Source organism: Caballeronia pedi, from assembly GCF_001544915.2.
Classification (GTDB): Bacteria; Pseudomonadota; Gammaproteobacteria; order Burkholderiales; family Burkholderiaceae; genus Caballeronia; species Caballeronia pedi.
In genome coordinates this window covers 1-55570 of sequence record NZ_FCOE02000033.1, presented here as the reverse complement: position 1 = coordinate 55570, position 55570 = coordinate 1, and the positions used below count along the sequence as shown (strand labels likewise).

Here is a 55570-nt window from a genome sequence, read left to right as displayed (position 1 = left end):
CCAGCCGGATATTGGCGAAATCCTCATCGACACGACCGAAATCCATGATCAGGCGCGCGCCTTCATGGATATCGTGATGCCCGACAACCTGCAAAAGGTGAAGCGCTATCACGACGACGTGCCGCTCTTCTCGCGCTTCCAGATCGAACACCAGATCGAAACCGCGTACTCGCGCACGGTGCCGCTGCCGTCGGGCGGCGCGATCGTGATCGATCACACCGAGGCGCTCGTCGCCATCGACGTGAACTCGGCGCGCGCGACCAAGGGCGCGGACATCGAGGAAACCGCCACGCGCACCAACCTCGAAGCCGCCGACGAAGTCGCGCGTCAGCTTCGTTTGCGCGATCTGGGCGGTCTGATCGTGATCGACTTCATCGACATGGAGTCGGCCAAGAGCCAGCGCGAAGTCGAGCAGCGCCTGAAAGACGCGCTCAAGCACGACCGCGCGCGCGTGCAAATGGGCAAGATTTCGCGTTTCGGTCTGATGGAGCTGTCGCGTCAGCGTCTGCGTCCGGCGCTGTCGGAAGGCAGCCACGTGACGTGCCCGCGCTGCAACGGCACCGGCCATATCCGCGATACCGAATCGTCCGCGCTGCAAGTGCTGCGGATCATTCAGGAAGAAGCGATGAAGGAAAACACCGCGGCGATCCATTGCCAGGTGCCGGTCGAGGTGACCGCCTTCCTGCTGAACGAGAAGCGCTCGGAAATCAACAAGATCGAGTCGCGCTTCAAGGTCAACGTCGTTCTGATCCCGAACAAGCATCTCGAAACGCCGCACTACAAGCTCGAACGCCTGCGTCACGACGATGCGCGTCTGGACGAGCCGCGCGCGTCGTGGAAGATGGCAGTCGAAGCGGCGAGCGAGCTCGAGTCCGAAACCGGCTACAGCAAACGCACCGAGGAAGTGAAGCCGAAGCAGGAAGCGGCGGTCAAGGGCATCACGCCCGAGAAGCCGGCGCCGAGCGCGCCGGTCAAGCCCGCGCCCGTCGAGGCTGCGCCCGCTCCGGCACCCGTGCCGGCGAGCGGCGGTTTCATCGCGTGGATCAAGAATCTGTTCGGCATTCAACCGCCGCAACCCGCTCCGGCCCCGGTCGAAGCGCAACCGGCGACGCGTGCACCGCGTGAACGCGGCGAGCGCACCGGCGGCGGCGATCGCAACCGTAACCGTCGCAGCGGTGGCGCCGGGCGTGAAGGCGCCGCTGCAGGCGCCACAACTGCTGGCAACGGCGCGAGCCGTCAGGGCGCGCGCCGCGAGGATCGCGAAGCGCGCGGCGGTCGTGAAGGACGCGAACTGCGCGAAGTGCGTGAGCCGCGCGAGGGTCGTGAAGCACGCGAACCTCGTGAAGCGCGCGAGCCGCGTGAACCACGTGACGCACGTGAGCCGCGCGAATCCCGTGACCGCAATGCGGAGCGCGCAGCGCGTCCGGAAGCGGCCGAGCGCCAGGAGCGCCGTGAGCGTCCCGAGCGCGGCGAGCGCGCGGAACGTGGTGAGCGCACCGAGCGCGGTGAACGCGCGGAACGTGGCGAGCGCCGCAAACCTCAGCCGGAGGCCGCCGTCGAGGCGCTGACGCAAGGCGAAACGGTGGCATCGGACATCGTCGAAACGGCGCAAGCCAACGCCGATGCGCAACTGGCCGGCTTCGATTCCGCCGCCGATCAGGCAGCAGCAGATGCGCGCGAAGGCGAAGAGCGTCGCCGCCGTCGCCGTGGCCGTCGTGGCGGCCGCCGCGAGCGCGACGAAGACGGCATGACGGTGAATCACGCAGCCGACGTCGCGGAAGCGGAAGGCGCGGCAGAAAGCGTCTCCGCGCAAGCCGGCGTGTTCGATGTCGAGGCCGCGCAGGAAGCGTCCGCACGTCGCGAAACCCGTCCTGTCCCGCCGCAGCCGGTCGAGCAGCCTGTTGTCGAGCCGGTCGGTCAGCAGATCGCGCAGCCGGCCGAAGCCGCGCCGCAGGAGCAGACGCCCGTCGCCGCCGAAGCAGCGCCGGTTGCCAAAACCGCCGAAGCCGAGCCGTTCGAACTGAAGGCGCAAACGCCCGAGCCGACGACGTTCGATCTCTTCGCCAAGCCCGCTGCGGCGCCAGCGGTCGAGAATCCGTTTGGTTCCGAACCGAAGGTTGCCGAAACGGCATCGGCTGACCCGTTCGCGCCTGTCGCAACGGAAGCGCCGAAGCCCGCCGTCGTCGAAGCGCCGGTTCAGCCCGCAGAACCGGCTCCGGTCGTCGCGATCGAACCCGTCGAGATCGCCGAACCGGTGAAGGCCGCCGCAGTCGCGCCTACGCCCGAGGCAACCATCGTCGAACCGGTGAAGCCGATCGAGCGCACCGAAGCTCAAGCGCCTGTCGTCGTGCAGGAGCCGGTCGCCGTCGTCGCGGAGCCGGTGAAGACCGCCGCGCCGGCCGCGCCCGCGACGTCGACGCCGATCGCCGTCGAAACCCTTCAGCCGATGCTGGAGCGCGCGGGCCTCGTCTGGGTCAACACCGACGAAGGCAAGCTGCGCGAGGCCAACGCCGCCGCGGCACGCGAACCGGCGACGGTGCGTGCGCCGCGCGAGCGCAAAGCGCTCCCGCCGGCCGACGCTACGCCGATGCAGCAAGTGGAAACGAGCAAGCACGCCCACTAAGCACACCCGGTAGAAGTGACGAACGCCATCGACTCCGGTCGGTGGCGTTTTTTTTTCGCCCGTATCGAACGAATACCTCGGGAAAACCGCGACTCCGTGTCAGTGCGTCTCCCAGCCCCGGTTCCGCTAAAATAGGACGTTAAATCCATCATTCGAACAAGGCCACCGAGGCCAAACCGCCCCCCGAGTCATCATGTCCCGACGCATCATTCCCCTCGCCGACGTCAGCGCGATTCCGGATTTCTCCGGCGCCGCGGCATCGCCGTCCGGACAGCTCACGGACACGCTCGCGCGACCGCTGCGCGACCTGCGCATCTCGGTGACGGACCGCTGCAACTTCCGCTGCGTCTACTGCATGCCGCGCGAAGTGTTCGACAAGCACTACCAGTTTCTCCCGCACGCCGCCCTGCTCTCGTTCGAGGAAATCGAACGGCTCGCGCGCGTGTTCGTCGCGCATGGCGTCGAGAAAATCCGCCTGACGGGCGGTGAGCCGCTCTTGCGCAAGAACATCGAATTCCTGATCGAGCGGCTTGCGACACTGCAGACGCCCGAAGGCCGCCCGCTCGATCTGACGCTCACGACGAACGGTTCGCTCCTCGCACGCAAGGCGCAGTCGTTGCGCGACGCGGGTCTGTCGCGCGTGACGGTCAGCCTGGACGCGCTAGACGATTCCCTCTTTCGCCGCATGAACGACGCCGATTTCGCGGTCGCCGACGTGCTGGACGGCATCGAAACCGCGCAAGCCGTCGGGCTCGATCCCATCAAGGTGAACATGGTCGTGAAGCGCGGCACGAACGATCAGGAGATCGTGCCGATGGCGCGTCACTTCAAAGGCAGCGGCGCGGTGCTGCGCTTCATCGAGTACATGGACGTCGGTGCGTCGAACGGCTGGAACATGAGCGAAGTGCTGCCGTCGGCGCAGGTGGTCGAGCGCATCGACGCTCATTTTCCGCTCGCGCCGCTGGAAGCGCACACGGCCGCCGAAACGGCGCAGCGCTGGGGCTATCGCGACGGCGGCGGTGAAATCGGCGTGATCTCCAGCGTCACGCGCGCGTTCTGCGGCTCCTGCACGCGCGCGCGGCTCTCGACGGAAGGCAAGCTCTATCTGTGCCTCTTCGCGGCATCCGGCCATGACCTGCGCGGCCTGATCCGCAACGGCGCGAGCGACGAGGACGTCGCCACCGCCATCGCCCGCATCTGGGAAGCGCGCGGCGACCGCTATTCGCAACTGCGCGGCAGCGCGTCGGCGCCGTCGCGCGAGAATGCGCCGCGCGTCGAGATGTCGTACATCGGCGGCTGAGCGCGGTGAGCCGCCCGTGCTGAACACTCATTCATCGTCGGATGTCACCGCGCTCGTGCTCGCGGGCGGGCGCGGCTCGCGCATGGGCGGCATCGACAAGGGCATGCAGCCGTTTCGCGGCGAACCGCTCGCGCAGCATGTGATGCGCCGCCTCGCGCCTCAGGCGGGCACGCTGCTGATCAGCGCGAATCGTTCCATCGAAGACTACGAACGCATCGGCGCGCCGTTCGGGGCGCGCGTCGTCGCGGACACGCGCGCGGATTATCCCGGGCCGCTCGCGGGCATCGCCGCCGCGCTGCGCGCCGCGGACACGGAGTGGGTCCTGACCGCGCCCTGCGACGCCCCTTTCGTCGATGAACATCTCGGCGCCGCATTGATGCACGCGCTCGACACGAACCGCGCCGACATTGCCTACGCCGCAACGGTCGATGCGTCGGGCGAAGTCATGGCGCATCCGGTTTTCGCGCTCCTGCGCCCGTCGCTCGCCGACGATCTCGACGCCTGGCTGGACGCCGGCGAACGCAAGGTCCGCGCGTGGTACGCGCGCCACAAGGCGGTGGAAGTCCAATTTCACGACGAACGCGCGTTTTACAATATCAATGATCTACAGCAGCTGGCCGAGCTGGAACGGCGCTGACTGTTCGCTCACGTCCGCCGTTGCGGCAATCGACGTTCGGGCGCTCAACCAACGCGCGGCCTCGTGGCTGCTTCTTCGCCGGACTCCGGCCACGATCCACGTCGATTCATGACCACGCCCAAGGAATTCTTCGCTTGCGTCGCCCACTACGATCCGAACGCGCTGCCCGTTGAAGCGGCGCAGGAAATCGTGCGTCAATGGGCGATGCCGCGCGGCCGTGACGATCAGGCCGAGCGCGTGGGCCTGCATGATGCGCTCGGCCGCGTGCTCGCCGAAGACGTGATCTCCCCCATCGACGTGCCCGCCTTCGACAACTCCGCGATGGACGGCTACGCGTTCGCAGGCGTTGCGCTCGCGGGCGGCGGCGCCACGCTCGATCTGTCTGTCGCGGGCACGGCGCTCGCCGGGCGTCCTTTTGCTTCGGCGCCGGGCGCGGACCAGTGCGTGCGCATCATGACGGGCGCGCTCATACCGCCGGGCTGCGACACGGTCGTGCCGCAGGAGCTGGTGACGCGCGAAGGCGACGCAATCCGTTTTTCCACCGCGAATCTCCGCGCGGGTCAGAATCGCCGTCTGTCTGGCGAAGATCTCGCGAAAGGCAAACCCGCGCTGCTTGCTGGCCGCATCGTGCGCGCATCCGATCTCGGCTTGCTCGCGTCGCTCGGCATCGGCGAAGTTGCGGTGCGAAAGCGCCTCACCGTCGCGTTCTTTTCAACGGGCGACGAATTGCGCTCGCTCGGCGAACCGCTCAGCCCCGGCAGCCTGTACGACAGCAACCGCTACACGCTCTTCGCGATGCTCGCGCGCCTTAACGTCGAAACGATCGACCTCGGCATCGTGCGCGACGACCGCGCGTCGCTCGAAAATGCGTTGCGCGATGCGACCGGGCGCGCGGATGTCGTCATCAGCTCGGGCGGCGTATCGGTCGGCGATGCGGATTTCACGCGCGAGCTGATGAATTCGCTCGGCGACGTCGCCTTCTGGAAGATCGCGATGCGCCCCGGCCGGCCGCTCGCGTTCGGACGCCTGTGGTCGGGCGAACGCGCGGGCGCGGGCAAGTCGGCGCTGTTCTTCGGCTTGCCGGGCAACCCGGTCGCCGTGATGGCGACGTTCTACTTCATCGTGCGCGAGGCGCTGCTGGCGATGTCCGGCGCGACGCGTCAGCCGCTCACCGCCATTCGCGCGAGCGCCGCCGAGCCGATCAAGAAACGCGCGGGCCGCACCGAGTTCCAGCGCGGCATCGCCACGCGTGACGGCGATGGCCGTTTTCGCGTCGTCACCACCGGCCCGCAAGGCTCCGGCGTGCTCAGCTCGATGAGTGAAGCCAATTGCTTCATCGTGCTCGAACACGAGCGCGGCGACATCGACGCCGGCGACGAAGTCGAAATCGTGCCGTTCGACGGCCTGATCTGACTGGCGCCGTAACGCGCGTCGCCACGACCAACATTCCTACATCGATAGACGGGGCTTTCCTTCCATGAAAAAGCAGATCTCATTCATTGCACCAGGACAGACCGCGAAGGCGCTGATCCTCGTGTACCTGACCTTCAGCGTGCCGATCGTGCTGCTCGGCGTCGTGGTCGCGTTCGTGCGCTACGGCTCCGTGGAAGTGAGCACCGTGACGAGCGCGCTGCTGCTGAACGCGATTCTCGGCTTCATTCTGCTGTGGATCGCGTGTCACGCGTACAACTGGGTGGCGTCGCGCTTCGGCGGTATCGAGATCGTGTTGTCCGATGCCCCGGAGGAAGCGTGAGCGCCGCCACGATTCGCGCGGCCACGCCCGCCGATGTCGCCGCGATCTTCGGCCTGATGTATGAGCTGGCCGAATTCGAGAAGCTCACGCATCTTTTCATCGCGACCGAAGAAGGTGTGCACGAGGCACTCTTCGGCACGCGTCCTGCCGCGGAAGCCCTCGTCGCGGAGCAGGATGGCGAAGTCGTGAGTTACGCGCTTTTCTTCCAGAACTTTTCGACCTTCCTCGGCAAGCGCGGCCTGTATCTCGAAGACCTGTACGTGCGTCCCTCGATGCGCGGCAGCGGCCTCGGCACGCTGATGCTGAAGCAGCTCGCCGCGCTCGCGATCGAGCGCCAGTGCGGGCGCTTCGAATGGTCGGTGCTCGACTGGAATCAGAACGCCATCGACTTCTACGAGAAGATGGGCGCGACGGTGCTGCCCGACTGGCGCATCGTGCGCGTAACCGGCGAACCGCTCGAACGCCTCGCCGGCTGAATCAGATGTCGTCGTCGCCTGCGGGCGATGACGCGTCCCCCAGCAGTCCTGCCGCCTGTTCTCCCGGCAGCGCCTCGACATCGCGCAGGCGCCGGTCCATCTGCCGCGTGCGCGTCTGCGCCGCTTCGATCGAGCGCGTGACGGTTTCGAGCTGCGATTTGGTCCGCGCCAGCACTTCGCCGAACTTGCCGAATTCGGTCTTCACCGCGCCCAGCACCTGCCACACCTCGCTCGAACGCTTCTCGATGGCCAGCGTGCGGAAGCCCATCTGCAGACTGTTGAGCAGCGCGGTCAACGTGGTCGGTCCGGCAATGGTCACGCGATATTCGCGCTGCAGCGCGTCGCTCAGGCCCGGGCGGCGCAGCACTTCCGCGTAGAGTCCTTCGGTCGGCAGGAACAGCAGCGCGAAATCGGTCGTGTGCGGCGGCGCGACGTACTTCTGCGCGATCGACTTCGCCTCCGCGCGCAAGCGGCCTTCGAGCGCGCGAGACGCGTTCTCGACCGCGACCAGATCCGCGCGCTCCTGCGCATCGATCAGGCGCTCGTAGTCCTCGCGCGGAAACTTCGCGTCGATGGGCAGCCACACGGGCGTGGCCGGATCGCCCGGCGCGCCCGGCGCATCGTGACGGCCGGGCAGGCGGATTGCGAACTCCACACGCTCGTTGCTTTTCGGTATCGTCGCGACGTTCTTCGCGTACTGGTCCGGCGTAAGCAACTGTTCCAGCAGCGATTCCAGTTGCACCTCGCCCCAGATGCCGCGCGTCTTGACGTTGGTCAGCACCTTTTTCAGATCGCCGACACCGGCAGCGAGCGTCTGCATTTCGCCGAGCCCGCGATGCACCTGCTCCAGCCGGTCCGACACGAGCTTGAACGATTCGCCCAGGCGCTGTTCGAGCGTCGCGTGCAACTTCTCGTCGACGGTCCGGCGCATCTCGTCGAGCTTCGTCGCGTTGTTCGCCTCGATGTCCTTCAGGCGCGCTTCAAGCGTCGCGCGCACTTCGCCGAGCCGCCGCTCGTTCGCCTCCGACATTTGCGACAGATGCAGCGACATCGAATCCGCGAAGCGCTTCAACGCGTTGCCCTGATCCTCGCGCGCCTGCTGGCTCTGTTGCGCGAGTTGCTGCGCGAGCGCGTCGAACTGCGCGTTCTGCACGCTCGACGTGCTCGCCAGTTGCGTCGCGAGCGTCTGATGGAATTGCGTGAATCCGCTCTGCGATTCCATGCGCGACACGCGCGCGCTCTCCGCGATATCGCCGCGCAAGCCCCGTTCGAGCCGCTCCTGCGCGCGCGTGTGCGCTTCGCCCATATCGTTGACGCGATCGGTGAGCGCTTCGAATTCGTCGATGATGAGCGCGTTCGAATGCCGCCGCATCATCATGACGAGCGCGACGAGCACGACCACCAGCGCAATCGCCAACAGCGCGACCGCGCCAACCAGCATTTCCGTCATGTCTTGAGTACGTCCGGATTGATCGGGTTCGGCGGATTGCCGGCGCGCGGGCCTTCGCCCAGCGCGGCGATGAGATTGTCCGCCGCGAGATTCGCCATTGCGCGGCGCGTGGCCTCGGTCGCGCTCGCGATGTGCGGCGTCAGTACGACATTGTCGAGCAGCATGAAATCCGGATTGAAGTTCGGCTCGCCCTCGAAGACGTCGATGCCCGCCGCCGCGATGCGCTTCTCGCGCAACGCGACGATCAGCGCCGCGTCATCGACGATACCGCCGCGCGCGATGTTGGTGAGCGTCGCCGTCGGTTTCATCAGCGCGAGTTCGGCCGCGCCGATCGTGTGATGGTTCTCCTTCGTGTACGGCAGCACGAGCACGACATGATCCGCGCGCCTGAGCAGATCGTCCTTCGATGCATATTCGGCGTTCAGTTCGGCTTCGATCTCCGGCGCGACCCGCGAGCGGTTGTGATAAATCACGCGCATATTGAAGCCACCCGCCCGCCGCGCGAGCGCCTGACCGATGCGCCCCATGCCGATCACGCCGAGCGTCGAGCCGTAGACATCGGCGCCGAGGAACGAATCGAAGGACCATTTCTGCCACTTGCCGGCGCGCAGATAGTGCTCCGATTCGGTGACGCGGCGCGCCGCCGCCATCATCAGCGCCCAGCCGAAGTCGGCGGTGGTTTCGTTCAGCACGTTCGGCGTATTGGTGCCGAGCACCTTGTGCGCGTCGAACGCCTTCATGTCGAAGTTGTTGTAACCCACCGCCATGTTCGCGACCACTTTCAGGTTCGGCGCGCCCGTCAGTTCCTGCTCGCCCACCCATTCGCCGGCGGTGAACGCGCCGTCCTTGTCGGCGAGACGCAGCGCGAATTCTTCCTGCGGGAGCACGTCGCCGAGGTTCGCGTCGACATCGAAATACTGTTTCAGGCGCTCGATCACATCGGGAAAGGTGGGACGCGCGACAAGTACCTTCTTCATCGATTGCTCCTAGAAAAATAGCCAGCCCAGAACGGCGAACAGCGGCACCAGCACCGCGCCCGACCACGCCATATAGCCGAAGAAACTCGGCATGCGCACGCCGCGTGATTCGGCGATCGCCTTCACCATGAAATTCGGCGCATTGCCGATATACGTATTCGCGCCCATGAAGACCGCGCCCGCGGAGATGGCGGCGAGCGTGGTGGCATCGGTGGTCATGAGCGTACGGGCGTCGCCGCCCGCGAGATTGAAGAAAACGAGATAGGTCGGCGCGTTGTCGAGAAACGAGGACAGCAGGCCGGTCGCCCAGAAATAGGCCATGTCGACAGGCTTGCCGTTCGCATCCGATACCGCGCGCGCGATGCCCGCGAACGCGCCCGCCTCGCCCGCGCGCAGGATCGTGATGACCGGCGCGATGGTGATGAAGATCGCGGCGAAAAGCTTCGCCACTTCCACGATGGGCGCCCAGTCGAACGCGTTGCCCGCACGCGCGCTTTTCGGCGTGAGCGCGAGCGAGGCCAGCAGCACGGCGGCGAGCAGCACGTCGCGCACGAGATTCTGCAACTGGACGTGCGTGCCGAACACATCGAACGCGATACCCGGCTTCCAGATGCCGCTCATCAGTACGAGCGCGACGATCGCCGCGAGCAGCGCGAAGTTGATCTTGCCGTCGATGCCGAGCGGCGGCGTGTCGGGCGTCGGATCGAGAAACGCGGATCGCGCGTCGTGCCTGCGCCAGTAGTGGCTGTCGAGTACGTAGAACACGGCGAGCAGCGCGGCGCAGACGAACAGCATCGGCAGCGCGAGATGCAGCGTCGTCCAGAAAAAGCCGACGCCGTTCAGAAAGCCGAGGAAGAGCGGCGGATCGCCGAGCGGCGTGAGTGAGCCGCCCGCATTCGCGACGAGAAAGATGAAGAATACGACGACATGCACGACATGCTTGCGGTTGTCGTTCGCGCGCAGAAGCGGACGAATCAGCAGCATGGCCGCGCCCGTCGTGCCCATGATGCTCGCGAGCGCGGTGCCGAGCGCGAGCAGTCCGGTATTGAGACGCGGCGAGCCGTGCAGATTGCCGCGCACGCAGATACCGCCCGCCACGGTATATAGCGCGGCTAGCAGGATGATGAAGGGCACGTACTCTTCGAGCATCGCGTGGACCAGCACGCTGCCCGCCGTGCCGGGGCCGAATACGAGCGCGAACGGCGCGAGAAACGCGAGCGTCCAGACTGCCGCGATCTTGCCGAAATGGTGATGCCAGAGCTTCGGCGCGACGAGCGGGAACACGGCGATGGAAAGCAGGACGCCGATGAACGGAATGCCCCACGTTGCCGGTAGCGTCGCGCCATCGGGCGTCGCCGCGACGGCGGGCGCGGCGATCAGCGCGAGCACGGCAGAAACGAAACGCCGCATCGGACTCAGGCTCCGCGCACGACGATCACATGCACGCGATACGGCCCATGCGCCCCGAGCACGATGGTCTGTTCGATATCGCCGGTACGCGACGGCCCTGACACGAAGTTCACGGCGCGCGGCAACTCGCCACGTTCGGCGCGCATCAACGCGAACGCGTCCTCATGCGCGGCGACGATGCGCGATGCCGGCACGATCGCGATATGCGTCTGCGGCAGCAGCGCGCCGGACGCGGGTGTCTCGACGCCGGACAGCAGCACGAGCGAACCGGTTTCAGCCGTCGCGCAAAAGCAGCCGGTGATGCCGACGAGATCGGCGTCGGCAGGTTTGCGCAGCGCCGCCTGAAGGCCCGCTTGGCGCCAGGGCAGATCACCAAGCGCGGGCCACGCGACGACATCGGTGGAAAGGTTCAGCGACTGTAGATAGCGCGCGGCTTCGGCGGGCGCGTCCGCAAGGGATTCGACTTCGGCGACGGTCGTGGAGAGACGCTCCGCTTCGAGCGTGAAGCGCGCGATGAGTTCGTCGCGCGTCTGAGGCAACGGCGGACGCGGACCCGCCGGATGCCGTTCGACATACTCCTGCGCCGCCGCGCGCTCGGCTTCCGTGGGCGTGCCGCGGCGGCCCTGCGCGCTGCGAATGCGCGCGAGAATATTGCGGCGCGCGGCCGATGTGTCCATGGTGCCGTCCTCGTGATTGCGTGCTTGAGATTCGTGCGCGCCGGATTGATCCACGACGCGTCCGAATTATAGCCAGCGCCCTTCGCGCATGAACCTCAGCCGAGTGGCATAGGCCGAATGCACGAACGCGCGCGCAGACAATGGATCAGTCGTCGCCTACCGGCTGCTCGATGCCGAACACCTGACGCAGATACGCGAGGTACGCCTTGTCGTCGCACATGTTCTTGCCGGGCGAATCCGACAGCTTCGCGACCGGCTGTCCGTTGCAGCGGACCATCTTGACGACGATCTGCAGCGGCTGATAGCCGAGGTCGTTGGTGAGATTCGTGCCGACGCCGAACGCCAGCTGACAGCGCCCGCGGAAGCGCTCGTACAACTGCAGCACCCGGGGGATGTCGAGCGCATCGGAAAAGACCAGCACCTTCGTGCGCGGATCGCAGCGATTATCCTCGTAATGCCGGATGAGGCGTTCGCCCCAGTCGAAGGGATCGCCGGAATCGTGGCGCGCGCCGTCGAACAGCTTGCAGAAGTACATATCGAAGTCGCGCAGGAACGCCTTCATGCCGTAGACATCCGACAGCGCGATCCCGAGGTCGCCGCGATATTCTTTCGCCCACATCTCGAAGCCGAAGATCTGCGAGTCGCGCAGGCGCGGACCTAACGCCTGACACGCCTGCAAGTATTCGTGCGCCATCGTGCCGAGCGGCCGCAGGCCGTGCTTCATCGCGTAGAAGACGTTGCTGGTGCCGGCGAACTGCGCGCCGAGCCTCTCCTTCAACGTCAGCACGACTTCCTCGTGCCACTGCCCCGAAAAGCGGCGGCGCGTGCCGTAATCGGCGATCTTGCAGTCCGAGTATTCGGGCGGCGTGGCGAGCAGCTTGATCTTCTCGCGCAGGCGCTCGCGGCCGGTTTCGTACTCCGGTTTGCGCTGCGTGTTGCGAAAATAGACCTCGTTGACGATCGCGAGCACCGGGATCTCGAAGAGAATCGTGTGCAGCCACGGCCCTTCGATCTCGATATCGATTTCGCCGTTTTTCTTCGGCGACGGCGCGATGCGGATGGACTTCTCGTTCAGATGAAAGAGCGCGAGGAAATCGATGAAGTCGCTCTTCATGAACCGCATGCGCCGCAGATAATCCAGTTCCTCTTCCCTGAAGCGCAAATTGCAGAGCTGACGAATCTCGTCGCGAATCTCGTCGATGTACGGCACGAGATCGACGTTCGGCGTGCGGCAACGGAAGCGATATTCGACGTGCGCCGCGGGAAAGTGATGCAGGACGACCTGCATCATGGTGAACTTGTAGAGGTCGGTGTCGAGCAGCGAATTGATGATCATGGTTCTGACTGGAACATCCACGCGAATTGACCGCGCGCTTTGCCTCGTGCCTTTGGCTCGCGCGCGCCTTCATGCCTTTGGGGCCATGTTACCCGAATGCGCGCGACGGCATGACCCATGCCTCACCCTTTTACGAAGCCGCGCATACATACATCACGAATCGATATAAAGGGGGCGTCGCGCGGCTCGCGCCCGCTTTTATCGTTACGCTACAATATGCGTTTCGGCACGCGCACCTCCCGGCCCATGTAGCCGCCCAGGGCGCCGCCCCCACGAATTCCGCATGCAGGAGCCTGAATGACTCACGTTGTGACCGAAAGCTGCATCAAGTGCAAGTACACCGATTGCGTGGACGTGTGCCCGGTGGATTGCTTCCGCGAAGGTCCCAACTTTCTCGCGATCGATCCGGACGAGTGCATCGACTGCGCCGTCTGCGTGGCCGAGTGCCCGGTCAATGCAATTTACGCCGAAGAAGACGTGCCCGGCGACCAGCAGCATTTCACCGAGCTGAACGCCGACCTCGCGCGTAACTGGCCGAGCATCACGAAGACGAAGGGCTCGCTGCCCGAAGCGGACGAATTCAAGGACGTGAAGGACAAGCTGAATCTGCTCGAGCGTTGATTCGGGCTGTCGCATTGCGCGTTGTTACGGTTTGCAAAAAATGCTTATCCAATGAAGATTGAGCGTTGACACGGTAATCGTGGCCCCCTATAATTTCGCTTCTCTGCTGTAGATGTTCCCCGATAGCTCAGTCGGTAGAGCGCCGGACTGTTAATCCGTAGGTCCCTGGTTCGAGCCCAGGTCGGGGAGCCAAAAACTCCAGCAAGTCGGTTTCAAAAGAACCCAGTTAATCGGCTGGGTTTTTTATTTCAGTTGCAGATGTGTAGTTGTTCCCCGATAGCTCAGTCGGTAGAGCGCCGGACTGTTAATCCGTAGGTCCCTGGTTCGAGCCCAGGTCGGGGAGCCAAAAACTCCAGCAAGTCGGTTTCAAAAGAACCCAGTTAATCGGCTGGGTTTTTTATTTCAGTTGCAGATGTGTAGTTGTTCCCCGATAGCTCAGTCGGTAGAGCGCCGGACTGTTAATCCGTAGGTCCCTGGTTCGAGCCCAGGTCGGGGAGCCAAAAGCTCCTGTCAAAAAGCCCAGTCATGCGACTGGGCTTTTTTGTTTCTGTTTCTGCTTCAACGCATCATTCCGAAGTTTCACGCCAGCCACACGACGGTCAGCGAGCGCACGCCCTGCGCGCCGCGAATCAACACGCCTTCGATATCCGCCGTCGCGGACGGTCCCGTCACGAGCACCGCATAGCGCGCCGATGTGAAATCGGCCCGTCGATACACCTGCTGCAAGCCCTCGACGAGCAGCGCCGGATCGAGCAGCACGACGAGATGCTGCGACAGATAGCCGACCGAGTTCACGATGTACTCTTGCTCGCTGAACCACACCGAGCCGGTTTCAGCGACGCCGAAGCGCCCTCGCACGACGCCCACATCGACATCCTGAAGCGACGCCGGCACGGTGTCGGGCGCGAGCGGCCGCGTGCCGTCGATGCCCGGCACGGCCGAGGCGATCACCTTCGCATCGGGGAAGCGCGCAGCCAGCAACGCGTTCACGTCGTTCAGGCCGGCGGCGTCGACGCACGTGCCGCCCATCGCGATGAGCGCGGCCGTGAAGCGCGCCTTCAGATCGCCTTCGGGCGTCGGAAAGAGCGGCACCTCGGGGCGCGGGCGCGGTGCGGGCTGCGCCGCGCGGATCTTCGACAGAAAAGCTTCGCGAGTCGTCATTTCTCAGCCTTGCGGTTCTTCTTGTACCACTCGTGAAAAGTCTCGGCGGGCGCTTCGGGCAAGTCGCGCTGACGCCCCCAGATATTGAGCGGGTTGTACAGCACGAAGTTGGGCAGACGCTTCAACGCGCCGCCGAGCGATGCGACCGTCGCGCGATACAGCGTCGGACTCGCGAGCAGCCGCCCCGCCATCTTCAGGACTTCCTGCTTCACGAACGGCACTTCGTGCTTGTCCGCGATCACCTCGCGCCACTTGTAGATCTGTTCGTGGATGTTCACCTTCACGGGACACACGTTCGTGCAACTGCCGTTCATCGTCGATGCGAACGGCAGCGCGCTGTAGCGCTTCAGATCATGGGTCGGATTGATGATCGCGCCGATCGGCCCGGAATACGTGCCGCCATAGGACAGCCCGCCGCTGCGCCGATACACCGGACAAGTATTCATGCACGCGCCGCAGCGGATGCATTTGAGCGAATACCAGAAGTCGTCCATCGCGAGCCGCTCGGAGCGGCCGTTGTCGACGAGGATGTAGTGCATCTCCGTGCCCGGACGCGGCGCGCGAAAGTGCGACGTGTATTGCGTGATCGGCGAGCCGAGCGCGCTGCGCGACAGCATGCGTACGAACACGCCGAGATCGGCGATCGTCGGAATGATCTTTTCGATGCCGATCGACGCGATATGCAGCGGCGGCACGTTCGCGGAGAGATCCGCATTGCCTTCGTTCGTGCACACGACGACCGTGCCCGTCTCCGCAACCGCGAAGTTGCAGCCGGTCATGCCCGCCGTCTTCTCGCGCACGAAGTACGGCCGCGTGTTCATGCGCTGGCTTTCGGCGAGATAGTGGATGTCGCTGTTGTTCGGATCGGTGCCGATGGTCTTGCCGAAGAGCTCCGCCACATCCGCGCGCAGCTTGTGCACCGCCGGCACGACCATATGGCTCGGGTCTTGATGATCGAGCTGCTGGATGCGTTCGCCGAGATCGGTTTCCATCACCGTGATGCCGCGCGGTTCGAGATACTCGCGCATGTAGCACTCGTCGGTGAGCATCGACTTGCTTTTCACGAGCGATGTCATGCCGCGCTCGCTCATCAGCGTGTAGACGAGTTCGTTGTGCTCCTGCGCATTCGCCGCAAAATGCACGACGACACCGTTCTTCTCTGCCTGATCGATGAACCGCGCGATGTAATCGGCAAGATTGGACAGCGTATGTTCCTTGATGCCCGATGCCAGCTCGCGCATCGCCTCCCATTCGGGAATGCCGTGCGCCTGCGCATCGCGCTTGCTGCGCAGGTCCCACAGACGCTTGTCGTGGAACGCGACGTGATCCGTCTTCTGCAGAAACGCCCCGGCCGCCTTCGCGTGATCGATCCGAACGGTTTTAGTCACGAGTTTGCTCATCCCTGCGCTCCGTTGAGAACCTGCGCGATGTGGATGAACTTCGCATCGGCTTTCATGCGCTCGGCGCAGCCCTGCTGATGCATGAGACACGACATGTCGCCCGACACGATGTACTCCGCGCCCGCGCCGACATGATCGCGCACCTTGTCCTGCCCCATTCGCACGGAGACGGCCGCCTCGGTGACCGAGAACGTCCCGCCGAAGCCGCAGCACTCGTCGGGACGCGCGGGCGTGACGAACTCTATGCCCTTCACGCCTTCGAGCAACGCGCGCGGCTTCGAAAACGGCGTACCCGCGACTTCCGAGTTCGATGTCTCGCGCAGATGCCGCACCGCGCTGCAACTGTTGTGCAGCCCGATCCTGTGCGGAAACTCGGCCCACGGAAACTCGCGCACCTTCAACACGTCATGGAGAAATTCGACGAGTTCATAGGTATTGCGACGCACCTTCTGCACCGCGCTCGTCTGCTCGATCGCGGTGAAATGCTCGCGCACGTGATGCGTGCAACTCGCTGACGGACCGACCACGTAGTCGTAATCGGCGAAATTGCGTGCGAATACGCGCTCGGTGCCGGCGGCGTCCTTGTGCGCGCCGCTATTGGCCATCGGCTGGCCGCAGCAGGTCTGATCCTGCGGATAGTCGACGTCCACGCCGAGCCGTTCCAGCAACTCCAGCGTGGCGATGCCGACCTGCGGATAGAACGCGTCGATGAAACAGGGAACGAACAGGGCAACTTTCATGACGATCCGAGGGGAGGAATTTGGTAAGCTTGGTCTGACCAAGACTTTAATGAGATGCTCGATTCGTGTCAAACTCGGACAATCCCAGGCCTCCATCCTTGTATTCACATCGAACGATGACTTTTCAGCCCGTCCAGGCGCATTCCTATGCCCGCGTGCGCCTCTCCGATGTGGTGTCGGGGCAGATTCGCGAACTCATCTCGAACGGCACGCTGCTGCCCGGTCAGCGCCTGCCCGCCGAGCGCGATCTGGCCGAGCAACTGAACGTGTCGCGCCCGTCGCTGCGCGAGGCGCTGATCCGGCTCGAATCCGACGGCTTCATCCGCGCGGCCGGACGCGGCGGGTTTGTCGTGTCGGATGTGACGGCGCCGCTGGTGTCGCGTCCGCTCGCGGCCCTGCTCGAACAGCAACCCGACGCGAGCGCCGACGTGCTGGAACTGCGCCACGGCCTGGAAACGCTCTCGACCGCCTACGCCGCCGAGCGCGCCACCGAAGCCGACCTTGCGCGAATCGCTGCCGCGTTCGATGCGTTGCAGAGCGCCGTCGCTGAAAAGAGCACGCGTATCGCCGAAAAGGATGCGGCGTTCCATCTGGCGATCGCCGACGCGACGCACAACGTCGCGCTCACGCACGTGATGCACGGGCTCAACGAACTCGTTCGCGAGTCGATGCTCACCTCTCACCGCCTCGTCGACTACGACGACGAAGTCGAAGCAAACCTGCTCGCGCAACATCGCGCGATCTTCGATGCGATCGTCGCGCGCGATCCGGCGCGGGCGCGCGAGTGCGCGGGTGCGCATCTCGACTACGTTCGCACGCTGTATCGCGACCGCCCGGCGAAGAAAATCCGTCTGATGGCATGACGAATCCGTAAACTCTTTGTAAATTTCGATAGGACAACACCTACACAGAATTCGGACGTGCACGGCTAACGTGCAGCGGACTTCCTCGCGATACTGAAATCGTCGAAAACAACACGCGAAGGAGGACAACATGCCTTATCTGCTCGGATGGCTGCTCGGCGTACCGGTCGTGGTTCTCGTGATTCTGTATCTGATCTTTCATTGACCGGCAGCGCGGCGATGCATCAAAAGAACTAGGGCGTCGATACAATACGACGCCCTTTCTCTTTTCCGAAGGATGACGATGAAACCCTCCGTCCTCGCGCTCGCCGCATCGATTGCCACTCTCTTCGGCGCGGCGCTCGCGCACGCGGAGGAGATCGCCAGCGTCAACACGAATTTCCGTTTCACCGGTTCTGACCGCGTGAGCGTCGACGCGTACGACGATCCGCTCGTGCAGGGCGTCACCTGCTATGTGTCGCGGGCGCGCACGGGCGGCGTGAAAGGCACGCTGGGCATCGCGGAAGATCCGAGCGAGGCGTCGATCGCCTGCCGCCAGGTCGGGCCGATCAAGATCGCGCAGCCGCTCAAGCAGAAGAGCGACGTGTTCGCCGCCAGCATGTCGTTCATCTTCAAGACGCTGCATGTGGTGCGTATCGTCGATGCGAAGCGCAACACGCTCGTTTATATGACCTACAGCGACCGGATCGCGACCGGCAGCCCGAAAAACAGCGTGACGGCCGTGCCGGTGCCCGAAGGCACGACCATACCGGTGAAGTAACGTCCAACTGTCCGGCCCGGTGCGAAACAAAGTTGTAAACTGAGCGATTCCGCCTGTCTCAGAAATCGCAACCGATGAACGCCGCCCGTTTCCGCAATGCCGCACACTACTGGCGCTCGTCGCTCGTGCCGGACGCGGACATGGTGACGGCCGAATACTACGATCACGAGTTCTCGCCGCACTGGCACGACGCCTACACGGTGCCCGTGATCGAAGCGGGCGCGGAGTGTTACGACTATCGCGGCGCGCATCACGTCGCCGAGGCCGGCTCGGTGCCGGTCATCAACCCCGGCGAAGTGCATACGGGCGCGCGCGCCGTCGATGCGGGCTGGCGCTATCGCGTGTTCTATCTGCCGGTGCCGTTCGTCGAAAATCTCGCGCGCGATATGTCGGGCCGTCCGGAGTCGTCGCCGTGGTTTCCGGTCGATATCGTTCGCGATGCCGATCTGGCGCGGCGTCTGGTCGTCGCGCATCGGCTGCTGGAAAGCGGCGCCGATCCGCTCGCCGCGGAACTGGCCCTCGTCGATGCCGTGACGACGCTGCTTGGCCGCCACGCGCTGGCGCGCCCCGGCATCGCGCCCCTCGCCACCGACGCAAATCGTGTCGCGACGATGAAATCCCGCCTCGCCGACGATCTGCTCGAACCGGTCACGCTCGCCGAACTCGCGCAGACGGTCGGCCTTTCGACCTTCCACGCGGCGCGCCTGTTCACGCGCGAAACCGGTCTCGCGCCGCACGCGTGGCGCAACCAGATGCGCATCGTGCGCGCGTTGCCGGCGTTGCGCGCGGGCGCCTCCGTGACGGATGTCGCGGCGGCGAGCGGCTTCACCGATCAGAGCCATTTCACGCGTCATTTCAAACGCACCTTCGGCGTGCCGCCCGGCCGCTGGCGCCGAACGCGCGCGAAGCAAAGGGAAAGCGCAAGAACGTACAAGCATCCGGACCGGCGTCTTGCGTATCCTCGCTTCCATAGGAGGACATCTTGAAAGCAACACCCGCACAACCGTCCGCGCAACGGTCCAACTCGGCCTTGCGCGAATTCGCCGCCGGCGCCCGCGACACCATCCCGATGATGATCGGCGCTGCGCCCTTCGGCGTGATCTTCGGCACGCTCGTCACGGCCAGTCCGCTCACGCTCTGGCACGGCCAGTTGATGTCGCTCGCCGTGTTCGCCGGCTCCGCGCAGTTCATCGCGGTCGGGCTGATCGCATCGCATGCGAGCTTCGCCGTCATCCTGGCGACGACATTCGTCGTCAATCTGCGTCACGTGCTCTATTCGGCGACGCTCGCGCCCTATGTCGCGCATCTGCCGCGCCGCTGGCGCTGGGCGCTCGCTGGCGTTCTCACCGACGAAGTCTTCGCGGTCGCCTATGCGCACTATCAGAAGCGCCCGCCCGGCGAGATCGGCCCGCACTACTTCTTCGGCTCGGGCGTCGCGATGTATCTGAACTGGCAGATGTGGACGCTCGTCGGCCTGCTGTTCGGTGCGGCGTTCCCCGGTCTGAAAGCGCTCGGACTCGATTTCGCGATGGTGGCGACCTTCATCGCGATCATCGTGCCGCAACTGGTGGCCGTGCGCTTCATCGCGGCGGCGCTCGCTTCGGGCGTGCTGTCGTTCGCGTGGCAAGGCTGGCCGTACAAACTCGGCCTGCTCGCGGCAGTGTTCGTGGGCGTGGCGGTCGGCATGGTGCTCACGCTGATGGAAAACCGGCCGCAAGCGAAGCAGCGCCTGAAGAACGCCAAGGAGCGCACGCAATGAACTATGTCGCATTGATCCTCGGCATGGCGGTGATCACATTCGCCATCCGCGCCGCCGTGTTCGTGCTGGGCGAGCGCCTGGCCTTTGCGCCCATCGTGCGTACCGCGCTCTCGTTCGTGCCGGTGACGGTGCTCACCGCGATCATCGTGCCGATGACGGTCTCGCCGCACGGCAACGGCGCCGAGATCACCTGGCGCAATCCGCAGCTCGTCGCGGCGATCGTCGCGGTGATCGTTTGCGTGCTCACGAAACGCCCGCTTTTGACGATTGCGGTGGCGCTCGCGGTGTTTTTCGCGTGGCAGTTCGCCGTGCTGCGCTGAACCTTCTTCGACGCTCACGTATCGATCGGCTTTCAAAAAGCTGCAAAGAAACCTCAAGTTCCCGGAAAGCGCGCCGTTATCAGAAACGAATGGACTCCGCCCTGAGAAGCGGCGCCGCCAGCATTTCCCGCCATCGGGCGACCGACCAGCGGAACCGGGAACCAACATGCGTCAAATCACCCTTTCGCTTCGCGACGAGACCATCGCTTCGCTGCAGCGCGACTTCGAAGCGTTTCTGCGCCTGTCGCTGAAGCTCGATCCACAATTCGTCACGCCGTCGTTCGAGGACTTCCTGCGCGCGAAGCTGCTCGACAACCACACGCCGCTCACCGAGCAGGCGGTGCAGCGCATGCTCACGCACGGCCAGTACGCGTGGGCAAAGCGCGCGCTCGACAAGGAGTTTCCGGATGTCGTCGAAATCCTGATCCGTCAGGCGGCCGAACACGGTTTCGCGTTCGCGATCCGCGCCGACTGGACCGCCGAGGACCTCGTCAAGGCCTCGCGCGAGTGGGCGACGGCAATCGTCACCGAAGCGAACGGCGATGTGTCGCAAGTGGACATGCTGGCGTCGCAGATCAAGTCGGCGGCGGCGGATATCCGCGAAGTCGAGGAAAAGATGCAGACGCCCGCGTGGCGTCTCGCCGATTCGCTGCGCCAGCGCGCGTACGAAACCAAGATTTTGGTGGAAACGAGCGTCGGTTCGACCGCGCGGGAAAAGCTCGGCGAACTGCGCGGCCTGCTGCGGCTCGGCATCGTCTATGGCTCGATTCCGAAGCAGGAAGCGCAACAGGTGCTGGAGTATCTGCGCTCGCTGCGGCCCGAGCTGTTCATCGAAGAGCCTTATGACGGCTTCACGCGTTTCGCCGCGTGGCTGCGCAGCATTTTCTCGCCGACGCCGCGCGCGCCGCGAGCCACGCGCGCGCAGCGCTGACGCGCGCTTCTTCTGCTACCACATTCCCTTCAAACGCGCCGCCGTCGGCTCGGCGGGCGCGCCACCGGCGGCCACGATGAGCACCGCATGCGCCGTCGCCATCAGGAGTCGAGTTGCGTCTGCATCCAATTCCGTCGTAGCTCAGGGTATTGCTCTTATCGTGAGGCAGCACAACAAAGAACTTGTTTTCCGATATTTAGGAAGTTACTTGTTCAGTTATGCAGAATTACAAGCCACACTGAACGCGCTGCACCTGTCGTAGAAAGTACGCCTTTTTCCGCCTCCAGCCGAGCTCATTTTCGGAGAACGTCAGATGGCAATGCGAGTGGTCTCTACTGAAGTGAAGCGCTTGAAGGGAGCATTCAGAAAAACCGGCAGCAAGCGTCCCATCGTTTATCAGGACTATCGTGCTGGACCCGTGACGCCACGCTCTGGTTCCAGCAAACAATTCAACGGTCGCCGCATAGCGATACCTCCATTGATCGCCAGTGTTGTTCAACGGACGAATGGCGCGACCGTGCCCACACAGCGTGTGCGCGACTCCCTCTATTTCTTCGAGAACGATCCAAATGGCGCGCCAGTAAGAGCCTTCGATGAAGCCGGAAACGTGGTTTGGGAGGTTCGATATGGTCCGACCGGGAAAGCGGAAATAATCAAGTCGAACGTAGCCGTACACTTGCGCATGCAAGGGCAATATTTCGATAAGGAATCCACGCTCCACTACAACCGGTTCAGGTACTTCGATCCCCAGACAGCGCAGTTCATTAGTCCAGATCCCATCGGTGTCCAGGGTGGATTGAACGCTTACGAGTACGCGCCGAATGTATTTGGATGGCTCGACCCAATGGGCCTCAACCGCATCAGTGCTTTTTTGAAGCGCGCTGACGGCAGCACCATTGAGCTTCCTGAATTCAAAGCCACGCCGGGGGCAAAGAAAGTCATCGGACGAACGGAAGACGCTGAACAGAAACTGCTACGTCACTTGAAAGATGTAGCGAAACGATCTGATCTCGAAGGTTCGACGCTGAATATCAGGTCCGAGAATTCATTCATCCGTCGCAACGGCGTCACCATCCCGGTTGAAGGAATCAACCCATGGGAAGATTGCGCCCGCGTAATGGCCGAGTTCGCACAAGAACATAAGATGAAGATCAAGTATCACTGCAAGAACTCAATTTTCTCTTACTGAAGTTCCACGATGCATGAATCGATAGACACGCCGTTGGGCCCGATGAGGCGTAATGAGAGCGACGACGGAACGCGCTTCCTCACATGTCATGTGCAGATAGATGGCGAACCGATATTCATGAACATCAAAGTCGAATCCTTTGATGCCCTCGAATGGGATACCTTCGCGTTTGCCAACGAAATCATCGAAACTTTCGACTCACTCAAAAGGCACGCGTCTGATTACCTGACACGATGCTACGAGGACAACCCTGAGCCGTTCGGAGGGAGGGTGACGCCAAAGGTCCCTGTTGTCACCCAGCCAGAATTGACCTTCTGGCGGAACAGGAGGTGGTCGATACGTTTCATCGAAGGAATGTTCAGGATCTGCGAGCCCTACGGCATCTTTGTTCATTTCGAGGATAAAGAGGTAACCGGCTGGGAAGATTTGTCTGACGCCGAGGAACTCTGATCCCGACACGATTGGCGAAGGACTTCGCCCTACTCCCACATTCCCTTCAAACGCGCCGCGATATCGATTTTCGCTTTCGCGGCCGCCGCCAGTCCCGCCGCCGTCGGCGCGGCGGGCGCGATCACCGGCGGCCAGGCGGCCGCTTCGAAGTTCTGCATCAGATGCGGCGGGATGAAGCGCGTGCGTTGAGCCCACACGTGGCGGTCGCCCAGATGCGTCTGGTTGTGCACGTAGAAACGCTGCGGCGTGACGATGTGCAGGTCTTCCTTCGCACGCGTCATCGCGACGTATAAAAGACGCCGCTCTTCGTCGATTTCCTCGTCGCTGCCGGTGCCGAGATCGGACGGGATGCAGCCGTCCACGCCGTTCAGCACGAACACGTTCCGCCATTCCTGGCCCTTCGCCGAATGGATCGTCGAGAGGATCAGATAGTCTTCGTCGAGCAGCGGCACGCCGGATTCGTCGCTGGTGGCGTCAGGTGGATCGAGCGTGAGTTCGGTGAGAAAGCGCTCGCGCGTCGGATACGTGGACGCGATGCTCTCCATCTGCAAAATATCGCCGATGCGGATCGCCGCGTCTTCGTGATTGCGCTCCAGATGCGGCTCGTACCAGCGGCGGATCATTTCGAACTCGGCGGGCCAGCCCGACTCGCGCCCGCAGAGCTTCGCCATCAGGCCGACGAAGCGCGGCCAGTCCTCGCTGGCTCTGGCGGGCGCGGCGAACGCAGCGATCGCGCCCGACGCAACCGCATCCGGCGCGCTCACGCTATCCAGCAGACGCGCAGCGATGGCGGGCCCGATGCCCGGCAGCAATTGCGCGACGCGAAAGCCCGCGACGCGATCGCGCGGATTCTCGGCCCAGCGCAGCACCGAAAGCACGTCCTTCACGTGGACGGAATCGAGAAACTTGAGGCCACCGAACTTCACGAACGGAATATTGCGCCGCGTGAGTTCGATTTCGAGCGTCGCGCTGTGATGCGCGGCGCGAAACAGCACCGCCTGCGACTTGAGCCTCATGCCCGATTCGCGCGCCTCCAGCACTTTCTCGACGACATAGCGCGCCTGATCGGCTTCATCGGCGACGGACACGACGCGCGGCTTTTGCGCCGATGCCTTGTCGGTCCAGAGATTCTTCGTGTAGCGCTCGGACGCGAGTCCGATCACGGCGTTCGACGCCTCCAGGATCGGCTGCGTCGAGCGATAGTTGCGATCGAGCGTGACGGTTTCGGCGGGCGGATCGAAATGGCCCGGAAAATCGAGGATATTGCGCACCGTCGCGCCGCGAAACGAGTAGATGGATTGCGCATCGTCGCCGACGACGGTGAGGCCGCGCCCATCCGGTTTCATCGCGAGCAGGATCGACGCCTGCAGGCGATTGGTGTCCTGATATTCGTCGACGAGTACGTGATCGAACCGGCTCGCGAGATCCGCCGCCACTGACGGCTCCGCCGCGAGGTGCGACCAGTAGAGCAGCAGATCGTCGTAATCGAGCACGCTTTGCGCCTGTTTGGCGGCCACGTAGGCGGCGAACAGGCGCTTGAGATCGGCTTCCCACTCGCGGCACCACGGATACGACTGATCGAGCACGTAGTTGAGCGTCGCGCCCGTATTAACGACGCGCGAGTAGATTGCGAAACACGTCGACTTGGCCGGAAAGCGCTTCTCCTTCGACGACAGGCCGAGTTCGTGCCGCACGAGGTTCATGAGATCGGCGGAATCCTCGCGGTCGTTGATCGTGAACGACGGCGCGAGCCCGACGAGGTCGGCGTAATCGCGCAACAGTCGCGCGCCGACGCTATGAAATGTGCCCGACCAGGTCAGCCCCTGCGCGATGGCGCTTTTCGTGCCGAGCGCGTTCATCGCAATACGCGTGACGCGCCGCGTCATTTCCAGCGCCGCGCGGCGCGAAAACGTGAGCAGCAGAATGCGATGCGGATCGGCGCCCTTCACGAGCAGATGCGCGACGCGATGCGCGAGCGTGTTCGTCTTGCCCGACCCCGCGCCCGCGATGACGAGCAGCGGCCCGCCCGCGCGACCGGGTTCGTCGACGCCGAATTCGACGGCCTGACGCTGCGCCTCGTTGAGCTTCGCGAGATAGTCGGCCACCTGTTTCGCGACGGAGGCGGAAGGGGCGGAGGCGGTATCGGGAAGCGTGAGCACGTGAGGAGATGGCGGCGGGAAAAGAGTGACGCACACTGTATATCCATACAACCCGCGCGCGCAAGTCTTTGGCTCGGCAAGGCTTTTGGCCCCAAATGCAACGAGCCCGGTTCGCAGGGAACCGGGCTCGCATCGCCGCAAAAAGCGCGCGTTACTCCGCCTTCTTCGCGTTCTTCAGCTTCGCGTCGGCGGCGGCTTCGTTGGCTTCGGACTGCGCCTCGGTTTTCTTCTTGTCGGCCTTGGCTTGCGCGACGGCCGCCTTCTTGTCGGCCTTCGTCTGTTCCTTCGCGGCCTTCTGGTCGGCGGCGCTCGGTGCATCCGAGGTCGTCTGCGCGAACGAGGCCACGCTCACGCTCGCGAACGTTCCCGCGATCAGCGCGGCAAGCAGTGCATGGGTTTTTCTGTTCATCATGTCCTCCCTGTTTCTGAGCCGCGAACCCGGACTTCGCCGGTCCCGCGGCGCGTCACGCTCAGTGCTGCAGGCCCGTGTCCTTCGGCGTGCTCGGCTCCGTCGCGTTCAGTTCCGCCTTGGCGGCGTCCTTGTCCGCCTTGCGGTTGATCTTGGCGTTCTTCACCTCTTCCTTGTATTGCGACTTGGCCTGCTGGTTCTGCGCCTTCAGCTCGGCCTTCGACGCCTTCTTCGATGCGCGATATTCGGCGTTCGCCTCCGCGTTCGCGTTGCGGCGCTGGACGAGCGGATCGGTCGGCGCCGGCGCGACGACGTTCTGCTGTGGCGGCGTCGCCGGCTGCATGGTCTGCGGTTCCATCGGCGCCGGTTGCGGCGCGGTTTGCGCGTAGGCGCCCGAAGCGGCGAGCGTGGCGATGGCGGAACCGATCAAAAGGATTCGTGCACGAGTCATGAGTTCGTCCTCTCTTTAGTTGGCGTCGGCGGCGCTCTGACAGCGATGAAAGCGAGCGATCCGCGCGACTTTTGTCGATTGGAAAGATGACCGAAGCTGCATCGATCAAACGGTCGGACCGGACCTCGATCGGGCAAGTTCTCGAAAACCAGTCATTGTTACCGACGGTTTCATCTGGCTACATTTGCCAATCCGTCCGCTTGCGATGAGATAACCGGTCCTCGCGATGGCCACAGCACGACGCATGCCCGGCGCGTCGCCAGCGGTGGTTTATCATGGATGCCTTTCCTCCGTTTTCCGCTGCGCCCGCCCCATGCCGCCACTCCAATTCACCCTCACGGGCGACTTCGTCGAACTCCACAACCTGCTCAAGCTGATGGGCCTGGCGGATAGCGGCGGCTCGGCGAAGGCGCGCGTCGCAATGGGCGACGTCACCGTCGACGGCAAGGTGGAAATGCGCAAAACCTGCAAGATTCGCGCGGGCCAGAAGGTGAAGCTCGACGGCCAGACGATTCACGTGCGCGCGCCCGAATAGCGTCGCCGGAACTTGCGCGCGCACGCCGCGCGATTGAGAAAACCCGGCCATAAGCGAACGCGTCATCGACATGCCGCACGCGACGCAATAAGCTAGTCGTCTTTCGTTCTGGTTTCAGCGCCGGGTTTGCAGCGTCGGTCGTTCCGTCAGCGCGTGTTGCGCATCGCGCTCCGCTCTTTGCCCTTCCGCATTCCAGTCCGGCGGCGTTCAGTGCACTGACTGTCGCGCCGTCCTCGTTTTCAACCGATCAGCCATGCAACCGCACGTCACCCGCGCCACGCGCGCGCATCAAGGACCGCCGAGCCTCTCGCGTCACGCCGTCGACACGGCGCGCCTCGCCGCGCCGCTCGCCATCGCGCAGCTTTCGCAGATGGCGATGGGCGTCACCGACACCATCCTGCTCGGCTCGCTCGGGCCCGACGCGCTCGCCGCCGGCGGCCTCGGCGCGAACCTCTTTTTCGTCGTGGTGACGCTGTTGCAGGGCGTGCTGACGTCGGTGTCGGTGTCGGTCGCGCATGCGCGCGGCGCGAACGCCGACGATCGCGTGCCGGGCATCTACTGGACCGGCCTCGTGCTGTCCGTGCTGCTCGCCGTGCCCGCGTTCGTGCTGCTGAGCTACGCCGAACCGATCCTGCTCGCGTTCCACGAACCGGCGACGCTCGCGAAGAACGTCGGCGAATACTGCGCGGTGCTGCGCTGGGGCACGCCGGCGAGTCTCATCGGCGTGGGCATGATGCGCGCGTTCCTGCCCGCGATCGGCGCGGCGCGCAGGCTGCTGTGGATCTCGATCGGCGGCGTGTTCGTCAACGGCTTTCTCAACTACGGGCTGATTCACGGCGCGTACGGGCTGCCGCGCGAAGGCTTTCTCGGTTCGGCGGCGGCGACCACGATCACCGTCTGGGGTATCGCGATCGCGCTCGTCGCGGTGCTGCATCTGCGGCCGCGCTACAGGCATTTCGTCGCGCGCGCGCGCCCGCGCCTGCCGCTGATGGGCGAGCTGTTCGGCATCGGCTGGCCGGTCGCGATCACCTACGGCGTCGAATCGACGCTCTTTCTCGCCACCGGCATGATGGTCGGCCTGCTCGGCGAAGCGCCGCTCGCCGCGCATCAGATCGCGCTCAACGTCGCGTCGGTCGCGTTCATGGTGCCGCTCGCCATCGGCCAGGCGGCGAACGTGCGCGTCGGCTACTGGGTCGGCGCGGGCGTGCCTATCGCGGCGCGTCACGCGGGCTTCGTCGCGCTGGCGCTGGGCGTCGGCTTCATGATGTGCTCGGGGCTCGTGCTGATCACGGTGCCGCGCGCGATCGTCGGCCTGTATCTGCATCTCGACGATCCCGCCAACGCGCACACCGTCGCGCTCGCGGCGTCGCTGCTCGGCGTGGCGGCCGTGTTCCAGATCGTCGACGGCATGCAGACGGTCGGCTCGGGCTGCCTGCGCGGCCTGAAAGACACGCGCATCCCGATGCTCGCCGCCGCGTTCGGCTACTGGGGCGTCGGCTTTCCGACCGCCTATGTGCTCGCATTCCACTTCGAGCTGGGTCCCAAAGGCCTGTGGTGGGGGCTCGCGGCGGGCCTTGCGAGCGTCGCCGTGCTGATGACCTTGCGGTTTCACCGCATCAGCCGCAGGTTCGTCGAGACGGGCGTCGCACCGAAGCCGGACGACGCCGATGCCGCGAACCCCGCGCCGCACGGCCACGCCTGATAAGCACCCGATCCGCGCGCCGATATGCATAGCACGAATGCTTGGTTGGTCCACGCGGCGCGCATTGTTAGGATGAACCCGTCTCCTCCTTGAGACATCTGTGACAGGGGTTATCAGCCCGCTTCAGCCAGCGGGCTTTTTTTCGTCCCTACGCCTTGTCGCTGCCTTCCTCGCGGGCGTCCTGCCCGGCCTTGTTCCGATTCCCCTTAAAATAATTTCGAGACGCGCCAAGTCGCGACAATCAAAAACGAGGAATCGAAGTGTCGGAAAGCCGGGGAATGGGGGAAGTCGTAGCGCGTGACGTCATCGCGCCAGTAAGAAGATTCGCCATCGTCATGTTGACGACGTTGCTCGCCGCCTGCGCGACACGACCGCCCGCGACGGCGTTCGACCGGCCGGTGAGCCACGCGCTGGCGTCGAACGAAGCGACGCCGCTCGCGAGCGCGCTCGCGCCGCTCGAGCAGCGGCATCCGGATCAATCCGCCGTGCGCCTGCTGCCGACCGGCACCGATGCGTTGCAGGCGCGCATCGCCCTCGCGCGCGCGGCGACGAAGACGCTCGACATGCAGTACTACATCGCCGAGGAAGACAACACCGGCAAGCTGCTGCTGGGCGCGGCGCTCTATGCGGCGGATCGCGGCGTGCGCGTGCGCATGCTCGTCGACGATCTGAACTTCAAGGACATCGACCAGATCATGGCGGCGCTCAACACGCACGACAACATCGAGATCCGCGTATTCAACCCGTACGGCAGCGCGCAGCGCAGCTTCTCCGAGCGCACGCAGAACTTCTTCACGAATCTCGGCCACTTCACGCGCCGCATGCACAACAAGGCGATGATCGCGGACAACCAGATCGCGATCGTCGGCGGGCGCAATCTCGGCGACGAATACTTCAGTGCGAGCCCGACGCTGCAGTTCCGCGATCTCGACGTCTTCGCCGCCGGCCCGGTGACGCCGCAGATTTCCGCGAGCTTCGACGATTACTGGAACAGCTCGCTCTCGTACCCGCTGCGCGTGCTGAACAAGCAGAAATTCGACGCCGCCGAACTCGACAAGACCCGCGACGACCTGCGCGCGCACTGGCGCAAGCAGGCCGAGCCGCTGAACGCGAAGCCGCTCAACGCCACGCCGCTCGCGCAGCAGATTTCACGCGAGGAAATGGGCCTCGTGTGGGCGCCGACGGAATTCTGGGTCGATTCGCCGTCGAAGATCGAGCATCCGAGCGACGACTACAAGAGCCCGCCGATGCAGCGTCTCGTCGATCTGCTCAAGGACGCGCAGAGCGAATTCCTGATCCTCTCGCCCTACTTCGTGCCGCACGATACGGGCGTGAAAACCCTCGGCGCGGCGACCAGGCGCGGCGTGCGCGTCGCGGTGCTGACCAACTCGCTCGCCGCCACCGACGCCGTCGCCGTGCAGGCCGGCTACGCGCCGTATCGCGTTCCGTTGCTGCAAAACGGCGTCGAACTGTACGAATTCAAGCCGATCCAGCTCGAAGGCGAACGCAGCCCGCGCGCCGGCCTGTTCGGCTCGCAGTCGCGCGCGAGCCTGCATGCGAAGGCCTATGTGATCGATCGGAGTATCCTCGTGATCGGCTCGATGAATCTCGATCCGCGCTCGGCGAAGCTGAACACCGAGCTCGCGCTCGTGATCCACAGCAAGCCGATCGCCGAGGAAGCCGCTACGCTTTTCGCCAACGGCACCTCGCCGAAGGTGAGCTGGCAGGTGCGGCTGGCGAGCGCGGCGGTGACCGAGGAATTGCGGCGCACCGGCGCGCCGCAGTCGGGCCTCGTCTGGACCACCGAGGACAACAACAGCCTCGTCACCTGGAATTTCGATCCCGAAGCAGGGTTTTATCGCAATGCGATGACGGGACTCTTTATGCTGTTGCCCGTCGACAAGCAGCTTTGATCCAACCTCGTAGGGGAACTCACGCCATGACACAGAACGCGAAGGGCGACGTCCGGATGGAGAAGGACACGTTCGGCGAAATCGCCGTGCCGAACGACAAACTCTGGGGCGCGCAGACGCAGCGCTCGCTGCAGAACTTCAAGATTTCGACGGAAAAGCAGTCGCCCGAACTGATCACCGCACTCGCGATCATCAAGCACGCCGCCGCCGAAGTGAACGAAGGCCTGAAGGTGCTCGACTCGAAGAAAGCGAAAGCGATCATGCAGGCGGCCGAGGAAATCATCGACGGCAGGCATCCCGATGAATTTCCGCTCGCCGTGTGGCAGACCGGCTCGGGCACGCAGACCAACATGAACCTGAACGAGGTGATCGCCAATCGCGCGAGCGAGATCATGGGCGGACCGCGCGGCGAGGAGCGCCTCGTGCATCCGAACGACGACGTGAACCGCGGACAGTCGTCCAACGACGTGTTCCCGACGGCGATGCACGTCGCGGTCGCGTATGCGATCGTCAAGCATCTGGTGCCGTCGCTGAAGACGCTGCGCGACACGCTCGAGAAGAAATCGAAGGCGTTCGACAAGATCGTGAAGATCGGCCGCACGCATCTTCAGGACGCCACGCCGCTCACGCTCGGCCAGGAGTTTTCGGGTTACGTCGCGCAACTCGATCAGGGCGTGAAGCATGTCGAGGCGACGCTGCCGCATCTGTATCAGCTCGCGCAGGGCGGCACGGCAGTCGGCACGGGACTGAACGCGCATCCGGAATTCGCCGCGAAGGTCGCGGGCGCGATCGGCAAGCTCACCGGCCTGCCCTTCGAGACCGCGCCGAACAAGTTCGAAGTAATGGCCGCTGCCGACGCGCTCGTCGCCGCGCACGGCGCGCTGAAGACGGTTGCGGCGGGCCTGATGAAGATCGCCAACGACATCCGCTGGCTCGCCAGCGGGCCGCGCTGCGGGCTCGGCGAACTGTCGATTCCGGAGAACGAGCCGGGCAGCTCGATCATGCCGGGCAAGGTCAATCCCACGCAATCCGAAGCCGTCACGATGCTCTGCTGCCAGGTGTTCGGCAACGACGTCGCGGTGAATTTCGGCGGCGCGAGCGGCAACTTCGAGCTGAACGTGTTCCGGCCGATGATCGCGCATAACGTGCTGCAATCGATCCGCCTGCTCGCGGACGGCGCGCAGAGCTTCAACGATAACTGCGCGGTGGGCATCGAGCCGAACGAGACGCGCATCGAGAGCCTGCTCAACGAGTCGCTGATGCTCGTGACGGCGCTCAATCCGCATATCGGTTACGACAAGGCCGCGCAGATCGCGAAGAAGGCCCACAAGGAAGGCACGACGCTCAAGGCCGCCGCGCTCGCGCTCGGTCACGTGAGCGCGCAGCAGTTCGATGAGTGGGTCAAGCCAGGGGAGATGGTCGGGAAGTAAGCGCGCGCTGGAGTGTGTAGAGCGGCGGGATCACACCTTCCCCGCCGCCACCTCTTCCGGCTTCAACTCGACGATCGCATCCAGCGCGTCCTTCACGTCCATCGCGTATTTCGCGAGCCGCTTTTCCTCATCCGTCTCCGGCACGAACGACGGCACGGGCGTCGGCTGTCCTTTTTCATCGACGGCGACGAAGACCATCAGGCAATCGGTCGTCTGCTGCAGTTCGCCGACTTTTGGATCGCCCGCGTGCACGGAGATGTGAATGTGCATGCTGGTGCGCCCCGTCGTGACCACGCGCGCGCGCAATTCCACCAGATTGCCGACGAGAATCGGCCGTCGAAAGCGGATATTGCCGACGCTCACCGTCACCGCGTAACGCCCGGACCACATCGCGGCGCAGGCGTAGGCGGTTTCGTCGATCCATTTCATTAGCGCGCCGCCATGCACCTTGCCGCCGAAATTCACCGAAGTCGGCTCGGCGAGAAAGCGAAAGGTGGTTTCGGCGCGGCTTTTCGGAACCACGGGGACCGCGGGAATGGGGGATGAAGTCGGCGTATTCATGGTGGCATCATGTTCGAGTCATATGACGCCGATTATACGAAGCGAAAAAGGCGCTAGTCGTGAACCGTGATGCCCTGATCGATCGTGCCGTACATCGTGATGCTGCCGCCGCCGCCCGCCGATGACGACGGCCCGCCCGCGCAGCCCGCGCAAAGCATCAGCGCGCAGAGCGCGCCGGCGAGAAAGAACCTGGACATGGAAATTCTCCTGCTGGCTCGAATGCCAGCGCTCATTCTAGCGCCGGGCCGCGCGCATCGACATTTCGGCGCACGGTGAAACATCGGATGCGAAGCCGCGCTAGAGTGACTATGTCGATCACTTCGCCCGTCAGGGATATCGCCATGAACTCCGCTTTCGACGACACCGATTCCCGCGCGCGCCACTTCCCCGGGCTGTCGCGCATCGGCGCGCTGATCGCCGATCCGGGCCGCGCCGCGATGCTCTGGTCGCTGATGGACGGCACCGCGCGTCCCGCCGGCGAACTGACGATGATCGCGGGGCTGTCGCCGTCGGCGGCGAGCGGGCATCTCGCGCGGCTCACCGAAGGCGGGCTGCTCGCGCTCGAAATCAGCGGAAGGCATCGCTATTACCGCATCGCGACGCCGGATATCGCCGCGGCCATCGAAGCGCTCGCCAATCTCGCGCGTGCCAGCGCGCCGCAACGCGCGCCCGAGCGGCCGCCTTCGGCCGTGCCCGTCGACATGCGTTTCGCGCGCACTTGCTACGACCATCTCGCGGGCGAACTCGCCGTGCAGATCTTCGACCGGATGATCGCCCGCAACTGGCTCGCCGCCGCCGACGATCACGAACAGGCGCACGGCCCCGCCGCCCTCGACGCGACGCCGGAAGGCGCGCAGGCGTTCGCCGAACTCGGCATCGACCTGAAGACGCAGCGCGCGCGGCGACGCCGCTTCGCATGCACCTGCATCGACTGGAGCGAGCGCAGGCCGCATCTGGGCGGCGCGCTCGGCGCGGCGTTCCTCGAGGCGTGCGAGTCGCATGGCTGGATCGAGCACGCCGCGAAGCGTCGCGTGTTGCGCGTGACGCCGGCGGGGCATCGGCATTTCGAAGGCTTCCTGTCCACGCGATAAAGCTTTGTTACGCCGACCCGCGCGCCGTTACAAACGGCATCGTACGGATACACGCGCGGGCGATACATTGATCCGGTAGGCCTCGCGGACCGTCGCGTCCGACAGGATGCACGCGCGGCCGCCGGAGAACACGATGAAAAACAGGGCCATCGCCGCCGCGACGCTGGGCGCGCTCTTATCGATATCGGCGCTCGGCGCGCTCGCGCAGACGCCGCAAGCCGACCCGCCCGGGCGCATCGCGCGCCTGAACTACATGGCGGGCACCGTGACGACAGAACCGGCGGGCGCTTCCGACTGGTCCTACGCGCAAATCAACCGCCCGCTCACCACGGGCGATCAGCTCTGGAACGACGAAAACGCACGCTCTGAACTGCATATCGGTTCGACGGCGCTGCGGCTCGGTTCATCGACCGCGATGTCGATCCTCGCGCTCGACGACAACGCCGCGCAACTCAAGATCGCGCAGGGCACGCTGTCGACGCGCGTGCGCGAACTGCCGCCCGGCACGCGCTATGAGATCGACACGCCCAACGCCGCGCTCGCGATCACGACGCCCGGCGACGTGCGCGTGGACGTCGCGCCCGATGGCCGCGCGACCACGGTCACGGTGCGAAGCGGCGGCGTCACCGTGTATGGCGACGGCGGGTCGGTGCAGCTCGCGGGCGGCCAGCAGATGACGTTCGAGGGCACGAATCTTCAGCAAACGTCCGCGGATGCCGCGCCCGCTCCGGACGCGTTCGATCAATGGGCCGCGAGCCGCGACGCATCCGAAGACCGCTCGGTCTCGGCGCGTTACGTGTCGCGCGACATTCCCGGTTATCAGGATCTCGACGCCAACGGCACGTGGCGCAACGATCCGTCGTACGGGCCGGTATGGGTGCCGAATGCCGTCTCCGCCGACTGGGCGCCGTATCGGCAAGGACATTGGGCGTGGCAGAACCCGTGGGGCTGGACGTGGATCGACGACGCGCCCTGGGGTTTCGCGCCCTATCACTACGGGCGCTGGGCGTATGTCGGATCGCAATGGGCCTGGGTGCCGGGGCCGATGGCCGTGAGCGCGCCGCCCGCGTATGCACCCGCGCTCGTCGCGTTCGTCGGCGACGGCGCCAGCGGCGTCGACTGGAACGTCGCGCTGACGGTCGGCGGCGTCGCGGCGGCGGGCGTCGCGTGGTTCCCGCTCGGGCCGGGCGAGGCATGGCGTCCGCATCGGGATGGCTGGAGCCCGCGTTATTACGAACGAGTCAACCGTAACGTCTATGTGAACAATACGTACGTCAACTATCGCGCGCCGCGTGGGCTCACCGCCGTGCCCGCGAACGCGTTCATGCATGGTCAGCCGGTCGGACGGCAGCCGTATGCCGTCGATCCGTCGCGCTGGCGCAATCCGCACTTCTTCGCGGGCGCGCCGGGCATCGCGCCGACCCGCGACAGTTTTGCGCCCGGCGCGCGGCGCGCGGATTACCGGCCGCCGCAGGGCGGTGTCGGGCGTCCAGTGGTGGCGACGCGCGCGCCGGTCGGCATGCCGGATTTTCACGACCATCGCGACGCGCGTAACGATCAGGTGCATCTCGTCGCGACGCATGGGCCGGCGCGTTCGGTGATTGCAGGCGGCGCGCCGCATGCGCCCGAGCGTGCGCCATCAGAAGGCGATCCGCGCTTCTCGCATGGCGATGCATCGCATGGGCGCGCCGTGCCCAACGAATCGCGCGTGCGGCCGCAACAGGGCCAGCCGCCGCAGCACGCGGGCGACGCGCCGCACTTCGAGCACCGCGCGCCCAATCCGCCGATGCAGGCGATGCAACCGCCGCCGCAAGCCTATCGTCAGCCGCGCGCCGAACAGCCGCATCGAGAGATGCCGCCGCCCCGCCCGCAGCAGCAGGCACAGCAACAAGCGCAGCGGCCGCAGTATCATCCCGAGCCGGCGCGTCAGCCGATGCATCAGGAAGCGCATCAGGCGCCGCCGCAGATGCCGCATCAGGAAGCCCACCAACGGCCACAGCAGGCGCAGCAACCGCAACAGCCACAGCAGCAGCAACATGGCGGCGGCGGTAACGAGCATCATCGCGGCTAAAGGCCGTAAACGACAAACGCGCGGCCCGAAGCCGCGCGTTCGCATTTTCTACCGCTGAAGCGTTCGCTCAGACCGCCATCGGCGCGGTGAGCGGCTCGTGATGCTTGTACCCTTCCAGCGCGAAATCCTTCGGCTCGATCTTTTCCAGCCATTCCGGCTCGTAGCGCTTCGTGAGCGCGTAATCGGGCACGCGGTCCGAGATGATGAGCTGAGGCGACGGCAACGGTTCGCGCTTCAACTGCTCGTTAAGCATGTCGAGCTGATTCTCGTAGATATGCGCGTCGCCGATGAAGTACGTGAACCAGCGCGGCTTGTACCCCGTCAGGCGGCCGACGAGGTGCAGCAGCGCCGCGCCTTCGGTCAGGTTGAACGGCGTGCCGAGCCCGACATCGTTGCTGCGGATATACAGACACAGCGAGATTTCGCGCGTCACCGCGTTCGGGATGAACTGATACAGCAAATGGCACGCGGGCAGCGCGATCTCGTCGAGCTTCGCCGGATTCCACGCATGAAACAGAATCCGCCGGTCGGTCGGGCGCTCGATGATCGTGTCGAGACATTCGCGCAACTGATCGATCGCCTTGTACAGCAGCACCTGCTCGCGCCCGTTCTCGACGAAGCTCGTCACGACCTCGAAGCCGCGATTGGTGGCGTCAGCGATCTGATCGCCCGCGCCCGCGTCGACCAGTTTGTACGCGGGCCATTTGCGCCACTGCACGCCGTAGACGTCGCCGAGATCGTCCGGACCTTGCCGGTACGGGTTTTCGAGCCACTGCGGGTTTTCGTTCGCGTTGGCGTCCCAGACCTTGCAGCCGAGCGCGCGGAAATCCGCCGCGCTCTTCGACGCGCGCAGAAAGCCCACCATCTCGCCGATCGCCGACTTGAACGCGAGCTTCTTGGTCGTCACGGCCGGGAAGCCCTGCTGCAAGTCGAAACGCAGCATCGCGCCGGGAATGCCGATCGTGCGGATGCCCGTGCGGTTCTCCTGCCAAGTGCCGGTATCGAGAATCGTCTGGACGAGCTCGAGGTACTGTTTCATTCGATGTTCCCTGGGAAATGCGGCGCGCCCTCGCGAACGGAAGGCGTAAACACGAGATTTTACCAAGCAGCGAGAACCGGCGCTCTAGTGCATCGGCACGAAAAAACGGGCGCCCTGCGAGCGCCCGTCCTGAAGGATGTCGGTGAAATGCGTTCAGCCGCGCGTGGCGTGCTCGGACGGCGCATCGACCTCGATATGACGCATTCCGTGCGCGCTCAGAAGGCGATACAGCGTCACGCGTGAGATGCCCAGTTCGTGCGCCGCATCGCCCAGACGCCCGCGATGCCGCAAGAGCGCCAGTTCGATCGCCTGCCGTTCGGCCGCCTCGCGCGCCTGCGCGAGCGACACCGGCGCGACTTCGACGTACTCGCCCAGTTCGAGATCGCGCGCGGTGATCTGCCGCCCCTCGGACATCACGATCGCGCGCCGCACGCGGTTGATCAGTTCGCGCACATTGCCCGGCCAGCCGTAGTTGTGGATCGCGGCGATCGCATCGGGCGAGAAGCCGCGCAGACGCCGGCTCGCATCCTTCTTGAAGCGGTCGAGCATGTGCTTCGCGAGCAGTTCGATGTCCTTGCCGCGCGCGCGCAGCGGCGGTTCGTCGATCTGCAGCACGCACAGACGGTGGTACAAGTCGGCGCGAAAGCGGCCTTCGATCATCGCGGTCTGCATGTCGACGTGGGTCGCCGAGATGATCCGCACGTCGACCGGCGTCGAGCCGTGGCCGCCCAGACGCTCCACTTTGCGTTCCTGCAGGAAGCGCAGCAGGCTCGCCTGGCTTTCTAGCGGCAGATCGCCGATTTCGTCGAGAAACAGCGTGCCGCCATTGGCCGCTTCGACGCGGCCGATCTTGCGCTGGTTCGCACCCGTGAATGCACCACGTTCGTAGCCGAAGAGCTCGGATTGCAGCAGATGCGCGGGAATCGCGCCGCAGTTGATCGCGACGAACGGCTGATCGCGGCGTGCGGAACGCTCGTGAATGGCGACGGCCGTCAGTTCCTTACCCGTGCCGGACTCGCCGGAGATGAACACCGGCGCGTCGGTCATCGCGACTTTGCGGATCGAGCGGAACAGCGCGAGCATCGCGTCGCACGAACCGACCATCTCGCCTTCGGCGCGGCCTTCGCTGCGCGCATCGTTCGATGCGGCGTCGTGCAGCGCGACCATGCCGTACGCATGGCCGACGGAATCGACGATGCGGTCGTTCGACGTCGGCAGCGTCACGTAATCGAAGCAATAGTCGCGAATCAGGCGCCGCACGGCGGCGTCTTCCAGTTGTCCAGCAACGGTGGCCGCGACCCAGCCGACGTTGGTCATCGTCAGCGACGATTCGAACGCCGCCAGTTCGTGAGATTCGAAGCGGCTGGACAGATCCAGCAGTCCGCCGGTCGCCAGATCGCTACGCAAGGCCTTGCGCGTGTCGCGCGCGCTCGCGACGATTTCGATGTGCCACCCGCGCTCCTCGAATCGCGCGCACAGCGTCTCGCTTGGATCGCGAGTCACATAGATGAGTTGCCGCCGAGCGACGTCCATTATTCAGATCCTTTGTTCAACATTCGTTGAAAAGGTCACGTAGTTCAGGCACGCGCTACATCGCAGACTTCGTTGCCCTCGCACGTTTTTCGGAAAACGCAAGGAGAGGGACTTGCCATTTGATACGTCGCCCCCGGAACAGGGCGCGAGACACCTCGCACCCTCCACGAAACCCTTTATGTCTGATTCTGTGCCGTTTTTTGAGAGACTACTATAACCCAGAAACCCCGGAAACAAATATCGCGAGAGCCGCCGGATTAGCCACAAAACCTTGATGGGACGGGCCTGGCAAGAATTTCTCACACGATTATTAAAAACTTTCCGCACAATTTAATAAGACAAAATCTTATACCGATTTCGCGGGAACTTCATGTTTTTCTGCCTTCATGTTTCAGCGGTGAAACGTTTTGGGCCCAATCTTCGCGTGACGCCCCGGATCGATATTCATGAATCGTTGTGCAGCAACGCTTACCGGCCGATGGCACACATTTCGCTAAATCTGCAGCGTGCGCACGGCAAGAAATTCCATTAAAAGAACGCACGTTCATTTTTCACCTGACATTCTTTCTTCACATAATCGTTCATACCGACCAGACGATTACTTTATTTCCGGTTTCTTCATATCCGGGAATAGTTACCTTGGATTATGTCGTCAAGATGGCTCGCGATAGTTATTTCAGGCGCACGGACCCGTCCGACGCGCAATCAACCGGCGACGACGCCGACGAACAAGAGTGGATGCATCCGGCCGCCACGCGTCCGGCCGGCTCCGGTATCAGCGTGAGACTGTGGGACGAGATCGCCCCGGCTCCGCCAAACACCACGCCTCTTCTCGCGGACGATTCGCCCGAGGGCTGAACCCGCGCGAACGTGTCGGTTAGAATCGAAGCCCCGGCGGCGCGGCCTGCGCACGCCAGTTTGCTTCGAATCCGCTTACATGACGACGCTCACCCTGATCGTCGCCCGCGCACGCAATGGCGTGATCGGACGCGACAACCAACTGCCCTGGCGGCTGCCCGAAGACCTCGCCTTCTTCAAGCGCACGACGATGGGCGCGCCCATCATCATGGGGCGCAAGACACATGAATCGATCGGCCGGCCGTTGCCGGGGCGGCGCAACATCGTCGTGTCGCGCGACGGCGCGCGGCGCTATCAAGGCTGCGACGTTGTGACGAGCCTGGAAGCGGCGCTCGCGCTGGAACCGGCGAAAGAGGCGTTTCTGATCGGCGGCGCGCAGTTGTATCGCGATGCCATCGCGCGCGCCGACCGCATGATCATCACCGAGATCGACGCCGATTTCGACGGCGACACGCGCTTTCCCGCGCCCGATCCCGAGCTATGGCGCGAAGTGTCGCGCGAGGCGCACCGCGCGGCGGCGCCGAATGATTTCGCGTTTGCGTTCGTGACCTACGAGCGCATTGCGGCTTCGGAATGAAAAAGGCTCCGGATGCGCTCCGGAGCCTTCGTCCTTCAGGCGACGCGAATCACTGACCCGCGATCGTCATCCGCTCGATCAGCACCGAACCGATTTCCTTCGTGCCGCGCACGACGGTATCCGCGCCGATCGCTTCGATATGGCGGAACATCTCCTGCAACGTGCTCGCCACCGTGATTTCCTCCACGGCGTGCACGATCTTGCCGTTCTCGACCCAGAAGCCCGACGCCCCGCGTGAATAATCGCCCGTCACGTAGTTCACGCCCTGCCCCATCAGCTCGGTGAGCAGCAGGCCCGTATCGAGCTTTTTCAGCATCGCTTCGAAGTCGTCTTCGGGCTTCGTGTGCTTGCTCTTCATCGTGAGATTGTGCGAGCCGCCCGCGTTGCCGGTGGTGCGCATGCCGAGCTTGCGCGCCGAGTACGTCGACAGGAAATAGCCCTGCACGACGCCATCCTCGACCACGCTTCGCCGCTGCGTACGCACGCCTTCCTCGTCGAACGGCGCGCTGCCCATGCCGCCCTTCACGTGCGGATCTTCGACGATATCGATATGCGGCGCGAACACCGGCTTGCCGAGCGTGTCGACGAGAAACGTGGTCTTGCGATACAGCGCGCCGCCGCTTACCGCCTGCACGAACGCGCCGAGAATGCCGGCCGCGAGCGGCGCTTCGAACAGGACGCGGCATTTGCGCGTGTCGAGGCTTTTCGCACCGAGCCGCGCGAGCGCGCGCTCGGCGGCGTAGCGGCCGACCGCTTCCGGCGCGGCGAGACCGGCCGCGTCGCGCTTTGACGTGTACCAGTCGTCGCGCTGCATGTCGCGGCCCGCGGCTGCGATCGGCGCGCACGCGATGTAATGCCGCGAGTACGGATAGCCCGCCATGAAGCCGCGCGAGGTCGCCAGCACGAATTGCGAATGCTGCGCCGAGACGCTCGCGCCTTCCGAGTTGGTCACGCGCTTGTCGACGGCGAAGGCCGCGGCCTCGGAGCGACGCGCGATCTCGGCGGCCTCTTCGGCGTCGATGTCCCACGGGTGATAGAGGTCGAGATCCTGCGGCGTCTTCTCCAGCAGTTCCTCTTCGGCGAGGCCCGCCGCGCTGTCTTCGGCCGTGAAGCGCGCGATGTTGTACGCGGCGGCGACCGTGTCACGCAGCGCGTCGCGCGTGAAGTCGGCGGTGCTCGCGTTGCCGCGCTTCTTGCCGATGAAAACCGTCACGCCGACCATCTTGTCGCGGTTGTGCTCGATCGTCTCGACTTCGCCGCGCCGCACGCTCACCGACAGGCCGTCGCCTTCGGAAATCTCGGTCGCGGCATCGCTCGCGCCGAGTTCCCTTGCATGGCGCAGGATGTCGGAGGCGATCTCCTTCAGTTCGTCCTGCGTATGCGGGAAGTAGCGTTGCTTGACGTCCATGTCTGCTGCCATTTTTGGTTGCCTTTGGAAGTCGGGCGGCGTGCGCCCGCGCATGTCGTGGTTGCTTCGGAATTCCCGGCTGGACGCGCCCGCGAGCGGGCATCGAGCGGCGGAATCGGCCTATCACGCGATCATATCAAGGACGGCGCGCATTCACCCGCCAAGCTTTGTCGAGAGACCTGCGCGCGAGGCTTCAGGCGCGCTGCGGCCGCAAGCTACAATGTCGGGATGAACCGTAAAACCCGCATTCAACCGATCGATTCCGGACGCGACGACGAGCGCGAGCCGGACGAAAACGGCTACGACCGGCCGAGCAAATCCCAGCTCAAGCGCGACATGCACGCGCTGCAGGAGTTGGGCGAAGCGCTGATCGCGCTGCCCAAGGACGCGCTCAAGCGCATGCCGATGCCCGAGCATCTCGACGACGCCGTGCGCGAGGCGCGCCGCATCACCGATCACGAAGGCAAGCGCCGCCAGGTGCAGTACGTCGGCAAGGTCATGCGCTCGCTGACCGAAGACGAAGTCGCCGCGCTGCGCACCGCGCTCGACACGCATCGCGGCGTGAACAAGGCCGAAACCGCGCGCCTGCACTGGATCGAGCGCACGCGCGACAAGCTGCTCGCCGACGACGCCGCGCTCACCGAATTCATCCGCGATCATCCCAGCGTCGATCCGCAGGAAGGCCGCACGCTGATCCGCAACACGCGCCGCGAGCGTGAGCAGCAGAAGCCGCCGCGCTATTACCGCGAGCTGTTCCAGTGGATCAAGAACGCGTCGGGCGCGGCCGACGACGAAGACATCGAAGGCGATGAGGACGACCGTGACGAAGCCGAAACGTAATCATCCGGATGAGCTGATCGTCGGGCTCGTGTCGGTCAGCGATCGCGCGTCGCAGGGCGTCTACGAGGACAAGGGCTTGCCGTCGCTGCAGGCATGGCTCGGCGACGCGCTCACCACACCCTTTCGCGCCGAAACGCGCCTGATCCAGGACGACGCCGCGACCATTTCCGCGACGCTCGTCGAACTCGTCGATGTGCACGGCTGCGATCTCGTGCTGACGACGGGCGGCACCGGCCCCGCGCGCCGCGACGTCACGCCCGAAGCGACGCTCGCCATCGCGACGAAGCCGATGCCCGGCTTCGGCGAGCAGATGCGCCAGATCAGCCTGAATTTCGTGCCGACGGCGATTCTGTCGCGGCAGGTCGCGGTGATCCGCGAGGCGGACGATCACGCCGCGCTCATCATCAACTTGCCGGGGCAGCCGAAGTCGATTCGCGAAACGCTGGAAGGCTTGAAGGACGCGGACGGCAAGACGAAAGTGCCGGGCATTTTCGCGGCCGTGCCGTATTGCATCGATCTGATCGGCGGACCGTATATCGAAACGCGGACCGATGTGGTCGCCGCGTTCCGCCCGAAAAACGCGCTCCGCCCGCCGAAGGCTTAAGACGCGGCGGCAGGCGCCGACGGAATCAGGAAGTGCTCGCGGTAGTACTTGAGTTCGTCGATGGACTCGTGGATATCCGCGAGCGCGGTGTGCATCGCGCGCTTCTGGAAGCCCTTGTAGATCGCCGGCTGCCAGCGGCGGCACAGTTCCTTCAAGGTGCTGACATCGAGATTGCGGTAGTGGAAGAACGTCTCCAGTTCCGGCATCCAGCGCGCCATGAAACGGCGGTCCTGGCAGATCGAATTGCCGCACATCGGCGACTTGCCGGGCGGCACGTACTGGCCGAGAAAATCGCGGATCTGGCGCGTGGCCTCGGCTTCATCGACGGTCGACACCTTCACGCGCTCCGTCAGTCCCGAGCGGCCATGCGTGTTGCGGTTCCATTCGTCCATGCGGCCGAGCGCCTCGTCCGTCTGATGAATCGCGAGCACCGGCCCTTCCACCAGCTTGTCGAGCGTCGAATTCGTCACGACCACCGCGATCTCGATGATGCGGTCGTTGTCCGGATCGAGACCGGTCATCTCCATGTCGAGCCACACGAGGTTCATGTCGCTGCGCACGAGCGGATTTTCGTCTGATTCTGCAGGAGTGGAGATGTCAGTCATGAAAAAAGCGGGCCTGAGAGATGGGAAAGCCAATGCGCGCCGGCACGGCCTAGAACCTATAATTCTCGCATAGTTCAATCGGAATTCCGGATGACCAACCTCACTCTTGCTTTCTCGACGGTGTTCGTCGTAGCCCTGGTCGCGATGGTCGCGACCAAGCTCTGGCTCGCGTCGCGCCAGATTCGCTACGTCGCCGCGCACCGCAACGGCGTGCCCGCGCAGTTCTCCGGCACGATTCCGCTCACCGCGCATCAGCGCGCCGCGGACTATACCGTCGAGCGCACGCGCCTCACGATGATCGAAGTCGTCACGAGCGCGGTCGTGCTCGTCGCGCTGACGCTGCTCGGCGGCGTGCAAGCGCTCGATCTCGCCATCTCCGACTGGCTCGGCCGCGGCTATCTCGGACAGATCGCGCTGGTGGCGTCGGTGGTCGCGATCACGAGCGTCATCGACCTGCCGTTCGACTACATCCGTCACTTCGTGATCGAGGAAAAGTTCGGCTTCAACCGCATGTCGAAGAAGCTCTTTTTCGCCGATCTCGTGAAAGGCACGGCGCTCGGCATCGTGATCGGCGCGCCGCTTCTGCTGCTCACGCTCTGGCTGATGGATCGCGCCGGCACGTTCTGGTGGCTGTGGACGTGGATGGTGTGGGTCGCGTTCCAGCTCCTCGCGATGATCATCTATCCGACCTTCATCGCCCCGCTCTTCAACAAATTCGAGCCGCTGAAGGACGAGGCGCTCGTCGCGCGCATCACGAATCTGATGTCGCGCACGGGTTTCGCGGCCAAGGGCCTGTTCGTGATGGACGGCAGCCGCCGCTCCGCGCACGGCAACGCGTATTTCACGGGCTTCGGCGCGGCGAAGCGCATCGTGTTCTTCGATACCTTGCTCGCGCGTCTTTCCGGCAGCGAGATCGAGGCCGTGCTCGCGCACGAACTCGGCCACTTCAAGCGCCGTCATGTGCTGAAGCTGATGGTCGTCATGTTCGGCATCAGCCTCGCGATGCTCGCGCTGCTCGGCTGGCTCATTCAGACGACGTGGTTCTACGAGGGCCTGGGCGTGCGGCCGTCGCTTATCGGCAGCAATAACGGGCTCGCGCTCGTGCTCTTCATGCTCGTGCTGCCCGTGTTCATGTTCTTCATCACGCCGCTCGGCAGCCTGACTTCGCGCAAGAACGAGTTCGAAGCCGATGCCTTCGCCGCCAGCCAGACCGATCCGAAGGATCTCGTGAACGCGCTCGTGAAGCTCTATGAGGACAACGCGTCGACGCTCACGCCCGATCCCATCTACACCGCGTTCTATTATTCGCATCCACCCGCTTCGCAACGCATCGACCGCCTGATGCAGCACGCCGCATGACGCGCGGCTCGATGCGCCTCGAAGGCACGGTGATCGCGGCGCACGGACGCCACTACCTGGTCTCGCCGGCAGACGGCGGACCGATGTTCCAGTGCTTCCCGCGCGGCAAGAAAAGCGAAGTGGCGGTCGGCGATCGCGTGATCTACGAACAGTCGTCGGCGGATCAGGGCGTGATCGTCGAGATCGGCGAACGGCGCAATCTGCTGTATCGCTCGGATCAGTTCAAGTCGAAGCTCTTTGCCGCGAATCTCGATCAACTCCTGATCGTGCTTGCGACCGAGCCGCACTTCAGTGAGGACTTGCTCGGGCGCGCGCTGATCGCAGCGGAAGCGCATGGGCTGGAGTCGCTGATCGTGCTGAACAAGATCGATGTCGAAGGCGCGCTGCCGCTTGCGCGCGAGCGTCTCGCGCCGTATCGGGCGCTCGGTTATACGGTCATCGAACTGTCCGCGAAGATGGCGCCCGGCGATGTCCATCCGCAACTCGACGCCCGCCTGAAAGACCGCTCGACGATCCTGCTCGGCCAGTCGGGCATGGGCAAGTCGACGCTCGTGAACCTGCTCGTCCCCGATGCCGACGCGGCCACGCGCGAGATTTCATCGGCGCTCAATAGCGGCCGTCACACGACCACGTTCACGCGGCTCTACGACATGCCAGGCGGCGGCGCGCTCATCGATTCGCCGGGTTTTCAGGAGTTCGGCCTGCATCACCTGTCGGAAGGCATGCTGGAGCGTGCGTTTGCTGACTTCCGGCCGTATCTCGGCCACTGCCGCTTTTATAACTGCCATCATCTGCACGAACCGGGGTGCGCGGTGCTCGAAGCTGTCGAAGCCGGCAAGATCCGTCCCGAGCGACACTCGCTCTACGCGCAGCTTGTCCACGAAGCAAGCCAGATCGTTCGATGAAGCGACTCACGCGCGCGCCTAACCTCATCACCGCGCAGCATTGGGTGAACGTGCTGGCGACGGCGGGCGTGCCGTGCGAGTTGCACAATCGATATCTGACCGGCGCGATGGGAGAGATTCCGGCGGATCAGTGCGCGCCGGAGATATGGATCGTCGATGATCGCGACGAAGCGCTGGCGATGCGAATGATCGAGAGCGCGAGAAAGGGACCGGACGCGAACGCCCGGCCCTGGCGATGCAGGCAGTGCGGCGAATGGCTGGAGCCGCAGTTCACCGTCTGCTGGAAGTGTCAGACTGAGCGCAATCCGCTCGACGACTGACCGATCAGGCCAGCCACACGGCGATGGTCAGCATCAGCAGAAGCAGCATCCACAGGATCACCGCGCGCCACACGAGGCCAACCGCCGATTGAAGCGTACGCGGCGTGCAATCGTCGCCGACGGGCAACGGACTCGCTTCGCCTACAGCAAGCGCCTCGACCGAAAGCGGCTCGGCGAGCGGCCCCGCGAGACGCGCGCCCAACGCGCCGCTGCCCGCCGCGAGCAACACGCCTTCGTTCGCATCCGGCCATTGGCGTGCGTGATTGCGCCACGCGTAGATCGCGTCCTCGAAATTGCCGACGATCGCAAAGCCGAGCGCGGTCAGTCGCGCGGGCACCCAATCGATGACGAAAAACGCGCGCTGCGCGAACGACGAAAACTCGGCGGTGCGTTCCGGATCCGGCTTCGACCACGCGCGCGCCAGATACTCGGCGATGCGATACAGCACCGCGCCGGCCGGACCGATCGGAATCAGGAACCAGAAGAACACGCCGAACACATGCCGGTGCGACGCCACCACGGCATGCACGAGCGTATGCCGGACGATTTCGCTCACGGGCATGTCGAGCGTGTCCATGCCGGTCCATTCACGCAGCACTTCGCGCGCGCGGGGCACGTCGTCGTTGTTGAGCGCGAGGTGGATGTCGGTGAAATAGTGGCTGAACTGCCGGAAGCCGAGCGTGAAATACACGATCACCACGTTCCAGAGAAACGCCAGAACGAAGTTGATCCGGTACAGCACGTAATAGATGAGTCCGACGGCGAGCGTCCAGGGCAGCACGACGACCAGCCACGCGACGATGCCGTGTTTCTCCTTGCCGGCATCGAAACCATGCGCCGTGGATTCCGCATGATAGTGAAGCAACGCCGAAATCGGATTCTGCGGCGATAACGCGCGCATCTGCTCGATGATGAGAGCCAGCAATACGGAGAAAAAAGTCATGCGAAGCGCCGAAACGGTCGGATTAGTTCGAGTTTCGCGTAACGATAGCACAGCGCCTGATGCCTTTAGCGCGCCGAGTATTTGCGCGAGGCGTGGCGGGCGCGCGGGCTTTTTGCGCCATCACGCGCGAGCCGCGAGGAAGCGATAGAAATTGCGCAACATGCCGGCCGTTGCGCCCCAGATGAAATAAGGAGCCTTTCTCTCGCCCGGAATATAGGGCATGGCAAAAAAACGACGCTCGCCCCCTTCCCAGCGAAACACGCGCACTTCGTGATTCGCCGGATTCATGAGCCATGCGAGCGGCACTTCGAAGATATCGGCGACTTCGCAGGTATCGGCTTTCAGCGTGAACGGCGGATGCACCAGCGCGACGACCGGCGTCACCTTGAATCCCGTGCCCGTCAGATATTCGGGCAGCGCGCCGATGACTTCGCAATGTTCCGCGCCCAACGCCACTTCTTCTTGCGCCTCGCGCAGCGCGGTAGCGGCGGCATCGGCGTCTTCGGGTTCGCGTCGGCCGCCGGGGAAACTGATCTGCCCGGCGTGATCCGACAGATGATCAGCGCGCTGCGTCAGCAGCACGGTCAGGCCGCCTTCGCGCACCACGAGCGGCACCAGCACGGAGGCCACGCGTGGATCGCCGCCGATCGCCTTGATGCGCTGCTCGCGCTCTTCCTGCGTCCAGTCGAGATTCAATGCGAAACGCGCGCGCAGGCCTTCCGGCGTGAGGCGCTCGGGCGGAACCGGCGGGAGTGTCTCACCCGTCGAGAAGACGGGCATCTTTTCGGGTTCGAGGATGCGGGGAGTCGAAGTCTTTCCGGTGGACACGGGTCGGGAACGGGGCTGTCGAAGACTCAATTTGAACACACCAAAGAAAAAAGCACCCGCAAGGGGTGCTTTTTCCGTACTGCGTCTGGCCGGGACTTACTCTGCCGAAGCAGACTTGTCCTTGAACACCAGCTTTTCCTTGATTCGAGCCGACTTGCCCGAACGCTCGCGCAGGTAGTAGAGCTTAGCGCGGCGAACATCGCCACGGCGCTTCACGACGATGCTCGCGAGCAGCGGCGAGTAGGTCTGGAACGTACGCTCGACGCCTTCGCCCGACGAAATCTTGCGGACGATGAAGTTCGAGTTCAGGCCACGGTTGCGCTTCGCAATGACGACGCCTTCGTAAGCCTGGACACGCTTACGCGTGCCTTCGACCACGTTCACGTTGACGACGACGGTATCGCCCGGCGCGAAGTCGGGGATGCTCTTCTCGCCCAGAACGCGTGCGATCTCTTCCTTCTCGAGTTGCTCAATCAGATTCATTACTGACTCCTTGTGCCATCTTGCCGGAGTTGTGTGCCCTGGATGAAGGCCCCGGTAGAGGATGGGTTTGCTTCAGGCGCCGATCTGACTCGACGCCCCCATTTTCCCGCTCGTCCGTCCGAAATCTATGCAGATTTCGACGCGCCCTTCGCGAGTTCTGCGAGCCACGCCTCGTCGGCACGGCTCAACATCTTGCTTCCGCGCGCCCGCGCGATCAGATCGGGCCGCTTGTTGAATGTGTTGCGCAATGCTTCGCGTCTGCGCCAGGCGTCGATTTCCTTGTGATGGCCGCCGAGCAGCACATCGGGAACGCGCACGCCTTCATACTCTTCCGGCCGCGTGTAGTGCGGACAATCGAGCAGTACGTCGACGAAACTGTCCTGCACCGCCGATTGCGCGTCGTTCAGCACGCCGGGCAACTGGCGCACGACGGCGTCCATCAAGGCCATCGCGGGGAGTTCTCCGCCGGACAGAACGAAGTCGCCGAGGCTCACTTCTTCGTCCACTTCGCGGTCGATCAGACGCTGGTCGATCGCTTCGTAACGGCCGCACAGCAGCACGAGACCGGGTTCCTGCGCGAACCGCATCACGCGATCGTGGTCCAGCCGCGCGCCTTGTGGCGACATCATCACCACACGCGTGGACGCGATGCCCTGCTCGCGCTGCGCAGTCTTCGCCGCGTGAATCGCGTCTTCCAGCGGACGCGCCAGCATGACCATGCCGGGGCCGCCGCCGTATGGACGATCATCGATGGTGCGGTAGTTGTCCGTGGTGAAATCGCGCGGATTCCACGTGCGCAGACCGAACCGCTCCTGCTTTACCGCCCGGCTGGTGATACCCCAGTCGGTCAGCGCGCGAAACATTTCGGGAAAGAGCGTCACGACATCGAACTGCATCGCTCTCTCCGTAACGTGCCAATGTTCAATAGTCAGCGTCCCAGTCGACGACGATACGTTTCGCCGCCCGGTCCACCGTCTTTACATATACGCCGACGAACGGAATCAGCCGCTCGCCGGTGACGGCCTTGCCATCCTTGTCGGTCTCCGGATACTCGATCCGCAGGATGGAATGCGCGCCGTTGTCGATCAGATCCGCGACGCGGCCCAAGGCCACGCCCGCTTCGTTTTCGACATCCAGGCCGATCAGATCGACCCAGTAAAATTCGTCTTCGCTGTCGAGCTTCGGGAAATCACTGCGCGTGATGTTCACCGTGTGGCCCTTCAGCGCAAGCGCCGTGTCGCGGTCGTCACAGCCGGCCAAGCGCGCGACGATGGTATCGGCATGTACTTTCGACTGCAGACAGCGCGCGGTCTTGAGTTCGCGGCCCTTGACGAGCCACCAGCGTTTCGCGCTCAACAGCGCGTCGCCGCCCTGCTTGCCGTTCGCGTGCGGGACGATCTTGACCCAGCCTTTGAGACCGTAGGCATCGGCAATGAAACCGACTTCGACGGCGTCTTCCGGCAGAGCGTCGACCGGCTCGATTGCGCTTTCCGGCGCGCTCGAAACGTCAGCAGCCACGCGGCGCGCGCCCGGCTTGCGGACAAACGCGCCAAACGTGGCGGCACCTTCATCTTGCCCCGGCTTCGGTCGGCCGACGTTTTCCGAATCGCGTACGGGCATCGGCGAACCTTTGGGCAGGCTTCGAGCGGTTGTTACAGCTACGCAGCGAGCTTAAGCAGCCGGCTGGGCTTGCTGCGCTTGCTTGACGAGGCGCTCGACGGTCGGCGACAGTTGCGCGCCAACGCCTTGCCAGTACGTCAGGCGATCCTGAGCGATGCGCAGCGATTCGCCTTTGGTCGCGACCGGGTTGTAAAAACCCACGCGCTCGATGAAGCGGCCGTCACGGCGGCTACGCGAGTCGGTTGCAACGATGTTGTAGAAAGGGCGCTTCTTCGAGCCGCCACGAGCCAAGCGGATGATGACCATGCTGAAATCCTTGAAAACCGGGGTTCGGAACAACGAGAACAGGCGATTATAGCTGTAATCAGAAGCTCGAACAAACACTTAACGCATTTTTTGGATGCGAGGCGCTGTTCGCTACCGATTCGCGGCAATCGCGGATACCGGAAATCACGCCGATGCGGCAACGTAGCATTGGTGGCGCGGCGGGTCATCGGCGTAAAATGGCAGACCGTTGTCGGCCTCAAGCCGCTCGCCTCTTTCCACCACCGCTTTCGCTGATGACCTTCTCGTCCGTCGCCACGCAATCCGGCCCGAAGCCGGCCGGCAAGCCGGTTCCGCCGTACTTCCGCTCGAAAACGCTGACCGCCGCGCTCGCGTTTCTGTTCGGCTCGATCGGCCTGCACCGCTTCTATCTGTATGGAATGCGCGACAAGTACGGCTGGGCGCATATCGTCGGCATCGTTCTGGGCGCGTTCGGCTTTCTGATGCTCGCGCAATCGGAGCGCACCTCGATGCTCGGCTGGGTGCTGGCTTTTCCTGGCGCGGTCTCGCTGCTCGCCGCGTTTCTGTCGGCCCTCGTCTACGGCTTGCGTCCGGACGCGAAGTGGGACGCGCAGTTCAACGCGCACACCGGCCGCGAAAGCCGCTCCGGCTGGACGGTCATCTTCGTCGTGATATTTTCGCTGCTGTTCGGCGCGTTCCTGCTGATGACCGGTCTCGCGCTCACGTTCCAGACGTATTTCGAGAGTCAGGTCGAGGCGGCGAAAACGCTGTCGCAATAAAACATCAGAATAGATCGAGCTGCGGGCTGGACGGTCCCGCCGCTCGCTTCGCGGGCCGCTGAAACTCGGACATGTCGAGAATGCCGCGCTGCCTCGCGTTCAGGCCGAGGCGCTTCGTCGCCTTCTGAAAGCGCTGCCTGAGCATGTCGGCCCACAGGCCCTCGCCTTTCATTCGCGTCGAAAAATTCGAGTCGTAGTCCTTGCCGCCGCGCATGTCGCGCACACGGCTCATCACGCGATCCGCGCGATCGGGAAAATGCGCTGCCAGCCAATCCTTGAAGAGCGGCGCGACTTCCCACGGCAGACGCAGCACGATGTAGCTCGCGCTCGTCGCCCCCGCTTCGGCGCACGCTTCCAGCACACGCTCCATGTCCGGCTCCGTCACGAACGGAATGACCGGTGCGATGCTCACGCCCACTGGAATGCCCGCCTCGGCGAGCGTGCGGATCGTGCGCAGGCGTCGCGATGGCGTCGCCGCGCGTGGCTCGAGCGTGCGCGCGATATCGGCGTCGAGCGTGGTGACGGTGATCGCCGCCATCACCTGGCCGCGTTCGGCCATCGGCGCCAGCAGGTCGATATCGCGTTCGATCAGCGAACTCTTCGTGATTGCCGCGAACGGATGCCCGCAGTCGTGCAGCACCTGAATCACACGCCGCGTGAGTTGCAGATCGCGCTCGACCGGTTGATAGGCGTCCGTGTTGACGCCGAGCGCGATCGGCTCGGGTTCGTAATTCGGCTTCGCCAGCTCGCGCGCGAGCAATTCGGACGCGTTGATCTTCGCGTAAATGCGGCTTTCGAAATCGAGGCCCGGCGAGAGCCCGAGATAGCTGTGAGTTGGACGCGCAAAGCAATAGATGCAGCCGTGTTCACAGCCGCGGTAGGGATTGAGCGAAACGGAGAACGGAATGTCCGGCGAGCTGTTGCGCGTCAGGATGCTTTTTGCGCGCTCTTCGAACACCTGAGTGCGTAACGGCGGCATGCCTTCGTCCTCTGGATCGGCATCATGCAACCAGCCGTCGTCGACGCGTTCGCGGTCGTCTTTCTCGTAGCGGCCCTGAATGTTCGTGACCGCGCCGCGCCCCTTCAGCGGAGCGGGCGGCGCGACGGGAAACTCACGATCGGGCGATGACATTGCGGCAGAATCCCACGATTGATACTGTATAAATATACAGTATCGTCGCATCGCCGCAAGGAGAAAATCACGTCTCGACGAGAATCTTCAGCGTCTCCTTGATCTCCTCCATCACCACGTAACTCTTCGACTGCACCGCGCCCGGCAACTGCAACAGGATGTCGCCGAGCAGCTTCCGATAATCCGCCATCTCGCCGATGCGCGCCTTGATCAGATAGTCGAAGTCGCCCGAGACGAGGTGACATTCGAGCACTTCCGGGATCTTCTGCACTTCGCGGCGGAATTGTTCGAACATGTTGCCGCTCTTGTGATCGAGTGTGATTTCGACGAACACGAGCAGCGCGGCGCCCAGTTCGGTCGGGTTCACGCGCGCGTAGTAACCCATGATGACGCCATCACGCTCCATCCGTTTCACCCGCTCGATGCAAGGCGTAACCGACAGACCGACGCGCTCGGCCAGATCTTTCATTGCGACGCGGCCGTCTTCCTGAAGGATGTTCAGAATCTTGTGGTCGAGCTTGTCGAGCGTGCGGACCGGATTTCGCTGCGTTCGCATGAGTTTTTCCTGAAAATCCATTAAATACAATAACTAAAACTGCCTCGAAGTCCATACCATAGTCGATAACACTATACGAGCTTCAGTTTGCCGCGTCGATCACCTTTACGTACGCGCGTTCGGAAGTTTCATCGAATCTGGATGGAGATCACATGCGAATCGTTATTCTCGGAAGCGGCGTCGTCGGCGTGACCAGCGCGTATTACCTCGCTCGCGCCGGCCACGAAGTCACGGTCATCGACCGCGAAGCGGGCCCCGCCCTCGAAACGAGTTTCGCCAATGCAGGACAGATCTCCCCGGGCTATGCATCGCCGTGGGCCGCGCCGGGCGTTCCGCTCAAGGCCGTGAAGTGGATGTTCGAAAAGCACGCGCCGCTCGCCATCCGTCTGGACGGCACGATGAACCAGCTGCAATGGATGTGGCAGATGCTGCGCAACTGCACGCAGGACCGCTACACGGTGAACAAGGGCCGCATGGTTCGTCTCGCCGAGTACAGCCGCGACTGCCTGCAGGCTTTGCGCGCCGACACCGGCATCCACTACGAAGGCCGCACGGGCGGCACGCTGCAACTGTTCCGCACGCAACAGCAATTCGATGGCGCGGGCAAGGACATCGCCGTGCTCAAGGACGCCAACGTCCCGTTCGAACTGCTCACCGCCGATGAACTCAAGAAGGCCGAACCGGCGCTCGCTGCCGTCGCGCACAAGCTGACGGGCGGCCTGCGTCTGCCGAACGATGAAACCGGCGACTGCCAGATGTTCACTACGCGCCTCGCCGCGATGGCCGAAGCGCTCGGCGTCAAGTTCCGCTACAACACGCCAATCGACGCGCTCGCCGTCAGCAACGGCCGCATCGCCGGTGTCCAGTGCGGCAAGGAACTGGTGACGGCGGACTCGTACGTCGTCGCGCTGGGTTCGTATTCGCCGAAGCTGCTCGGCGATCTGGTCAAGATTCCGGTTTATCCGCTGAAGGGTTATTCGATCACCGCGCCTATCGTCGATGCGAACCGCGCGCCGGTCTCGACCGTGCTCGACGAAACCTACAAGATCGCGATCACGCGTTTCGACGACCGCATCCGTGTGGGTGGCATGGCGGAAATCGTCGGCTACGACAGGAAGCTGAAGCAGGCTCGCCGCGAAACGCTCGAAATGTGCGTGAACGATCTGTTCCCCGGCGGCGGCGATACCGCGAGCGCCACGTTCTGGACCGGCCTGCGTCCGATGACGCCGGACGGCACGCCGATCGTCGGCCGCACTCGTGTGCCGAACCTGTTTCTGAACACCGGCCACGGTACGCTCGGCTGGACGATGTCGTGCGGCTCCGGCCAGTTGCTGGCGGATTTGATGTCGGGCAAGCAGCCCGCGATCCGTTCGGACGATCTGTCGGTGCATCGCTACTCTGGCGATGTCGGCGTGCAGACGCGTCCGGGATACGCGAACGCGTGATTCCCGCTATCGCATGAATGACAAAGGCGCCTTGCGGCGCCTTTGTTTTTTCAGAACTGGTCTTCGCTCAGCGCGAGCACGCCTTCCCTGCCGTTCGCGCTGATGATCGATGCCTCGATCCCCGGCGCATGAGGCAGAATGTGCTCCGCGAAGAATTGCGCCGTCGCGATCTTCGCTGAATGGAAACGCTCGTCTTCCGCGCGTTTGGCGTGCGCGACGAGCATCGCGCGCGCCATCTGCCAACCCGACAACACGATGCCCGCGAGCCGCAGATACGGCACGCTGCCCGCGAACACCGCGTTCGGATCGCTCCTGAACTTCGCGACGATGAATTCGATCGCGCGCGCGAGCGACAGGCTTCCGGCACTCAAATGCCGATGCATCGACCTGAACGGCTGACCGTCCACATCGGCGAGCGCTGCGATGGTCTGATCGATTTGCGCGAGCAGCGCCTGCGCCGCTGCACCGCCGTCGCGCACCGTCTTGCGGCCGACGAGATCGTTTGCCTGGATCGCGGTCGTGCCTTCGTAAATCGGGAGGATGCGCGCATCGCGATAATGCTGCGCTGCGCCCGTTTCTTCGATGAAGCCCATGCCGCCATGCACTTGCACGCCAAGACTCGCGACATCGACAGACATCTCCGTGCTGAAGCCCTTCACGATCGGCACGAGGTATTCGTAGATCGCCTGATGGCTCTTGCGAGCATCCGCGTCCGCATGGCCGTGCGCGAAGTCGCTGTGCGCCGCCGCGACATACGCGAGCGCGCGAGCGCCTTCGGTGTAGGCGCGCATCGTCGAGAGCATACGGCGCACGTCGGGATGATGGATGATCGTGACCGGTTCCTTCGCGCTGCCATCGACGGGGCGGCTTTGCACGCGCTCCTTCGCATACGCGACGGCCTGCTGATACGCACGCTCGGCAATCGCGACGCCCTGCATGCCCACGGCGAAGCGCGCCGCGTTCATCATGATGAACATGTATTCGAGCCCGCGATTCTCCTCGCCGATCAGATAGCCGATCGCGCCGCCATGATCGCCGTATTGCAGCACGGCCGTCGGGCTCGCCTTGATGCCCAGCTTGTGCTCGATCGACACGCAATGCACGTCGTTGCGCGCGCCGAGCGAGCCGTCGTCGTTGACGAGGAACTTCGGCACGAGAAAGAGCGAGATGCCTTTGACGCCTTCGGGCGCGTCGGGCGTGCGCGCGAGCACGAGATGCACGATGTTCTTCGCCATGTCGTGCTCGCCGTAGGTGATGAAAATCTTCGTGCCGAACACCTTGTAGCTGCCATCGCCCTGCGGCTCGGCGCGCGTGCGCACCTGCGCGAGATCGGAGCCCGCCTGCGGCTCGGTAAGATTCATCGTGCCGGTCCACTCGCCGGAAATGAACTTGGGCAGATAGCGCGCCTTCTGCTCGTCGCTGCCGGCGGTGAGGAGCGCCTCGATCGCGCCGTCGGTGAGCAGCGGACACAGCGCGAAAGAGAGATTCGCCGCGTTGAGCGCTTCGATGCACGGCGTCGCGATGAGTTTCGGCAAGCCCTGACCGCCGAAGTCCGCCGGATGCACGACGCCTTGCCAGCCGCCTTCCGCGAACTGACGGAACGCGTCCTTGAAGCCGGGCGTCGTCGTGACTTCGCCGTTCGCCCACGCGCTCGGATTGCGGTCGCCCGCCACATTCAGCGGCGCGATCACTTCGCCGCAAAAGCGCGCGGCTTCCTCGACGACGGCCTGCGCCGTATCGAAGCCCGCGTCCTCGTAACCGGGCAGCGCGGCGATGCTGTCGATATCCGCCAGTTCCTTCACCACGAACAGCATGTCCTTGACCGGGGCGCTGTAGCTCATCGTCCTGTCTCCTCCCTTTTCAGATATTCCGGTGCAAAAAAAGGGCGCAACATCTGTCGCGCCCTTTCTTATTGTTTGTGGCGAGTGTTCGACTCACACGGCCCGGTTCAACCGAGCTCTTTCACCAGTTCCGGCACGACCGCGAACAGATCGCCGACGAGACCGTAGTCCGCCACGCTGAAGATCGGCGCTTCGGGATCCTTGTTGATCGCGACGATGACCTTCGAGTCCTTCATGCCGGCCAGATGCTGAATCGCGCCCGAGATGCCGACTGCCACGTACAGTTGCGGCGCGACGATCTTGCCGGTTTGACCGACTTGATAGTCGTTCGGAACATAACCCGCGTCGACCGCCGCGCGCGATGCGCCCAGCGCCGCATTGAGCTTGTCCGCGAGCGGCTCCAGCGTCTTCGTGTAGTTCTCGCCGCTGCCCAGACCGCGACCACCCGACACGAT

The 55570-nt window shown here is 64.1% G+C and carries 57 protein-coding genes and 3 tRNA genes (1 of these 60 cut by a window edge); 33 read left to right on the top strand and 27 right to left on the bottom strand.

What is annotated here, in order from left to right; all coding sequences use genetic code 11:
- From AWB80_RS32545 to AWB80_RS32520, 6 genes are all read left to right on the top strand, one after another.
- On the top strand, positions 1–2623 hold the 3' portion of the coding sequence (locus AWB80_RS32545) for an Rne/Rng family ribonuclease (protein WP_061178785.1). Its footprint begins 668 nt before the window's first position; 2623 of the gene's 3291 nt are visible here — the last part of the coding sequence; its start codon lies beyond the left edge, outside the window; it ends in the stop codon at positions 2621–2623.
- A 193-nt stretch (positions 2624–2816) separates the two neighbouring features.
- Positions 2817–3923: a GTP 3',8-cyclase MoaA gene (gene moaA / locus AWB80_RS32540; RefSeq protein ID WP_061178784.1), complete on the top strand. Its 1107-nt coding sequence runs from the start codon at positions 2817–2819 to the stop codon at positions 3921–3923.
- A gap of 82 nt (positions 3924–4005) precedes the next feature.
- A complete protein-coding gene (gene mobA / locus AWB80_RS32535) occupies positions 4006–4560 on the top strand; it encodes a molybdenum cofactor guanylyltransferase MobA (protein ID WP_061178813.1) in 555 nt (184 codons plus the stop codon).
- A gap of 108 nt (positions 4561–4668) precedes the next feature.
- The gene (moeA, locus tag AWB80_RS32530; RefSeq protein ID WP_061178783.1) at positions 4669–5973 is read left to right on the top strand and encodes a molybdopterin molybdotransferase MoeA; all 1305 of its coding nucleotides are present in this window, start codon (positions 4669–4671) and stop codon (positions 5971–5973) included.
- A 64-nt stretch (positions 5974–6037) separates the two neighbouring features.
- Complete coding sequence (locus tag AWB80_RS32525; RefSeq protein WP_008342276.1) at positions 6038–6313, top strand: hypothetical protein; 276 nt, start codon at positions 6038–6040, stop codon at positions 6311–6313.
- A gap of 56 nt (positions 6314–6369) precedes the next feature.
- The gene (locus AWB80_RS32520; protein ID WP_061178812.1) at positions 6370–6789 is read left to right on the top strand and encodes a GNAT family N-acetyltransferase; all 420 of its coding nucleotides are present in this window, start codon (positions 6370–6372) and stop codon (positions 6787–6789) included.
- Position 6790: 1 nt separating this feature from the next.
- On the opposite strand, the gene AWB80_RS32515 is transcribed toward AWB80_RS32520, so the two are convergent.
- The 5 genes from AWB80_RS32515 to pncB all read right to left on the bottom strand — a co-directional run bounded on the left by AWB80_RS32515 (position 6791) and on the right by pncB (position 12639).
- On the bottom strand, positions 6791–8239 hold the full coding sequence (locus tag AWB80_RS32515) for a DNA recombination protein RmuC (protein ID WP_061178782.1): 1449 nt from the start codon (positions 8237–8239) through the stop codon (positions 6791–6793).
- Complete coding sequence (locus tag AWB80_RS32510) at positions 8236–9216, bottom strand: 2-hydroxyacid dehydrogenase (protein WP_061178781.1); 981 nt, start codon at positions 9214–9216, stop codon at positions 8236–8238. Before AWB80_RS32510 ends, AWB80_RS32515 begins: the two co-directional genes overlap by 4 nt.
- 9 nt (positions 9217–9225) lie before the next feature.
- Entirely contained in the window at positions 9226–10626 is a 1401-nt protein-coding gene (locus AWB80_RS32505; RefSeq protein WP_061178780.1) for a sodium:proton antiporter, read from the bottom strand.
- A gap of 5 nt (positions 10627–10631) precedes the next feature.
- On the bottom strand, positions 10632–11303 hold the full coding sequence (locus tag AWB80_RS32500) for a LutC/YkgG family protein (protein ID WP_061178811.1): 672 nt from the start codon (positions 11301–11303) through the stop codon (positions 10632–10634).
- 145 nt (positions 11304–11448) lie between these two features.
- Positions 11449–12639, bottom strand: coding sequence for a nicotinate phosphoribosyltransferase (pncB, locus tag AWB80_RS32495; protein WP_061178779.1), 1191 nt, complete (start codon positions 12637–12639; stop codon positions 11449–11451).
- Positions 12640–12936: 297 nt separating this feature from the next.
- Here pncB and fdxA point away from each other — a divergent pair, with 297 nt between their 5' ends.
- The 4 genes from fdxA to AWB80_RS32475 all read left to right on the top strand — a co-directional run bounded on the left by fdxA (position 12937) and on the right by AWB80_RS32475 (position 13760).
- Positions 12937–13260, top strand: a complete 324-nt coding sequence (gene fdxA / locus AWB80_RS32490) for a ferredoxin FdxA (RefSeq protein WP_035501717.1) — start codon at positions 12937–12939, stop codon at positions 13258–13260.
- 116 nt (positions 13261–13376) lie between these two features.
- Positions 13377–13452, top strand: a tRNA-Asn gene (locus AWB80_RS32485).
- A 78-nt stretch (positions 13453–13530) separates the two neighbouring features.
- A tRNA-Asn gene (locus AWB80_RS32480) sits at positions 13531–13606 on the top strand.
- Between the two features lie 78 nt (positions 13607–13684).
- Positions 13685–13760, top strand: a tRNA-Asn gene (locus tag AWB80_RS32475).
- A 79-nt stretch (positions 13761–13839) separates the two neighbouring features.
- Here the strand turns inward: AWB80_RS32475 and AWB80_RS32470 are convergent.
- The 3 genes from AWB80_RS32470 to AWB80_RS32460 are packed head-to-tail and all read right to left on the bottom strand — an operon-like array spanning position 13840 to position 16561.
- On the bottom strand, positions 13840–14421 hold the full coding sequence (locus AWB80_RS32470; RefSeq protein WP_061178778.1) for a LutC/YkgG family protein: 582 nt from the start codon (positions 14419–14421) through the stop codon (positions 13840–13842).
- Entirely contained in the window at positions 14418–15821 is a 1404-nt protein-coding gene (locus AWB80_RS32465) for a lactate utilization protein B (protein WP_061178777.1), read from the bottom strand. Before AWB80_RS32465 ends, AWB80_RS32470 begins: the two co-directional genes overlap by 4 nt.
- A complete protein-coding gene (locus tag AWB80_RS32460) occupies positions 15818–16561 on the bottom strand; it encodes a (Fe-S)-binding protein (RefSeq protein WP_061178776.1) in 744 nt (247 codons plus the stop codon). Before AWB80_RS32460 ends, AWB80_RS32465 begins: the two co-directional genes overlap by 4 nt.
- A gap of 116 nt (positions 16562–16677) precedes the next feature.
- On the opposite strand from AWB80_RS32460, the gene AWB80_RS32455 reads away from it, so the two are divergent.
- From AWB80_RS32455 to AWB80_RS32420, 8 genes are all read left to right on the top strand, one after another.
- On the top strand, positions 16678–17424 hold the full coding sequence (locus AWB80_RS32455) for a FadR/GntR family transcriptional regulator (RefSeq protein ID WP_061178775.1): 747 nt from the start codon (positions 16678–16680) through the stop codon (positions 17422–17424).
- 283 nt (positions 17425–17707) lie between these two features.
- Positions 17708–18184 carry a CreA family protein gene (locus AWB80_RS32450; protein ID WP_061178810.1) on the top strand — a complete coding sequence of 159 codons (477 nt, stop codon included), beginning with the start codon at positions 17708–17710 and terminating at the stop codon, positions 18182–18184.
- 74 nt (positions 18185–18258) lie between these two features.
- A complete protein-coding gene (locus AWB80_RS32445; protein ID WP_244206852.1) occupies positions 18259–19170 on the top strand; it encodes a helix-turn-helix domain-containing protein in 912 nt (303 codons plus the stop codon).
- An 83-nt stretch (positions 19171–19253) separates the two neighbouring features.
- Entirely contained in the window at positions 19254–19943 is a 690-nt protein-coding gene (locus AWB80_RS32440; protein ID WP_244206856.1) for an AzlC family ABC transporter permease, read from the top strand.
- Positions 19940–20263: an AzlD domain-containing protein gene (locus tag AWB80_RS32435; protein ID WP_061178773.1), complete on the top strand. Its 324-nt coding sequence runs from the start codon at positions 19940–19942 to the stop codon at positions 20261–20263. Before AWB80_RS32440 ends, AWB80_RS32435 begins: the two co-directional genes overlap by 4 nt.
- 166 nt (positions 20264–20429) lie before the next feature.
- On the top strand, positions 20430–21194 hold the full coding sequence (locus tag AWB80_RS32430; RefSeq protein ID WP_061178772.1) for a DUF4088 family protein: 765 nt from the start codon (positions 20430–20432) through the stop codon (positions 21192–21194).
- A gap of 313 nt (positions 21195–21507) precedes the next feature.
- Positions 21508–22383, top strand: a complete 876-nt coding sequence (locus AWB80_RS32425) for an RHS repeat domain-containing protein (RefSeq protein ID WP_087131766.1) — start codon at positions 21508–21510, stop codon at positions 22381–22383.
- A 9-nt stretch (positions 22384–22392) separates the two neighbouring features.
- Positions 22393–22833, top strand: a complete 441-nt coding sequence (locus AWB80_RS32420; protein ID WP_143328181.1) for a hypothetical protein — start codon at positions 22393–22395, stop codon at positions 22831–22833.
- A gap of 29 nt (positions 22834–22862) precedes the next feature.
- Here the strand turns inward: AWB80_RS32420 and AWB80_RS32415 are convergent, their stop codons facing one another.
- The 3 genes from AWB80_RS32415 to AWB80_RS32405 all read right to left on the bottom strand — a co-directional run bounded on the left by AWB80_RS32415 (position 22863) and on the right by AWB80_RS32405 (position 25852).
- Positions 22863–24992, bottom strand: coding sequence for an ATP-dependent helicase (locus AWB80_RS32415; protein WP_061178769.1), 2130 nt, complete (start codon positions 24990–24992; stop codon positions 22863–22865).
- Positions 24993–25143: 151 nt separating this feature from the next.
- Positions 25144–25401 carry a hypothetical protein gene (locus AWB80_RS32410; protein ID WP_061178809.1) on the bottom strand — a complete coding sequence of 86 codons (258 nt, stop codon included), beginning with the start codon at positions 25399–25401 and terminating at the stop codon, positions 25144–25146.
- 61 nt (positions 25402–25462) lie between these two features.
- On the bottom strand, positions 25463–25852 hold the full coding sequence (locus tag AWB80_RS32405; RefSeq protein WP_061178768.1) for a flagellar biosynthesis protein FlhF: 390 nt from the start codon (positions 25850–25852) through the stop codon (positions 25463–25465).
- Between the two features lie 313 nt (positions 25853–26165).
- On the opposite strand from AWB80_RS32405, the gene AWB80_RS32400 reads away from it, so the two are divergent.
- From AWB80_RS32400 to fumC, 4 genes are all read left to right on the top strand, one after another.
- Positions 26166–26387, top strand: coding sequence for an RNA-binding S4 domain-containing protein (locus AWB80_RS32400; RefSeq protein WP_061178767.1), 222 nt, complete (start codon positions 26166–26168; stop codon positions 26385–26387).
- Positions 26388–26640: 253 nt separating this feature from the next.
- The gene (locus tag AWB80_RS32395) at positions 26641–28089 is read left to right on the top strand and encodes an MATE family efflux transporter (RefSeq protein ID WP_061178766.1); all 1449 of its coding nucleotides are present in this window, start codon (positions 26641–26643) and stop codon (positions 28087–28089) included.
- Positions 28090–28367: 278 nt separating this feature from the next.
- Positions 28368–30002: a phospholipase D family protein gene (locus AWB80_RS32390; RefSeq protein WP_061178765.1), complete on the top strand. Its 1635-nt coding sequence runs from the start codon at positions 28368–28370 to the stop codon at positions 30000–30002.
- A gap of 26 nt (positions 30003–30028) precedes the next feature.
- Complete coding sequence (gene fumC, locus AWB80_RS32385) at positions 30029–31432, top strand: class II fumarate hydratase (RefSeq protein ID WP_061178764.1); 1404 nt, start codon at positions 30029–30031, stop codon at positions 31430–31432.
- 30 nt (positions 31433–31462) lie between these two features.
- Here the strand turns inward: fumC and AWB80_RS32380 are convergent, their stop codons facing one another.
- Positions 31463–31993, bottom strand: coding sequence for an acyl-CoA thioesterase (locus AWB80_RS32380; RefSeq protein ID WP_061178763.1), 531 nt, complete (start codon positions 31991–31993; stop codon positions 31463–31465).
- Between the two features lie 53 nt (positions 31994–32046).
- Positions 32047–32190, bottom strand: a complete 144-nt coding sequence (locus AWB80_RS44490) for a hypothetical protein (RefSeq protein ID WP_167390488.1) — start codon at positions 32188–32190, stop codon at positions 32047–32049.
- A gap of 144 nt (positions 32191–32334) precedes the next feature.
- Between AWB80_RS44490 and AWB80_RS32375 the strand changes: the two genes are divergently transcribed.
- Both AWB80_RS32375 and AWB80_RS32370 read left to right on the top strand, forming a co-directional pair.
- Positions 32335–33084, top strand: a complete 750-nt coding sequence (locus AWB80_RS32375) for an ArsR/SmtB family transcription factor (RefSeq protein ID WP_061178808.1) — start codon at positions 32335–32337, stop codon at positions 33082–33084.
- Positions 33085–33217: 133 nt separating this feature from the next.
- Entirely contained in the window at positions 33218–35155 is a 1938-nt protein-coding gene (locus tag AWB80_RS32370) for a DUF6600 domain-containing protein (RefSeq protein WP_061178807.1), read from the top strand.
- Between the two features lie 67 nt (positions 35156–35222).
- Here AWB80_RS32370 and AWB80_RS32365 read toward each other — a convergent pair whose 3' ends face one another.
- Positions 35223–36194 (bottom strand): thymidylate synthase, encoded by a 972-nt coding sequence (locus tag AWB80_RS32365; protein WP_061178762.1) that lies wholly within the window; start codon positions 36192–36194, stop codon positions 35223–35225.
- Between the two features lie 153 nt (positions 36195–36347).
- Positions 36348–37727 carry a sigma-54 dependent transcriptional regulator gene (locus tag AWB80_RS32360; protein WP_061178761.1) on the bottom strand — a complete coding sequence of 460 codons (1380 nt, stop codon included), beginning with the start codon at positions 37725–37727 and terminating at the stop codon, positions 36348–36350.
- A 456-nt stretch (positions 37728–38183) separates the two neighbouring features.
- Between AWB80_RS32360 and AWB80_RS45080 the strand changes: the two genes are divergently transcribed.
- Positions 38184–38585, top strand: coding sequence for a hypothetical protein (locus AWB80_RS45080; protein WP_244206850.1), 402 nt, complete (start codon positions 38184–38186; stop codon positions 38583–38585).
- 79 nt (positions 38586–38664) lie between these two features.
- A complete protein-coding gene (locus AWB80_RS32350) occupies positions 38665–39162 on the top strand; it encodes a dihydrofolate reductase (RefSeq protein WP_061178760.1) in 498 nt (165 codons plus the stop codon).
- Between the two features lie 49 nt (positions 39163–39211).
- Here AWB80_RS32350 and pmbA read toward each other — a convergent pair whose 3' ends face one another.
- Positions 39212–40582, bottom strand: coding sequence for a metalloprotease PmbA (gene pmbA / locus AWB80_RS32345; RefSeq protein ID WP_061178759.1), 1371 nt, complete (start codon positions 40580–40582; stop codon positions 39212–39214).
- A 216-nt stretch (positions 40583–40798) separates the two neighbouring features.
- Here pmbA and yjgA point away from each other — a divergent pair, with 216 nt between their 5' ends.
- Together yjgA and mog are read left to right on the top strand one after the other, a co-directional pair.
- Positions 40799–41410, top strand: a complete 612-nt coding sequence (yjgA, locus tag AWB80_RS32340) for a ribosome biogenesis factor YjgA (RefSeq protein WP_061178758.1) — start codon at positions 40799–40801, stop codon at positions 41408–41410.
- Positions 41379–42014 (top strand): molybdopterin adenylyltransferase, encoded by a 636-nt coding sequence (mog, locus tag AWB80_RS32335; RefSeq protein ID WP_061178757.1) that lies wholly within the window; start codon positions 41379–41381, stop codon positions 42012–42014. Before yjgA ends, mog begins: the two co-directional genes overlap by 32 nt.
- On the opposite strand, the gene orn is transcribed toward mog, so the two are convergent.
- Positions 42011–42619, bottom strand: coding sequence for an oligoribonuclease (gene orn, locus AWB80_RS32330; RefSeq protein ID WP_061178756.1), 609 nt, complete (start codon positions 42617–42619; stop codon positions 42011–42013). The genes mog and orn overlap by 4 nt on opposite strands.
- A 90-nt stretch (positions 42620–42709) precedes the next feature.
- Here orn and AWB80_RS32325 point away from each other — a divergent pair, with 90 nt between their 5' ends.
- The 3 genes from AWB80_RS32325 to AWB80_RS32315 are packed head-to-tail and all read left to right on the top strand — an operon-like array spanning position 42710 to position 45203.
- Positions 42710–43978 (top strand): M48 family metallopeptidase, encoded by a 1269-nt coding sequence (locus AWB80_RS32325; RefSeq protein ID WP_061178755.1) that lies wholly within the window; start codon positions 42710–42712, stop codon positions 43976–43978.
- Positions 43975–44883 carry a ribosome small subunit-dependent GTPase A gene (rsgA, locus tag AWB80_RS32320; protein ID WP_061178754.1) on the top strand — a complete coding sequence of 303 codons (909 nt, stop codon included), beginning with the start codon at positions 43975–43977 and terminating at the stop codon, positions 44881–44883. The genes AWB80_RS32325 and rsgA overlap by 4 nt, the downstream gene beginning before the upstream one ends.
- Positions 44880–45203 carry a putative signal transducing protein gene (locus AWB80_RS32315; RefSeq protein WP_061178753.1) on the top strand — a complete coding sequence of 108 codons (324 nt, stop codon included), beginning with the start codon at positions 44880–44882 and terminating at the stop codon, positions 45201–45203. Before rsgA ends, AWB80_RS32315 begins: the two co-directional genes overlap by 4 nt.
- Before the next feature lie 4 nt (positions 45204–45207).
- Here the strand turns inward: AWB80_RS32315 and AWB80_RS32310 are convergent, their stop codons facing one another.
- The 6 genes from AWB80_RS32310 to rpsP form a co-directional block, all read right to left on the bottom strand.
- Positions 45208–46146, bottom strand: a complete 939-nt coding sequence (locus AWB80_RS32310) for a CobD/CbiB family protein (protein WP_061178752.1) — start codon at positions 46144–46146, stop codon at positions 45208–45210.
- Between the two features lie 120 nt (positions 46147–46266).
- Positions 46267–46926 (bottom strand): CoA pyrophosphatase, encoded by a 660-nt coding sequence (locus tag AWB80_RS32305; RefSeq protein WP_061178751.1) that lies wholly within the window; start codon positions 46924–46926, stop codon positions 46267–46269.
- Positions 46927–47070: 144 nt separating this feature from the next.
- Positions 47071–47457 carry a 50S ribosomal protein L19 gene (rplS, locus tag AWB80_RS32300; RefSeq protein ID WP_061178750.1) on the bottom strand — a complete coding sequence of 129 codons (387 nt, stop codon included), beginning with the start codon at positions 47455–47457 and terminating at the stop codon, positions 47071–47073.
- A gap of 125 nt (positions 47458–47582) precedes the next feature.
- Positions 47583–48353 carry a tRNA (guanosine(37)-N1)-methyltransferase TrmD gene (trmD, locus tag AWB80_RS32295; protein ID WP_061178749.1) on the bottom strand — a complete coding sequence of 257 codons (771 nt, stop codon included), beginning with the start codon at positions 48351–48353 and terminating at the stop codon, positions 47583–47585.
- A 25-nt stretch (positions 48354–48378) separates the two neighbouring features.
- Positions 48379–49077, bottom strand: coding sequence for a ribosome maturation factor RimM (rimM, locus tag AWB80_RS32290; RefSeq protein ID WP_061178748.1), 699 nt, complete (start codon positions 49075–49077; stop codon positions 48379–48381).
- Between the two features lie 51 nt (positions 49078–49128).
- Positions 49129–49383 (bottom strand): 30S ribosomal protein S16, encoded by a 255-nt coding sequence (rpsP, locus tag AWB80_RS32285; protein WP_008342343.1) that lies wholly within the window; start codon positions 49381–49383, stop codon positions 49129–49131.
- Positions 49384–49637: 254 nt separating this feature from the next.
- On the opposite strand from rpsP, the gene AWB80_RS32280 reads away from it, so the two are divergent.
- Positions 49638–50141, top strand: a complete 504-nt coding sequence (locus AWB80_RS32280; protein ID WP_061178747.1) for a TM2 domain-containing protein — start codon at positions 49638–49640, stop codon at positions 50139–50141.
- A gap of 4 nt (positions 50142–50145) precedes the next feature.
- Here the strand turns inward: AWB80_RS32280 and AWB80_RS32275 are convergent, their stop codons facing one another.
- Together AWB80_RS32275 and AWB80_RS32270 are read right to left on the bottom strand one after the other, a co-directional pair.
- A complete protein-coding gene (locus tag AWB80_RS32275) occupies positions 50146–51273 on the bottom strand; it encodes a PA0069 family radical SAM protein (protein WP_061178746.1) in 1128 nt (375 codons plus the stop codon).
- 67 nt (positions 51274–51340) lie between these two features.
- A complete protein-coding gene (locus tag AWB80_RS32270; protein ID WP_061178805.1) occupies positions 51341–51829 on the bottom strand; it encodes an Lrp/AsnC ligand binding domain-containing protein in 489 nt (162 codons plus the stop codon).
- A gap of 152 nt (positions 51830–51981) precedes the next feature.
- Here AWB80_RS32270 and AWB80_RS32265 point away from each other — a divergent pair, with 152 nt between their 5' ends.
- Positions 51982–53274 carry a D-amino acid dehydrogenase gene (locus tag AWB80_RS32265; RefSeq protein WP_061178745.1) on the top strand — a complete coding sequence of 431 codons (1293 nt, stop codon included), beginning with the start codon at positions 51982–51984 and terminating at the stop codon, positions 53272–53274.
- Positions 53275–53324: 50 nt separating this feature from the next.
- Here the strand turns inward: AWB80_RS32265 and AWB80_RS32260 are convergent, their stop codons facing one another.
- Both AWB80_RS32260 and AWB80_RS32255 read right to left on the bottom strand, forming a co-directional pair.
- Positions 53325–55115, bottom strand: a complete 1791-nt coding sequence (locus tag AWB80_RS32260) for an acyl-CoA dehydrogenase (protein ID WP_061178744.1) — start codon at positions 55113–55115, stop codon at positions 53325–53327.
- Positions 55116–55222: 107 nt separating this feature from the next.
- Positions 55223–55570: electron transfer flavoprotein subunit alpha/FixB family protein (locus AWB80_RS32255; protein WP_208635718.1), on the bottom strand; the 348-nt coding region annotated here is incomplete at its 5' end.

Bases quoted from the DNA above. Each gene is read 5' to 3' on its own strand.
- moaA (WP_061178784.1), top strand. From the start codon at position 2,817: ATGTCCCGACGCATCATTCCCCTCGCCGACGTCAGCGCGATTCCGGAT.
- mobA (WP_061178813.1), top strand. From the start codon at position 4,006: ATGGGCGGCATCGACAAGGGCATGCAGCCGTTTCGCGGCGAACCGCTC.
- moeA (WP_061178783.1), top strand. From the start codon at position 4,669: ATGACCACGCCCAAGGAATTCTTCGCTTGCGTCGCCCACTACGATCCG.
- AWB80_RS32525 (WP_008342276.1), top strand. From the start codon at position 6,038: ATGAAAAAGCAGATCTCATTCATTGCACCAGGACAGACCGCGAAGGCG.
- AWB80_RS32520 (WP_061178812.1), top strand. From the start codon at position 6,370: ATGTATGAGCTGGCCGAATTCGAGAAGCTCACGCATCTTTTCATCGCG.
- AWB80_RS32515 (WP_061178782.1), bottom strand. From the start codon at position 8,239: ATGACGGAAATGCTGGTTGGCGCGGTCGCGCTGTTGGCGATTGCGCTG.
- AWB80_RS32510 (WP_061178781.1), bottom strand. From the start codon at position 9,216: ATGAAGAAGGTACTTGTCGCGCGTCCCACCTTTCCCGATGTGATCGAG.
- AWB80_RS32505 (WP_061178780.1), bottom strand. From the start codon at position 10,626: ATGCGGCGTTTCGTTTCTGCCGTGCTCGCGCTGATCGCCGCGCCCGCC.
- AWB80_RS32500 (WP_061178811.1), bottom strand. From the start codon at position 11,303: ATGGACACATCGGCCGCGCGCCGCAATATTCTCGCGCGCATTCGCAGC.
- pncB (WP_061178779.1), bottom strand. From the start codon at position 12,639: ATGATCATCAATTCGCTGCTCGACACCGACCTCTACAAGTTCACCATG.
- fdxA (WP_035501717.1), top strand. From the start codon at position 12,937: ATGACTCACGTTGTGACCGAAAGCTGCATCAAGTGCAAGTACACCGAT.
- AWB80_RS32470 (WP_061178778.1), bottom strand. From the start codon at position 14,421: ATGACGACTCGCGAAGCTTTTCTGTCGAAGATCCGCGCGGCGCAGCCC.
- AWB80_RS32465 (WP_061178777.1), bottom strand. From the start codon at position 15,821: ATGAGCAAACTCGTGACTAAAACCGTTCGGATCGATCACGCGAAGGCG.
- AWB80_RS32460 (WP_061178776.1), bottom strand. From the start codon at position 16,561: ATGAAAGTTGCCCTGTTCGTTCCCTGTTTCATCGACGCGTTCTATCCG.
- AWB80_RS32455 (WP_061178775.1), top strand. From the start codon at position 16,678: ATGACTTTTCAGCCCGTCCAGGCGCATTCCTATGCCCGCGTGCGCCTC.
- AWB80_RS32450 (WP_061178810.1), top strand. From the start codon at position 17,708: ATGAAACCCTCCGTCCTCGCGCTCGCCGCATCGATTGCCACTCTCTTC.
- AWB80_RS32445 (WP_244206852.1), top strand. From the start codon at position 18,259: ATGAACGCCGCCCGTTTCCGCAATGCCGCACACTACTGGCGCTCGTCG.
- AWB80_RS32440 (WP_244206856.1), top strand. From the start codon at position 19,254: ATGATGATCGGCGCTGCGCCCTTCGGCGTGATCTTCGGCACGCTCGTC.
- AWB80_RS32435 (WP_061178773.1), top strand. From the start codon at position 19,940: ATGAACTATGTCGCATTGATCCTCGGCATGGCGGTGATCACATTCGCC.
- AWB80_RS32430 (WP_061178772.1), top strand. From the start codon at position 20,430: ATGCGTCAAATCACCCTTTCGCTTCGCGACGAGACCATCGCTTCGCTG.
- AWB80_RS32425 (WP_087131766.1), top strand. From the start codon at position 21,508: ATGGCAATGCGAGTGGTCTCTACTGAAGTGAAGCGCTTGAAGGGAGCA.
- AWB80_RS32420 (WP_143328181.1), top strand. From the start codon at position 22,393: ATGCATGAATCGATAGACACGCCGTTGGGCCCGATGAGGCGTAATGAG.
- AWB80_RS32410 (WP_061178809.1), bottom strand. From the start codon at position 25,401: ATGAACAGAAAAACCCATGCACTGCTTGCCGCGCTGATCGCGGGAACG.
- AWB80_RS32405 (WP_061178768.1), bottom strand. From the start codon at position 25,852: ATGACTCGTGCACGAATCCTTTTGATCGGTTCCGCCATCGCCACGCTC.
- AWB80_RS32400 (WP_061178767.1), top strand. From the start codon at position 26,166: ATGCCGCCACTCCAATTCACCCTCACGGGCGACTTCGTCGAACTCCAC.
- AWB80_RS32395 (WP_061178766.1), top strand. From the start codon at position 26,641: ATGCAACCGCACGTCACCCGCGCCACGCGCGCGCATCAAGGACCGCCG.
- AWB80_RS32390 (WP_061178765.1), top strand. From the start codon at position 28,368: ATGGGGGAAGTCGTAGCGCGTGACGTCATCGCGCCAGTAAGAAGATTC.
- fumC (WP_061178764.1), top strand. From the start codon at position 30,029: ATGACACAGAACGCGAAGGGCGACGTCCGGATGGAGAAGGACACGTTC.
- AWB80_RS32380 (WP_061178763.1), bottom strand. From the start codon at position 31,993: ATGAATACGCCGACTTCATCCCCCATTCCCGCGGTCCCCGTGGTTCCG.
- AWB80_RS44490 (WP_167390488.1), bottom strand. From the start codon at position 32,190: ATGTCCAGGTTCTTTCTCGCCGGCGCGCTCTGCGCGCTGATGCTTTGC.
- AWB80_RS32375 (WP_061178808.1), top strand. From the start codon at position 32,335: ATGAACTCCGCTTTCGACGACACCGATTCCCGCGCGCGCCACTTCCCC.
- AWB80_RS32370 (WP_061178807.1), top strand. From the start codon at position 33,218: ATGAAAAACAGGGCCATCGCCGCCGCGACGCTGGGCGCGCTCTTATCG.
- AWB80_RS32365 (WP_061178762.1), bottom strand. From the start codon at position 36,194: ATGAAACAGTACCTCGAGCTCGTCCAGACGATTCTCGATACCGGCACT.
- AWB80_RS32360 (WP_061178761.1), bottom strand. From the start codon at position 37,727: ATGGACGTCGCTCGGCGGCAACTCATCTATGTGACTCGCGATCCAAGC.
- AWB80_RS32350 (WP_061178760.1), top strand. From the start codon at position 38,665: ATGACGACGCTCACCCTGATCGTCGCCCGCGCACGCAATGGCGTGATC.
- pmbA (WP_061178759.1), bottom strand. From the start codon at position 40,582: ATGGCAGCAGACATGGACGTCAAGCAACGCTACTTCCCGCATACGCAG.
- yjgA (WP_061178758.1), top strand. From the start codon at position 40,799: ATGAACCGTAAAACCCGCATTCAACCGATCGATTCCGGACGCGACGAC.
- mog (WP_061178757.1), top strand. From the start codon at position 41,379: ATGAGGACGACCGTGACGAAGCCGAAACGTAATCATCCGGATGAGCTG.
- orn (WP_061178756.1), bottom strand. From the start codon at position 42,619: ATGACTGACATCTCCACTCCTGCAGAATCAGACGAAAATCCGCTCGTG.
- AWB80_RS32325 (WP_061178755.1), top strand. From the start codon at position 42,710: ATGACCAACCTCACTCTTGCTTTCTCGACGGTGTTCGTCGTAGCCCTG.
- rsgA (WP_061178754.1), top strand. From the start codon at position 43,975: ATGACGCGCGGCTCGATGCGCCTCGAAGGCACGGTGATCGCGGCGCAC.
- AWB80_RS32315 (WP_061178753.1), top strand. From the start codon at position 44,880: ATGAAGCGACTCACGCGCGCGCCTAACCTCATCACCGCGCAGCATTGG.
- AWB80_RS32310 (WP_061178752.1), bottom strand. From the start codon at position 46,146: ATGACTTTTTTCTCCGTATTGCTGGCTCTCATCATCGAGCAGATGCGC.
- AWB80_RS32305 (WP_061178751.1), bottom strand. From the start codon at position 46,926: ATGCCCGTCTTCTCGACGGGTGAGACACTCCCGCCGGTTCCGCCCGAG.
- rplS (WP_061178750.1), bottom strand. From the start codon at position 47,457: ATGAATCTGATTGAGCAACTCGAGAAGGAAGAGATCGCACGCGTTCTG.
- trmD (WP_061178749.1), bottom strand. From the start codon at position 48,353: ATGCAGTTCGATGTCGTGACGCTCTTTCCCGAAATGTTTCGCGCGCTG.
- rimM (WP_061178748.1), bottom strand. From the start codon at position 49,077: ATGCCCGTACGCGATTCGGAAAACGTCGGCCGACCGAAGCCGGGGCAA.
- rpsP (WP_008342343.1), bottom strand. From the start codon at position 49,383: ATGGTCATCATCCGCTTGGCTCGTGGCGGCTCGAAGAAGCGCCCTTTC.
- AWB80_RS32280 (WP_061178747.1), top strand. From the start codon at position 49,638: ATGACCTTCTCGTCCGTCGCCACGCAATCCGGCCCGAAGCCGGCCGGC.
- AWB80_RS32275 (WP_061178746.1), bottom strand. From the start codon at position 51,273: ATGTCATCGCCCGATCGTGAGTTTCCCGTCGCGCCGCCCGCTCCGCTG.
- AWB80_RS32270 (WP_061178805.1), bottom strand. From the start codon at position 51,829: ATGCGAACGCAGCGAAATCCGGTCCGCACGCTCGACAAGCTCGACCAC.
- AWB80_RS32265 (WP_061178745.1), top strand. From the start codon at position 51,982: ATGCGAATCGTTATTCTCGGAAGCGGCGTCGTCGGCGTGACCAGCGCG.
- AWB80_RS32260 (WP_061178744.1), bottom strand. From the start codon at position 55,115: ATGAGCTACAGCGCCCCGGTCAAGGACATGCTGTTCGTGGTGAAGGAA.